The organism is Clostridium nitrophenolicum, assembly GCF_055391695.1.
On record NZ_AP042469.1, the window covers coordinates 288358 to 346028 of the forward strand.

Annotated in this window: 44 protein-coding genes, 5 tRNA genes and 6 rRNA genes (2 of these 55 only partly in view); 45 read left to right on the top strand and 10 right to left on the bottom strand. The window is 34.0% G+C overall.

Annotated elements, in window-relative coordinates:
* Positions 1 to 727: the 3' portion of a UTP--glucose-1-phosphate uridylyltransferase GalU gene (galU, locus tag ACZ5N4_RS01335; RefSeq protein ID WP_464206486.1), read on the top strand. It extends 218 nt beyond the left edge of the window; the window shows 727 of its 945 coding nt (coding positions 219-945); its start codon lies off the left edge, out of view; it ends in the stop codon at positions 725 to 727.
* Between the two features lie 369 nt (positions 728 to 1096).
* Here the strand turns inward: galU and ACZ5N4_RS01340 are convergent, their stop codons facing one another.
* Positions 1097 to 1528 carry an AMP-binding protein gene (locus ACZ5N4_RS01340; protein WP_464206488.1) on the bottom strand — a complete coding sequence of 144 codons (432 nt, stop codon included), beginning with the start codon at positions 1526 to 1528 and terminating at the stop codon, positions 1097 to 1099.
* A 618-nt stretch (positions 1529 to 2146) separates the two neighbouring features.
* On the opposite strand from ACZ5N4_RS01340, the gene ACZ5N4_RS01345 reads away from it, so the two are divergent.
* The 6 genes from ACZ5N4_RS01345 (at position 2147) to ACZ5N4_RS01370 (ending at position 9750) form a co-directional block, all read left to right on the top strand.
* Positions 2147 to 3301, top strand: coding sequence for an ABC transporter permease (locus ACZ5N4_RS01345; RefSeq protein ID WP_464206490.1), 1155 nt, complete (start codon positions 2147 to 2149; stop codon positions 3299 to 3301).
* Positions 3294 to 3965, top strand: coding sequence for an ABC transporter ATP-binding protein (locus tag ACZ5N4_RS01350; RefSeq protein ID WP_464206492.1), 672 nt, complete (start codon positions 3294 to 3296; stop codon positions 3963 to 3965). The genes ACZ5N4_RS01345 and ACZ5N4_RS01350 overlap by 8 nt, the downstream gene beginning before the upstream one ends.
* A 45-nt stretch (positions 3966 to 4010) precedes the next feature.
* Positions 4011 to 4541, top strand: a complete 531-nt coding sequence (locus ACZ5N4_RS01355) for a VanZ family protein (protein ID WP_464206494.1) — start codon at positions 4011 to 4013, stop codon at positions 4539 to 4541.
* A 566-nt stretch (positions 4542 to 5107) separates the two neighbouring features.
* Positions 5108 to 7231: a cell wall-binding repeat-containing protein gene (locus tag ACZ5N4_RS01360; RefSeq protein WP_464206496.1), complete on the top strand. Its 2124-nt coding sequence runs from the start codon at positions 5108 to 5110 to the stop codon at positions 7229 to 7231.
* 179 nt (positions 7232 to 7410) lie between these two features.
* Positions 7411 to 9030 (top strand): S41 family peptidase, encoded by a 1620-nt coding sequence (locus ACZ5N4_RS01365; protein ID WP_464206498.1) that lies wholly within the window; start codon positions 7411 to 7413, stop codon positions 9028 to 9030.
* Between the two features lie 9 nt (positions 9031 to 9039).
* Positions 9040 to 9750: a M48 family metallopeptidase gene (locus ACZ5N4_RS01370; protein WP_464206500.1), complete on the top strand. Its 711-nt coding sequence runs from the start codon at positions 9040 to 9042 to the stop codon at positions 9748 to 9750.
* A 238-nt stretch (positions 9751 to 9988) separates the two neighbouring features.
* Here the strand turns inward: ACZ5N4_RS01370 and ACZ5N4_RS01375 are convergent, their stop codons facing one another.
* Positions 9989 to 10903: a transposase gene (locus ACZ5N4_RS01375; RefSeq protein WP_464206502.1), complete on the bottom strand. Its 915-nt coding sequence runs from the start codon at positions 10901 to 10903 to the stop codon at positions 9989 to 9991.
* A 274-nt stretch (positions 10904 to 11177) separates the two neighbouring features.
* On the opposite strand from ACZ5N4_RS01375, the gene ACZ5N4_RS01380 reads away from it, so the two are divergent.
* Positions 11178 to 11729 carry a manganese efflux pump gene (locus ACZ5N4_RS01380; protein WP_464206504.1) on the top strand — a complete coding sequence of 184 codons (552 nt, stop codon included), beginning with the start codon at positions 11178 to 11180 and terminating at the stop codon, positions 11727 to 11729.
* Positions 11730 to 11750: 21 nt separating this feature from the next.
* Positions 11751 to 12176, top strand: a complete 426-nt coding sequence (locus tag ACZ5N4_RS01385) for a Fur family transcriptional regulator (RefSeq protein ID WP_464206506.1) — start codon at positions 11751 to 11753, stop codon at positions 12174 to 12176.
* Between the two features lie 30 nt (positions 12177 to 12206).
* Here the strand turns inward: ACZ5N4_RS01385 and ACZ5N4_RS01390 are convergent, their stop codons facing one another.
* Positions 12207 to 12536 carry a hypothetical protein gene (locus tag ACZ5N4_RS01390; protein ID WP_464206508.1) on the bottom strand — a complete coding sequence of 110 codons (330 nt, stop codon included), beginning with the start codon at positions 12534 to 12536 and terminating at the stop codon, positions 12207 to 12209.
* Positions 12537 to 12652: 116 nt separating this feature from the next.
* Here ACZ5N4_RS01390 and ACZ5N4_RS01395 point away from each other — a divergent pair, with 116 nt between their 5' ends.
* From ACZ5N4_RS01395 to ACZ5N4_RS01405, 3 genes are all read left to right on the top strand, one after another.
* Positions 12653 to 13051, top strand: a complete 399-nt coding sequence (locus ACZ5N4_RS01395; protein ID WP_464206510.1) for a DUF6762 family protein — start codon at positions 12653 to 12655, stop codon at positions 13049 to 13051.
* A gap of 305 nt (positions 13052 to 13356) precedes the next feature.
* The gene (locus ACZ5N4_RS01400; protein WP_464206512.1) at positions 13357 to 14415 is read left to right on the top strand and encodes an HD-GYP domain-containing protein; all 1059 of its coding nucleotides are present in this window, start codon (positions 13357 to 13359) and stop codon (positions 14413 to 14415) included.
* Between the two features lie 120 nt (positions 14416 to 14535).
* A complete protein-coding gene (locus tag ACZ5N4_RS01405; protein WP_464206514.1) occupies positions 14536 to 15540 on the top strand; it encodes a rhomboid family intramembrane serine protease in 1005 nt (334 codons plus the stop codon).
* Between the two features lie 114 nt (positions 15541 to 15654).
* On the opposite strand, the gene ACZ5N4_RS01410 is transcribed toward ACZ5N4_RS01405, so the two are convergent.
* Positions 15655 to 17388: an ATP-dependent metallopeptidase FtsH/Yme1/Tma family protein gene (locus ACZ5N4_RS01410; protein ID WP_464206516.1), complete on the bottom strand. Its 1734-nt coding sequence runs from the start codon at positions 17386 to 17388 to the stop codon at positions 15655 to 15657.
* 125 nt (positions 17389 to 17513) lie between these two features.
* Here ACZ5N4_RS01410 and ACZ5N4_RS01415 point away from each other — a divergent pair, with 125 nt between their 5' ends.
* The 15 genes from ACZ5N4_RS01415 (at position 17514) to ACZ5N4_RS01485 (ending at position 30236) form a co-directional block, all read left to right on the top strand.
* The gene (locus ACZ5N4_RS01415; protein ID WP_211143102.1) at positions 17514 to 17705 is read left to right on the top strand and encodes a hypothetical protein; all 192 of its coding nucleotides are present in this window, start codon (positions 17514 to 17516) and stop codon (positions 17703 to 17705) included.
* Between the two features lie 117 nt (positions 17706 to 17822).
* The gene (locus ACZ5N4_RS01420; RefSeq protein ID WP_464206520.1) at positions 17823 to 18860 is read left to right on the top strand and encodes a YkvA family protein; all 1038 of its coding nucleotides are present in this window, start codon (positions 17823 to 17825) and stop codon (positions 18858 to 18860) included.
* Positions 18835 to 19287, top strand: a complete 453-nt coding sequence (gene rnhA / locus ACZ5N4_RS01425; protein ID WP_464206522.1) for a ribonuclease HI — start codon at positions 18835 to 18837, stop codon at positions 19285 to 19287. The genes ACZ5N4_RS01420 and rnhA overlap by 26 nt, the downstream gene beginning before the upstream one ends.
* Positions 19288 to 19372: 85 nt before the next feature.
* Positions 19373 to 19537 carry a YtxH domain-containing protein gene (locus tag ACZ5N4_RS01430; protein WP_464206524.1) on the top strand — a complete coding sequence of 55 codons (165 nt, stop codon included), beginning with the start codon at positions 19373 to 19375 and terminating at the stop codon, positions 19535 to 19537.
* 300 nt (positions 19538 to 19837) lie between these two features.
* Positions 19838 to 21142 carry a helix-turn-helix domain-containing protein gene (locus tag ACZ5N4_RS01435; RefSeq protein ID WP_464206526.1) on the top strand — a complete coding sequence of 435 codons (1305 nt, stop codon included), beginning with the start codon at positions 19838 to 19840 and terminating at the stop codon, positions 21140 to 21142.
* An 18-nt stretch (positions 21143 to 21160) separates the two neighbouring features.
* A complete protein-coding gene (locus tag ACZ5N4_RS01440; RefSeq protein ID WP_464206528.1) occupies positions 21161 to 22414 on the top strand; it encodes a transcriptional regulator in 1254 nt (417 codons plus the stop codon).
* 180 nt (positions 22415 to 22594) lie between these two features.
* A complete protein-coding gene (locus tag ACZ5N4_RS01445) occupies positions 22595 to 23644 on the top strand; it encodes a DUF5667 domain-containing protein (RefSeq protein ID WP_464206530.1) in 1050 nt (349 codons plus the stop codon).
* Between the two features lie 232 nt (positions 23645 to 23876).
* Positions 23877 to 24113: a FeoA family protein gene (locus ACZ5N4_RS01450; protein ID WP_464206532.1), complete on the top strand. Its 237-nt coding sequence runs from the start codon at positions 23877 to 23879 to the stop codon at positions 24111 to 24113.
* Positions 24114 to 24155: 42 nt separating this feature from the next.
* Positions 24156 to 24389 carry a FeoA family protein gene (locus tag ACZ5N4_RS01455; RefSeq protein ID WP_464206533.1) on the top strand — a complete coding sequence of 78 codons (234 nt, stop codon included), beginning with the start codon at positions 24156 to 24158 and terminating at the stop codon, positions 24387 to 24389.
* Positions 24390 to 24521: 132 nt separating this feature from the next.
* Positions 24522 to 26567, top strand: a complete 2046-nt coding sequence (feoB, locus tag ACZ5N4_RS01460) for a ferrous iron transport protein B (RefSeq protein WP_464206535.1) — start codon at positions 24522 to 24524, stop codon at positions 26565 to 26567.
* Between the two features lie 119 nt (positions 26568 to 26686).
* Positions 26687 to 27301: an HD-GYP domain-containing protein gene (locus ACZ5N4_RS01465; RefSeq protein WP_464206537.1), complete on the top strand. Its 615-nt coding sequence runs from the start codon at positions 26687 to 26689 to the stop codon at positions 27299 to 27301.
* Between the two features lie 99 nt (positions 27302 to 27400).
* Positions 27401 to 27877 (top strand): Fur family transcriptional regulator, encoded by a 477-nt coding sequence (locus ACZ5N4_RS01470; protein ID WP_464206538.1) that lies wholly within the window; start codon positions 27401 to 27403, stop codon positions 27875 to 27877.
* A gap of 2 nt (positions 27878 to 27879) precedes the next feature.
* Complete coding sequence (locus tag ACZ5N4_RS01475; RefSeq protein ID WP_464206539.1) at positions 27880 to 28938, top strand: methyl-accepting chemotaxis protein; 1059 nt, start codon at positions 27880 to 27882, stop codon at positions 28936 to 28938.
* A gap of 26 nt (positions 28939 to 28964) precedes the next feature.
* A complete protein-coding gene (locus ACZ5N4_RS01480; protein ID WP_464206541.1) occupies positions 28965 to 29234 on the top strand; it encodes a FeoC-like transcriptional regulator in 270 nt (89 codons plus the stop codon).
* 177 nt (positions 29235 to 29411) lie between these two features.
* Positions 29412 to 30236: a polysaccharide deacetylase family protein gene (locus ACZ5N4_RS01485; RefSeq protein WP_464206543.1), complete on the top strand. Its 825-nt coding sequence runs from the start codon at positions 29412 to 29414 to the stop codon at positions 30234 to 30236.
* 180 nt (positions 30237 to 30416) lie between these two features.
* On the opposite strand, the gene ACZ5N4_RS01490 is transcribed toward ACZ5N4_RS01485, so the two are convergent.
* Together ACZ5N4_RS01490 and ACZ5N4_RS01495 are read right to left on the bottom strand one after the other, a co-directional pair.
* On the bottom strand, positions 30417 to 31145 hold the full coding sequence (locus tag ACZ5N4_RS01490) for a type 1 glutamine amidotransferase (protein ID WP_464206545.1): 729 nt from the start codon (positions 31143 to 31145) through the stop codon (positions 30417 to 30419).
* A 23-nt stretch (positions 31146 to 31168) separates the two neighbouring features.
* On the bottom strand, positions 31169 to 32467 hold the full coding sequence (locus ACZ5N4_RS01495; RefSeq protein ID WP_464206547.1) for a MurT ligase domain-containing protein: 1299 nt from the start codon (positions 32465 to 32467) through the stop codon (positions 31169 to 31171).
* Positions 32468 to 32781: 314 nt separating this feature from the next.
* Here ACZ5N4_RS01495 and ACZ5N4_RS01500 point away from each other — a divergent pair, with 314 nt between their 5' ends.
* Positions 32782 to 33510 (top strand): glycerophosphodiester phosphodiesterase, encoded by a 729-nt coding sequence (locus tag ACZ5N4_RS01500; protein ID WP_464206549.1) that lies wholly within the window; start codon positions 32782 to 32784, stop codon positions 33508 to 33510.
* 64 nt (positions 33511 to 33574) lie between these two features.
* Entirely contained in the window at positions 33575 to 34447 is an 873-nt protein-coding gene (locus ACZ5N4_RS01505) for a DMT family transporter (RefSeq protein ID WP_464206551.1), read from the top strand.
* A gap of 25 nt (positions 34448 to 34472) precedes the next feature.
* Here ACZ5N4_RS01505 and ACZ5N4_RS01510 read toward each other — a convergent pair whose 3' ends face one another.
* Complete coding sequence (locus ACZ5N4_RS01510) at positions 34473 to 35351, bottom strand: YitT family protein (protein ID WP_464206553.1); 879 nt, start codon at positions 35349 to 35351, stop codon at positions 34473 to 34475.
* Positions 35352 to 35701: 350 nt separating this feature from the next.
* On the opposite strand from ACZ5N4_RS01510, the gene pckA reads away from it, so the two are divergent.
* The 3 genes from pckA to ACZ5N4_RS01525 all read left to right on the top strand — a co-directional run bounded on the left by pckA (position 35702) and on the right by ACZ5N4_RS01525 (position 39521).
* Entirely contained in the window at positions 35702 to 37288 is a 1587-nt protein-coding gene (gene pckA, locus ACZ5N4_RS01515; RefSeq protein WP_464210785.1) for a phosphoenolpyruvate carboxykinase (ATP), read from the top strand.
* Positions 37289 to 37648: 360 nt separating this feature from the next.
* Positions 37649 to 38533: an FUSC family protein gene (locus ACZ5N4_RS01520; RefSeq protein WP_464206555.1), complete on the top strand. Its 885-nt coding sequence runs from the start codon at positions 37649 to 37651 to the stop codon at positions 38531 to 38533.
* A gap of 157 nt (positions 38534 to 38690) precedes the next feature.
* A complete protein-coding gene (locus tag ACZ5N4_RS01525; protein ID WP_464206557.1) occupies positions 38691 to 39521 on the top strand; it encodes an undecaprenyl-diphosphate phosphatase in 831 nt (276 codons plus the stop codon).
* A gap of 171 nt (positions 39522 to 39692) precedes the next feature.
* Here the strand turns inward: ACZ5N4_RS01525 and ACZ5N4_RS01530 are convergent.
* A tRNA-Leu gene (locus ACZ5N4_RS01530) sits at positions 39693 to 39781 on the bottom strand.
* 522 nt (positions 39782 to 40303) lie between these two features.
* Positions 40304 to 42934 (bottom strand): bifunctional acetaldehyde-CoA/alcohol dehydrogenase, encoded by a 2631-nt coding sequence (gene adhE, locus ACZ5N4_RS01535; protein ID WP_464206559.1) that lies wholly within the window; start codon positions 42932 to 42934, stop codon positions 40304 to 40306.
* A 1200-nt stretch (positions 42935 to 44134) separates the two neighbouring features.
* On the opposite strand from adhE, the gene ACZ5N4_RS01540 reads away from it, so the two are divergent.
* From ACZ5N4_RS01540 to ACZ5N4_RS01600, 13 genes are all read left to right on the top strand, one after another.
* Positions 44135 to 45643, top strand: a 16S ribosomal RNA gene (locus ACZ5N4_RS01540).
* A gap of 87 nt (positions 45644 to 45730) precedes the next feature.
* Positions 45731 to 45806: transfer RNA gene (locus tag ACZ5N4_RS01545), tRNA-Ala, on the top strand.
* A gap of 3 nt (positions 45807 to 45809) precedes the next feature.
* Positions 45810 to 45886 (top strand) — tRNA-Ile (locus tag ACZ5N4_RS01550).
* A 227-nt stretch (positions 45887 to 46113) separates the two neighbouring features.
* A 23S ribosomal RNA gene (locus ACZ5N4_RS01555) occupies positions 46114 to 49007 on the top strand.
* Between the two features lie 187 nt (positions 49008 to 49194).
* Positions 49195 to 49311: ribosomal RNA gene (rrf, locus tag ACZ5N4_RS01560) — 5S ribosomal RNA — on the top strand.
* Together the 16S, 23S and 5S rRNA genes with 3 tRNA genes alongside form the textbook arrangement of a ribosomal RNA operon.
* An 8-nt stretch (positions 49312 to 49319) precedes the next feature.
* Positions 49320 to 49395 (top strand) — tRNA-Phe (locus ACZ5N4_RS01565).
* A 301-nt stretch (positions 49396 to 49696) separates the two neighbouring features.
* Positions 49697 to 50251, top strand: a complete 555-nt coding sequence (folE, locus tag ACZ5N4_RS01570; protein WP_464210787.1) for a GTP cyclohydrolase I FolE — start codon at positions 49697 to 49699, stop codon at positions 50249 to 50251.
* 17 nt (positions 50252 to 50268) lie between these two features.
* Positions 50269 to 50748: an HD domain-containing protein gene (locus ACZ5N4_RS01575; RefSeq protein WP_464206561.1), complete on the top strand. Its 480-nt coding sequence runs from the start codon at positions 50269 to 50271 to the stop codon at positions 50746 to 50748.
* 147 nt (positions 50749 to 50895) lie between these two features.
* Complete coding sequence (gene folK / locus ACZ5N4_RS01580) at positions 50896 to 51723, top strand: 2-amino-4-hydroxy-6-hydroxymethyldihydropteridine diphosphokinase (protein ID WP_464206563.1); 828 nt, start codon at positions 50896 to 50898, stop codon at positions 51721 to 51723.
* A 384-nt stretch (positions 51724 to 52107) separates the two neighbouring features.
* Positions 52108 to 53616, top strand: a 16S ribosomal RNA gene (locus tag ACZ5N4_RS01585).
* 343 nt (positions 53617 to 53959) lie between these two features.
* Positions 53960 to 56853, top strand: a 23S ribosomal RNA gene (locus tag ACZ5N4_RS01590).
* Positions 56854 to 57040: 187 nt separating this feature from the next.
* A 5S ribosomal RNA gene (gene rrf / locus ACZ5N4_RS01595) occupies positions 57041 to 57157 on the top strand.
* Between the two features lie 7 nt (positions 57158 to 57164).
* Positions 57165 to 57239, top strand: a tRNA-Asn gene (locus ACZ5N4_RS01600).
* Between the two features lie 142 nt (positions 57240 to 57381).
* Here ACZ5N4_RS01600 and ACZ5N4_RS01605 read toward each other — a convergent pair.
* A protein-coding gene (locus tag ACZ5N4_RS01605; protein WP_464206565.1) for a ComEC/Rec2 family competence protein crosses the window boundary here: on the bottom strand, positions 57382 to 57671 show its 3' portion. The gene runs 577 nt beyond the window's last position; the window shows 290 of its 867 coding nt (coding positions 578-867); its start codon lies off the right edge, out of view; its stop codon occupies positions 57382 to 57384.

A 57671-nucleotide genomic window follows, 5' to 3' on the forward strand; every position in this document is an offset into this window, starting at 1 on the left:
AGAAGGCGAGCTTCAAAATAATCATAAAGAAAAGTTACTTGAACTAGTACAAAATATATCTAATATGGTTGATATCCACTATATAAGACAAAAGGAGCCTAAAGGCTTAGGACATGCTATATGTCGTGCTAAAGCCTTCGTAGGAGATGAGCCCTTTGCTGTTATGTTAGGTGATGATATAGTTGATAGTGAAGTACCATGCTTAAAACAATTAATAAATTCTTATAATGAATACAAAACTTCTATATTAGGAGTACAGCCAGTTGATAAAACACAAGTATCTAAGTATGGTATTGTAAAAGGCGTAAAAATTGAAGACAAAGTTTATAAGGTGAAGGATTTAGTAGAGAAACCAAAAATAGAAGAATCACCATCAAACATCGCTATTTTGGGAAGATATATAATAACTCCTAAAATATTTGAAATACTTGAAAAAACTAAACCTGGGAAAGGCGGAGAAATACAGCTAACTGATGCATTGAAGGAGTTAGCAAAACAAGAAGCTATGTATTCCTATTGTTTTGAAGGAATAAGATATGATGTAGGGGATAAGCTTGGATTTTTACAGGCTAACATAGAATATGCTTTAAAACGCAATGATTTAAGAGAAGAGCTTATGGACTATCTTTCAAATGTCAAGATGAGTGCCAATTTTAAGAGGAAAGAATTTTATAACAAAAAAAATTTAACAGAAGAAGAAGTGGCAGCATCTATAATTAAAGAATAAAAATTTAGTAGGGCTCATTAACAAATTGTAAATAAAAACAGGAGTATGAATGACTTCTGTTTTCATTTTTTAGTACAAAACTAAATATTATAAAATTTATTTTCTCATAATTTCGCTTATGATAAGAGGTATATTACCAGTTCTGAAGGCACATTTAAATACTTTTTTAATGAATCTTAGCGTAGGATTTGAGAAATGCTTTAGAACTTTAGATATATTTGAGGGAAACAAGTTTATCAAAGTTATTAGGCATTTCTTGGATCAAAGGTTTAGACTCGTAAAGAAGTATTTATGCTGCCCTCAGCACTGGCAATATACCCCGGTGTTTAAGTGAACTTTTCATGTTAGTTATTGCTTCTTTGTTTTTCATTAAGCTTCTTTATTTATATCAAACTTAACTTTATATCTTTTATTATGAGTATTATTTATTATTATTTTTATGTCCTCACAGTTTTTAATATCTACATTGTCTAAATATAGATTATTTTCTGATACATTGAAAATCATTTGAGCATTTGAATTCTCAGCTATATCCTTAATTCTCTCCTTAGGTGTAGAATTGTCTATTGGTAGATAGATATGTCCGGATTTAGTACAAGCACGAAAACAAACAAGCATTAAAGGCTCCTTATGTCCACAAACAATAATAGGCAATTTATTATCACTAGAACAATTAATTATGTATGATGCTAGTGCATCGGATTTTTTAATCAATTCTTCATAACTCATAGAACGCTCTCTATATTTATAAAGAATTAAATTTGTTTTTGAATATTTGTCCACTAAATCACATGCATTCATCTTAATTCCCTCCAAAACCCTTATTTTACTAAATAATACTTCTCAAAAATCTATAATTCTTTTTGGCACATAATAGCTTGTACTTTTGTATATACCCAAATATTCAATATCATACTTTAAATTTTCATCTCTAATTTTTACTAAATTAAACCATATATTCCTTTATGATATACATACGAGTATTAATTTCAATTAATGGGGTAGTATGGAAATTAAATGTACTTCAAGAAAAAGCTTGAATTTAAAACTCTTTGAGATATCATAGGCATTTTCGTAATAGTATCTATTTTAGATAAACTCCACACAATCAGATTTCAACTTGTTGTAGAATATAGATTTTATGACCTTTTTGTCCGTCAGGCTTGTTCACTGAAGACTTTTTAAGACTTATTGTTAAACTAACCCAATAGATTGAAATTAATATACGTATGTATATAGTATTTAGATATAAAATCCGAATTCAGAATAATTAATTTCCTAGTTGCTTGTTTTATATATGATAAGGAGAAGTCATAAATAAGATTTTAAAAAGTTTTTTATTTATAGTGATGATTATTATTTCATATTTATATTTAGTTTTATATAATTGGAAAACGAGTAAAAATTGGAGGAATAAATATGCTTACATCGTTTAAAATAGCAGGTCGATTTCTGAGATACAACAAAATACAAACACTTGTAATAATATTAGGGATAGCTATCGGGGTATCTGTTCAGATATTTATAGGACTATTAAGTAAAGGTCTTGAATCTACGTTGCTAAATAAGGTTATAGGAAGTTCTGCTCATATAACTGTATATTCAACGAAAGGAGGCATAACGGATTGGCAGGACAAAAAGAATAAGATTATAAAAGCAGATAAAGATATAAAATCGGCAGCCCCTGTAGTGGATTATCAAGCCTTTATAAAATTAAACGATATGACAGAGCCTGTACAAATAAGGGGATTTATTTATAACGACGTTAATTCACTTTACAGAATGAAGGATAGAATTTATGAAGGAAAGATGCTAGAGGATAGTGGTCAAGCTTTAATAGGTAGAGATTTAAAGGAAAGGTTAGGAGTTAATGTTGGAGACAAGATAACTATAATAACTATAGATAAGAAAAGAATTGAACTTACTTTGGCGGGCTTTTACGATTTAGGAGCGGTTAAGGTAAATAGAACTTGGCTTATTACAGATTTAAAAACAGCACAAGACTTATTGGGCTTTGGGGACAAGGTTACATCTATAGAAATAGGTGTAAATGATGTATACAATGCTGATATTGTAGGGAAACACATAGAAAAAAGTTTAAATGATAAAAAATTAAAGGTGGAAAACTGGAAGGATCAAAATAAGCTTTTATTTAGTGGACTAGTTGGACAGAAAATATGCACTATCATAATTGAAATTTTTGTGCTGCTTGCAGCTGTTTTGAGTATTATAAGTATACTTGGTATAAGTGTGGTTCAAAAATATAAGCAAATTGGCATTTTAAAGGCTATGGGAATTAGGGACTTTTCTGCTGCTTATATATTCTTTATACAAGCTTTTATACTTGGTGTATTAGGTACTGCTTTAGGCATTTGGCTTACATTTACATATATAAAGTGTTTTAATACATACATAATAACTCCAGAAGGAACGCCAGTAATAAACATTATTGTTAGCCATAGGTTTATAGGTAAATCTGCTTTAATAGATATAGCCGCAGCAACCTTAGCAGCTTTTTTCCCAGCTGTAAATTCCTTTAGATTGAGTCCTGTGGAGGTAATAAAGAATGGGTAATGTTATAGAATTAAAGGATGTAGATAAGATTTATGGAGGCAGGGTTAAAACTGAAGTTCTTCGTAATGTGAACCTAACTATAGAGGAAAGTGCCTTTACGGCTATTATAGGTGCTTCCGGCAGTGGAAAAACTACACTTTTAAATATAATTGGTACATTAGATAAGCCGACTAATGGAGAAGTTTATATAGATGGTAGTAGAATAGACAAAATGAGCAGAATAACTCTAGCTGCTCTTCGAAATCGAAAAATGGGATTTGTGTTTCAGTTTCATTATCTTCTACCTGAATTTAATGCGTTAGAAAATGTACTTATGCCTCATACAATTAAGAGGTTTTTCCATGGAAGGAAGACCCGTGAAAGAGCAGAGCTATTGCTTGAATTAGTTGGTTTATCTAGCATAATGAAGAGTAAGATATATAATTTATCTGGCGGGCAGCAGCAGAGAGTAGCTATTGCTAGAGCTCTTATGAATAAGCCTAAGATTATTTTAGCAGATGAACCAACAGGTAATTTGGATTCCAATTCTGCTGAAGACATATATAAAATATTTAGAGATATAAATAAGAATTTTGGTACAACTTTTGTAGTTATTACTCACGATGATAGAATAGCTAAGAAGGCGGATCGAATAATAGAAATAAAAGATGGAATAATAATTTAAGGTATTAAATTTCTTGTTAAGTTTTTTAATTAAGGAGTGGCGCATTTGAAGAAAGTATCATTGGTTATATTATGCATTCTTTGGATGGGATTTATATTTTATAACTCTTCAAATATTGGTGAGGTTTCAGAAGAGAGAAGTCACCGTGTGCTGAACGATATAAAAAGTAAGTATCATCAGATTAAAAAAGAAGAAAAAATTGTAGTAAATAATTCTAACATTTCTAATGAAAAGCTTGTACAAAGCAGTATAGTAGATAATGAATATTTGAATAAAAGAGAGGAAAATTTAAATATAATTTTAAGAAAGAATGCACATGCCTTTGAATATCTAGTTCTTGCTATGATAGTAACTGCTGTACTATTTTCATTTAATATAAAAGGAAAATCAGCATTAAGTTATATAATGTTTGTATGTTTATTCTATGCAGTTACAGATGAGTTTCATCAGGTCTTTGTACCTGGAAGAACATCCTTAGTAAGCGATATATTAATAGACTTTGCTGGAAGCCTAATAGGCATGTCGATTTACTATTTATTTTACTATAAGTTTTTCAAACGAAATCAAGTCTACTAAAGGATATAGTTAGGAATAGTAAACTTAAAATTTTAATGGAGTTGTAATCTTATTTTTTAGTTACTATTCCCTGATATCTTTGCCTGCAGCTTTGCATAGTGCTAATGTTATTATAGTTGTAAGAATTATAAACAGTACTATTGTAGAAGTCACTAACATATCATCACCTTTTCATTATATTAATTTATTTTTGCATCACTTTACAAGTAATTTAGATGTACCTAAAAATATAATACACTAAATATCTTATAGTTATCAATACTAATATTGAGCAAACCAGTATAGATTAGTAGTATCTGGTACTATAATTAGTATTGACGAAAAATCAATAATTAAAACAATATAATAAGTATTCTTAGAATAAGTGTGGTTCAAAAGTACAAGCAGATAGGAATTTTAAAGGCTTATTAGATGCTTCTGTGATATTAATATACATCATTTAATATTATACTTTAATGGCATAACAGCCTTTTATATGGATAAGCAATAAATTGCACTTAAATATGTTGAAGTATAAATTTACCAATGTTATAATAGCATTAGTAATGTGAAGGGGGATATTTACTATGAACATGAAAAAGATAGCTTGTTTATTATCAATAAGCTTATGTTTAGGTATAGGTGTTACTACTAGAACGAAGGCTGCAGTTAACCCAGAGAGAATAGGAGGAGCAAATAGATATGATACATCTATTGCTGTTTCAAGAAATGGATGGAACGCTACATCCGATTATGTAGTAATTGCTAGTGGCGAGGATTTCGGTGATGCTCTTAGTGCAGCACCTTTAGCTAAAAAATATAATGCTCCAATTTTATTAGTTTCAAAAGATAATTTGGATAACCAATCTGACTCAGCTTCTAGTTTAACTAAAGAACTATCTAGATTGAAAGCAAAAAAAGCGTTTATAATTGGTGGAATAGGATCAGTATCTTCAAAGGTTGAGGATGCAATTAAAAATAAAGGAATAGAAATAGAAAGAATTTCTGGAAATGACAGATATGACACATCTATTGAGATAGCTAAAAAAGTAGGAGCAAATAATGGTGTGGTTATAGCTAAGGGAGATGATTTTGCAGATGCTCTTAGTGCAGCACCTATTGCAGCTTCAAAGGAAATGCCTATAATACTTGTACCACAAGACAAAGTTACTGATACATTACAGAATTATTTGAAGGAAAATAATATATCAAAAGCATATGTTATAGGCGATAAAGACGTTATCAATGATGATATAGTAAAACAGTTTCCAAATGCAGAAAGAATCACTGGGAACAATGAATATGAAAGAAACATAAATATTATAAATAAATTCTCTAAGGATCTTAAATATGATACAGTTTATTTTTCAAGTAGAAAAGGCTTCGCTGATTCTTTATCAGGCTCTGCATTAGCTGCATTAACGTCTTCACCAATAATTTTAGTTGATGAAAATTCTGAAGCAAAGGTTAAGGAATACATTGATAGCAATATAAAAGATATTGGACAAGTTAATGTATTAGGCGGAGAAGGAGTTGTAAATACATCATTACTAGAAAAGATACTTCCAATGAACAAAAATCAAGGTATAAACAGTGGATTACTAAAGGCAACTTTAAATCAAAATAACATTAACTCTATGGAGAGTGACAGTACTATAGGAGTAAATGCTAGTGTTAAAGACTTACCAAAAGAAGAACAAAATCAGGCAGATAAAATAATTCCTATAATAAATAATTCAAAAATGAATTTTAATATAAAGATGAATGGAAACAGTAATAAAACTTTATCAGATGTTCAAGAAGACATAAGTATTCAAGTAGCAGGAATGAACATACAAACAACGGCTTGGGTAAGCTTAGATATGACAGGAAGTCAGCCTAAGATGAAAGAAATTATAAAGATTCCTGAAGTTGCAGCACAATATCTTCCACCACAGTTTGCAGGAAAACAATATATGGTTATGGATCCTATTGAGGCAAATTCTAAACTCATGCCTGGAACAAATAATATTACAGGTTTAATGGATTTTAGCAAGAACTTTCAACCACAATTTCAAAGCTTTATGGAAAAATATTTAGAAAACTGGAATCCAGGCTTTAAATTTATTGACTATAAAGGATTAATGAGAGTTAATAATAAAGATGGAATAAAGTATGCACAAACCTATCAGTTAAAGCTTAATGACATGACATTTAAATCTTTATTAAATTATACTGCAACTGATGCAGTGCAAAATAAAGAGTTCATTAGCTTTATGAAGCAATTTATGTTGTCATGTGTTGATCTTTCAGGAGTACCAAATAAAGAACAGCAAAAGCAGGACATAGAAAAGGTATTTGCTAATATGGCTTCAAATCCTCAAGAATCTATGAAGCAGATAAAGACATTTATGGATGCAATAAAAGATTTAAAAGTAATTGGCGATAAAGGAATAGACATAACCTATAATATCTGCGATGGTTATATCATTGGAGAAACCGGTATTGTTGATCTACAATTAGACATTCATAAGTTTGTTGAGGTTATGAATAAATTGAGCAATACCCCGGGTGCAACAACTGAAGATGTAAAAGGCATTCTTGGACTTGGATTTAACTATAATACTCAAAATTATAACATTAATAAAGATGTAAAGATAACTATTCCTCAACTAACGAAAGAAAATTCTTTTGATTACATGGATCTTATTAATTTAGGAAATAGCAAGTAAAGTGATGGGGACAGTTCACAATTTTTCATCAATAATATGATGAAAAGTTGTGAACTGTCCCTTAGTTTTAGAATAAAGTATCGTAAGATTTTTGCAAATAATTAGATTTTATTAATAGAAAAAATGATGTATAATTTTTATAATATACAAATTAAGAGTATTGGAGGATTAGACAAAACATGAAGAATAAACTTTCTGCAATAAAGAATAGGATTAGAAATAAGTCAGTATATGGTAAGATACAGAGTACAATTTCATTTCTAGCTTTAACAATATTTCTAGTTGCTAGTTCTTCTTTTAAGGTACAAGCATCTAGTCAGACACTAGATGAAGCTAGGGCTATTATTAGAGACAATTATGTGACTCCAGTATCTGATAATGTGCTGAATGCACCAACTATAGAGGAGATTGTAAAAGGGTTAAACGACCCATATTCTCAATATTTTTCTAAGCAACAGGAGGAAGATTTTTTAAATTACATAGACAACAAGATGTATGGGATAGGCATCTATATGGAAATAGTTAATGAAGGAGTTAAGGTAAGATCTGTTATAGAGAACTCACCGGCGATGGAGGCGGGAATTCGAGAAGGGGATATAATAATTTCTGCTAACGATAAATCACTATCAGGGTTAACTGCAGATGAAGCGGCATCCTATATAAAAGGAGAATCAGGTACAACTATAAACCTTCAGGTAAAAAGAGCAGATACTATGTTGAATTTCAGCGTAATGAGAAGAGAGATAAGTCTCCCAACAGTAACTGGAAAAATGTTGAATGAACACACTGCCTACATCAACATTGTATCTTTTGGTGGGGACACTTCGCAATTATTCAGCAAAGAGCTGCAGGAATTAAATATGAAGAGTCCCGATAGCTACATAATAGACTTAAGGAATAATGGTGGTGGATATATGGGGACAGCTCTTGAGATAGCTGGAAACTTTATCGGATCTAATCCTGCAATTACGGTGGAAGATAGACAAGGAAATAAAGTAAGGTATTTAGCAGGAGGTAAGGGAATCACCATAGATAAAACTGTAATTTTTCTTATAAATGAGTATACAGCAAGTGCTTCAGAAATTTTATCTGCTGCAGTAAAGGATTATAAGAAGGCGTTTTTTATTGGTGTGACTACTTATGGAAAAGGGGTTGCACAAGAGATGTTTCCTTTATCAGATGGAAGTGCTCTTAAGATAACTACAGAAAAGTTTTACTCACCTCTAGGTAATGTAATTCAGAAAGTTGGAGTAACACCTGATTTTGAAGCGAAGGATGTTGATTCTTTGGCGGTTGCTGAATTATTTTCCGGGAAATGTATGAATGATGTAGATAAAAGAGGTTATGTAAAAGTAAATTATGCAGGAAAAGATTTTGAGATCAACTTAAACTTAGCTAAAGACGAAAAACACTGGGCTGCATTTAAGTATATATTGAATAAAGTTTCTAAGGATAACGTATATGTAGGAACCGATAAGGGTTGGGTTAAAGCACCTACAGACTATTTTGATAATGCTTATAAATTTTTGTATGCTAATTATAAAAATTTAGATACTCTAAAGGACGTTGAACAGAATAAGGTATTTACTATAAGTTTTAATAAAGAGGTGAATGCTGATACAGTTAAAGATTATACTAACATGGAATTTATTGATGGAGAGACTGGACAACGTGTGGCTTTTGATGTGAAAAAAGTTGATAATAAAAAAATAAGCCTAGTGCCTAAAGAAAACTTAAAAAGCGGAAAGACTTATTATATAAAGGTTAAAGACGTAATAAGACCTGTTACAGTGAAATAGGTGAATGTGATGGGGACACAATACAATTTTTCAACAATTACCTATAAGATTATTAGAAAACGTAGAAAAACTATTGGAATTAAGATTACAGATAAGGGAGAAGTCATAATTACTTCTCCTTTTGGTGTGAGCGAAGAAACTATTAAAAATATTATAAAGAAGAAACAAAAGTGGATAACTGATAAGGTTAGACTCATTAAAGAAGCTAATTTTGCCTATAACAGAGCTTTTGAGGATGGGGAAAGGTTTCTATTTTTAGGGAAAGAGTTGGAATTAGAGATTATTAAAGTTACTAAACCTATATGCAATGCTGAAATAGAGGATGAGAAAGTTAGGGTTTTTATAAATTTAAGCAGTATGTTGAGTGATGATACAATATATAGTGCTATTGTAAATCTATATAGAAAGGAAGCTGCCAAATTATTCAAAGAGAGAACAGATATGTATAGCAAGGTTCTTGGGGTAAGCCCTAAAAGAATATTTATTAAGGACCAGAAAACTTTATGGGGAAGTTGTTCATCGAAGGGAAACATAAATTATAATTATAGGATTATAATGGCACCGATTAGCATTATTGATTATATAGTTGTACACGAATTATGTCATTTAATACACATGAATCATTCTAAGGAATATTGGAATACAGTGAAGTCTGTTTTACCTGATTATGAAAAAAGAAGAAAATGGTTGAAAGACAATGGACATGTATTGAGAATTTGATGATACATAGTTCTTACTCAGCTTCAGCTTGTGCAGACGGTTTACAATTATTATTCATTAAAAATTGTAAACCGTCCCCAAGTAATAACAAATAATAATAGCAAATAAGGTAGCGAGATAGAACTAACGCATATACAATGCATGATTGCTATAGTTTTGTTAATAATTTAGCTTATCTTATATGCTTGTACAATTGTTTATAGATAAAAGTTCTAAATTAGGTTGGCAAATTTTTAAATTATGCAGACCGACTATAGTTTATAAAATCATCCACTATATTTCTATATTTTTCAGAGGTATTAATCAACGAGATTCCTTTTTCACACAATCTTCCAATGTTAGAATGGGTTAAATTCCCTATAGTTTTTGAAATGTCACTAAATTTAAAATCACACAAAGATCTCATTAGAACTACGCAAATTGATTTAGATTCCATATTTTTATGATTATACTTTGCATGAATACAAAAAGACTCTTTATTATAATGAGAAACAAAATCTATTATATCAGTAGGTTTGAAATTTCTAACAAGTATATGTTTCATAGGAGTATAAAAATTTTCAGAGCTATTAAATTCTAGTACATCCTTAATTTTTAAGTCATTAAATTTGCACACAAATTCTAAATAAGATTTACGTGCCAATCTTTTATTAGTATTAAAATATTTTAATATAAAATCTATATCTAAAATATCAGAATATTTTGAGGACATTCCAGCATAAACTTTAAGGCTTGAGTATTTATATTTGTGAACACGATTTTTGTAGTTTGGAATATCCTTAGGATTATTATGTATATAGGCAGAGGCCGTAACAACATAACTATCCTTTTCTATAGGCTTACTTTTAAACCTATCAGAAAACAAGTGACCATGTCTTGAATACTTTTTATTATAGTATTGGGCATAGCTCTGATTTATGGACTTCATAAACTTAGATATATCAGCACCATTGTCATTAACTTGCAAATGATAGTGAGTATCCATAAGAACGAATGAATATATAGTAAACATATAAATTTTTTGATATTTTCTAATTATATTTAGAAATTTATCTTTATCTTTAAAATCTACAAATAGTTGAAGTTCACTAATGCTTCTGCTCATAATGTGATGGATATTGCTTAAACCTTTTTTGCGTGGAGTTCTACTCAATGACTACCACTCCCTTCATGTTTTATTAGAATTATTGACACATGATAACAATTTAATTCTTTATAGATTAATAAATGAAATTAGATTCAATAGTTATCTAAATAGAATATAAGCATAAAAATTGTAAACTGTCCCTTAGCTAACCCAAACTGTATAAAAATTGCGAACCGTCCCCAAACAAAAATGTCTTATAAAAACTTCTTTATATAGACAATATAATAGATATAAAGTAAAATATTATTGTTAAAATAAAGTAAAAATAAGGAGAAATGGTATGGACTTTTATTCATTGTTACTGATAGCCATAGCCTTATCGTTAGATGCATTTGGTGTGGCATTATGCATAGGATTAAATCGTGGAGTAAGAATAAAAGGCAAAGTTTTATTTTCAGCCTGCAGCGGTTTTTTTCAATTTTTATTCGCTCTTATCGGTGCATATGCAGGAGTATTATTTAATACATACATAGCATCTGTTCCTCAAATTATAGGTGGAGCCCTTATATCAATTGTAGGAATTTTAATGTTAAAAGAAGGATTTCAAAATAAAGGAGAATGTCCTGTTATAAAACCAGGCACATATTTTATTCTTGGTATATCAGTAAGTATAGATGCCATGGTTATAGGGTTCACTATACTTAATAACATAAATAACAATCTCATTATATTTAAAGATACATTGTTTATAGGAGTGGTGACATTAATAATATCATCGCTTGCATTTGTAATAGCAAAGTACCTAAAAAAAATAGAGCTTTTAGGCAAATATGCAGATTATATAGGCGGAGTAATACTTGTTATCTTCGGGATAAAGATGATGTTTTTCTAAAGAAAGCTTGGGGTGAAAGCATTGGAAATAGAAAAATACTTAAGGCAGCATGGAATAAAAGTTACAAAAGGAAGAATAAATGTGCTTGATATTTTAAATAAATCAGATCATGCTGTAAATGCTGAGTATATTTTTAATGAATGTAAGAAAAGAAATTTAAATATTGATTTATCCACTGTATACAGATCATTAGACTTATTTGAAAATAAGGAATTAATAAAGAAGTTTGATCTAGGACAGGGTAAAAATAATTATAGGCTTAGAAAAGAAGATCATAAACATATACTTCAATGTAAGTTATGCCATAAAGAGGTTGAAATAGATTGTCCAATGCAACAGGTTAGAGAGTTAATAAAGGATAAAACGGGATTTACATTTATGGATAAGGAATTAGACTTAAAGCTTGAAGGAATTTGTGATGAATGCACAGACCATGTAAAAAAATAAGAATAGACTGCCTATCTATTCCTAAAGATTTTATTGACTTTTTAAAGTAACTTGAGCAGGGTAGATTTTTTTTACTTTCCATACTCCTTGGCTATTTCTTTCTAGGAAAACGCTGTAAGCTACCTGACGATGTGGAGATTTTTTCTCCATTCCATCGATTTTTACTACAGCTATGTTGCCGTTAGAGAAAGAAAGATCTAGGGTACCTATGTTATACATTTTATAACGATTTAATATTCCAGATGTAAAGTAGTGTTGAACAGCATAGTCAATATTTTTACATTTGTTAGATGTATAAGTAAACTTTATAAATCCACCAACGATAACCACAGTTAAACAAATTGCTAAAAATTTTTTCATAAGCTTCCCTCACTAAATGGAAATTAATTACAATAATATAATAACTAAAATTTGTAAATAAGTAAATACTAATATTATAAAAATTATTAAAGTTATATGTAAGGCGGTGTTAATGTATGGATTTCTCTTCATTAGTTTTAATGGAAAAAGATAAAAATACAGGTTTTATGACTAAGGAGCTAGGAAGCTATGAAGTAGGTGAAGGTGCAGAGTACATAAGGAAGATGTTTTATGATGGTGACAAAATAAATGTATATTTTGATACCAATAGAGATGTTGAGGATTGGGAATACTCTGCTGTATTCGATTTGTTTAATGAAGATAAGTTTATAGAACAAGAATATAGTATAGAGCAAATTGACGATGAGTATAATCCCACATGGTTAGTAAAGTTTGATTATAATGAGGAACATTCTATTGTGTTATCAAAATTAAATAACTTATGTTCTCTAATTAAAACACATATAAAGGAAGTCTTTGAAAATGTTAAAGGAAAAGAAGAGGAGTACAAATAATTGTAAGCAGTTGTTTAAAAGTATAGGGTTCAAACTAGAAAGCTAGTTGCACATCATTGAATCCTATACTTAGACAACTGTTTATAATTGTCTGAAAATACAGTGACTTTTTTATAATTAATATTTAAACAGCATTATTAATAATTATTAAAGTTTAGTATAATAACTGTATATAGCTATTTTATTTTCTTAAATAATATGATATGATTTCATAAGTAGTAGTATTTTGACTTATTTTAGAATAATGTGTAAATCAAGGTGTGCAATATATGTGTATGATAGCAAGATTTATTTGAGGTGGAGAAATGAGGCTGGAGTTCATTAATAGGGTTAGTGAAAGTGATGTATTAGGTAAAAGCATATTAACAAACGAGGGACAAGTTTTACTAAGAGCTGGAGTAAGGTTAAATGATGGTTACATACAAAAACTGAAAGATTTAGGTGTTTTCTATATATACGTAGAAGATGACAGATTAGATGATGTGGATGTAGAAGATGAAAAACTTTCAGAGCTAAAACAGGTTACAATGAAAAGCATGTGCAATGTTATGAAAAATGTACATGATTGTAATGGGAAAAAGCTTAAGGAATCACTTGGTGCTGTTGAAGATATGATTAATTATATTGTAGATCTCGGAGATGTTAATAAAAGTCTCTATGACATACAAACCTATGATAACTATACATATGTACACTCTTTAGATACTTGTATTATGACGACTTTTCTAGGTATGTCCTCAAAATTTAATGAATGGGACCTAAAAGATCTCGGTATTGGAGCGATGCTCCACGATGTAGGAAAGACGCAAGTTCCAATTACTATACTAAATAAGCAGGGACGTTTAACAGATGAAGAGTTTAATGAAATTAAAAAGCATACATTGTACGGAGCTAAAATGCTAAAAAAGAACATTTCAATGCCTGATTCTATAATTAAAATAGTCGAACAACATCATGAAAGAGTTGATGGTAGGGGATATCCTTATGGACTAAATGGAAAACAGATTTCTAAATTTGCGAAGATTGTATGTATCTGTGATGTATATGATGCTATAAGTAATGATAGATGTTACAGAAAGAAGTTTAGCCCTAATGATGCCTATGAACTCATTCTCTCAGGAAGTGGAACTAATTTTGATGAAGAATTGGTTAGAAATTTTAAAAATACATTTGCTATCTATCCTTTAGGATGTTGTGTTAAACTATCAAATGGTAATGAGGGATTTGTTATAAGACAAAACAAAGGATTCCCAGACAGACCAGTAGTCAGAGTGTTATATGATAGTGAAACTAAAAATCCAATACCTTTTTATGAAATAGACTTATTAAATAATCCTAGCATTGTAATACAAAGTATTGCATGATAAGTGATGGTTAGTTGCGGGATAAAATTGAATGCACAGCACACAATAAACTAGTAAGAAGGGTTTATCTGTTGCGGTGCTTTTATTTTTAAAGTTTTATATGATTTGAAGGAGAATTTTATGGAAGCATATATTAAAAACTTAATACAAAGTCTATATGAACATTACGGTTATAGTATTTTAGAGATTGGAGAAATAAATGGCCTTTACACTAATTGGGGAGTTTATAAAAAGACAGATAGTAGCATTGATGTGATGTTTTTTTGTAATTTAGAAGGCAGTTATCAACTCAATATTCATGAAATAGAAATATTAGCAAGAAAACACTTACAAACTGATAACATAAGACTAATCCAGGCTATAATTGACGATAGATTGAAAATCGAATCTAATGAGAATGGAGAATTGCGTGTAAATCAGGAAATTTATCAACAATGTGGATTAATTTTAATCAACAATGTGGATAATAAAGTACTATATTTTAGCGAGGATTTAAAAGATAAGGCTCAGGAATTAGCGACCATTATAAATTACATGAGCACATCACAGAATAGAGCTGCAAAGGCAGAGAGACCAATTATAACATATGTTTTAATTGGTGTAAATGTATTGGCTTATATACTTACCGCTTATTTATCAGGAAACATTATTGATAGTAATATAAATGTACTCATATTCTTAGGCGCAAAGGTTAATCAGCTTATAAACCAAGGAGAATACTATAGATTTATTACATGTATGTTTTTACATGGTGGAATTATACACCTTGCTCTTAATATGTATGCATTAAATTCTTTAGGGCCACTAGTAGAGAAAATATACGGAAGAACTAAGTATGTTTTTATATACTTTTTAGCAGGCATAATTTCGTCTATCTTTAGTTATATATTTTCAACCGGGGTATCTATCGGAGCATCGGGAGCTATATTTGGTCTTTTAGGAGCAGCATTGATCTTTGCAGTCAAAATGAAAAATAGTGTTGGCAAAGGATTTATGATGAACATAGTGTCCGTTATTGCTATAAATTTAGTTATAGGCTTCTCTATACCTAATGTAGACAACTTTGGACATATGGGTGGACTTATTGGCGGTGTTATAGCTTCATTATTTTTGTTTCGCAAATAGGGACACACTACAATTTTTATTCATTGCTTCATTGTAGACTGTCCCCAAATAAAAAGAAAGACGATACACAATTTTTCAAGATGAAAAATTGTGTACCGTCCCCGATGACTATCATTATAGATTCAAGTCCTCTGAATATAATGTTTCTTTTCCTAAAAGTAAATTAGTTAACTTTTCTAGATTATGTCTTTCACTTAAAAGCAGCCTCTTAACATCCTCATACATAGAATCAATCATGTCTTTACACTCTTTAATAACTTCATCTTGATTTAGATTTAACTCCAGCAACTCCTGCATGTTTAATAATCCAAGAGTGTCCCCCATACCATATTGAGTTATCATATTAAATGATATTTTTGTACTTTGTTTTAAGTCATTGTGTGCTCCAGTTGTAATGTAATCAGCTCCAAATATGATTTCTTCTGCAGCTCTTCCACCAAGTAGAACCATAATTCTCTTCTTCAAATAGTTTTTATTTTGATATAAGTTGTCTTTAGGTATACTTAGAGTATATCCACCAGCACCTTTAGTACTTGGTATAATTGTAACCTTTGATACCTTTTCTTCCGGTAGAACCTTTAAAGATACAAGAGCATGTCCAATTTCATGATAAGCTGTAATCTTTTTATCTATATCCTTTATATGATCTCTATTCTTCTTTTCGTATCCAGCGAGAACAATTGAAAATGCTTGATCAAGATGTATATCTTCTATATTTTCACTATTATCTTTACAAGCCAGTATAGCAGCTTCATTTACTAAACTTTCAAGTTTTGCTCCTGAGAAGTAAGAAGTCTTATGAGCCCATTCTTTTACGTTTATACTTCCTACAGGCTTGTTCTTTAGATGAAGATTTAAAATTTTCTCTCTAGCGCTCACGTCTGGAAGATTGACTTCAATGTGTCTATCAAATCTACCAGGTCTTAAAAGAGCAGGATCTAGCATGTCTAATCTGTTTGTAGCGGCCATAACTATAATGCCTTCTTTTTCGTTAAAGCCTGACATTTCAGTAAGCAATGCATTTAGAGTTTGATCTCTTTCATCAGAACCACCAGTATTTTTTCCGCCATCTCTTTTCTTACCGATAGCATCTATTTCGTCGATAAATATAACAGCTTTGCCGTTACTTCTTGCTTTTTTAAATAATTGTCTTATACGGCTGGCACCAACCCCTACGTATACCTGAATAAAATCTGAACCAGATACAGCATAGAATGGAACTCCAGCTTCTCCTGCTACAGCCTTTGCTAGAAGTGTCTTACCTGTCCCAGGCTCACCATAAAGTATTACTCCTTTTGGCATTCTTGCGCCATATTGAGCATATTTATCAGGATTTTTTAAAAAGTCAACTAAGTCATTCATACTTTCCTTAGCTTCCTCATTTCCAGCTACGCTCTCAAAGTTATATTTTGTATCTGCCACAACACTTGCATCTAAGGCATCCACTGAACGCATTCTTTTTGAAGTAATAGATGATGATTTTATACCCATAAATGCAATAGCTGCAATGGAAAGAACCAAAGTCGTCAGAGGAAGTACTTGTCCAATATCCACTGGTAGATCTTCAGACACTGTAACTCCATCCTTTAACATTACTTCTTTAAAATCACTTGTTCTAGGATTATCTGTTTCATATATTTTTCCGTCACTTAACTTAACTCTTATCTTAGAAGTATTAGTTAAGTACACAGTTGAAACCTTTTTACTAGAGACATCATTTAAAAAAATAACATAAGATTTGTAATCAGTAGATCTATGTGAGTAAGTAAAAAATATCAACGCTACTAGAGAAAGTACGGCAGTTAAAACAGGTATCAGCATAAATTTGTTTTTAATTTTATTCTTCATTAAATACCTCACCTTCCTAAAATAATTATATATTTGAATTTTTAGTTGAAATCTTGATGAAAAACTGTGAACTATCAATAATAAAAGGTTACGAAAAGTTGTGAACTGTCCCCGATGATATGTCTATGAACTACTTAAGAAAATCATATGTTGATTACGAAGCATCTGAGTATGATATTATAATATTTTTGATATTAAGTCTAATGAAAATCATAAATTTTGCTAAAGTAATTTATGGAACAGCTGGTGATGAAATTACGAACTACATCGAAAATGTTATTGCAGAAATTTTAGTTTACTGTATACTTTACTTATAAAGAAAAACTTGGGTTTTATAGTTGTTAAACTATATACTAACTATTTATTGTTTTATAGAAGAAATAGTTTTTAGTGACGGTTAGTTATTAGATAAACGAAAGAGGGGAGAATTTCACATGAAGATTTCAGCTGCAAAAGCTATTTTAACAGAGCAAGATATATTAAGCATAATTGAAGATTATGTTCATATTGAAGGGCTTGAAATAAACTCTATAGAAATTAAGGAGTTAATAACAGTTAGAGGTAGCTATAAAAAAAGAATAAAGATTCCCTTTGAAGTTAAATTAGGACTAGGAAATATAAAAGGTAATATAATAAATGTTAAGATATTGAAAATTAATGTATCCAAAATAGGAATAATAAAGAGCATTAAAAATGTTGCATTAAAAAAGCTACTAAGTGATTTTGCTGATTTAGGCGTAGATGTGGACAAGGATAATGTGGCTGTTAACCTAGAAGAAGTGTCCAAGCTAGTGCCATATTTCTACTTTACATTAAATCGAATAAATATTATTGAAGGTGGAATTGAGGTAGAAGCAGAAAATGTTATTTATGCTGAAACTAAAAAAATGATACCAATGAAGAAAAGTTGCGAACTGTCCCCAATAAGAACTCAGGGGGAATACTCAAGGGTTAGAGGTAGAATAGTAGAAAAGGTTCCTGAGAAATATGAAAAGGCTGTTCAGTATGCAATGCTTATACCAGATATAACAGTGCTTTTATGGAGATTATTTAGAGATAAAAGGGTTAAAATAAAGGTAAAGATGATGGTTGGTGGAGTGATAATGTACTTAGCTAGCCCAATAGATATACTTCCAGATTTTATACCCCTTATAGGTAGAATTGATGATGTAGCTATTGCTTTCTTTGGGCTAAATGCTATTATAAATGAAGTTCCAGAAGAAATCATCCTTGAAAATTGGCAGGGAGAAGAAAATGTAATTTTATTGACTAAAGAAGCTGTTAATTATATATCTAATCTAGTTGGTACTTACAATGTAAGCAGATTTCTTGAAGTTATAAAAAGTATTTTTAAAAAAGGACATGAAAATTATAAGTTAGCTGCAAAAAAACAGCAGTTAGAATCTAATATGTATAATCTTGAACTTGAGGAGGCAATAACTTTAAATGAAGATAGTCACCATATACACTGATGGAGCATGTAGAGGAAATGGAAAAGAGAATACAATTGGAGGATTTGGAATAGTCCTTATGTATAACGGTATGAAAAAGGAAATAAAAAAAGGATATAGAAATACCACAAATAATATAATGGAGCTTTCAGCGGTAATTGAAGCATTGTCTATGCTAAGAGAACCCTGCGAAGTTAAGCTTTATAGTGATTCAGCTTATGTAATAAATGCAATAAATCAAAATTGGATTAAAAACTGGCAAAAAAATGGCTGGAAGACAGCTTCTAAAGAACCAGTGAAAAATAGAGAACTTTGGGAGAAGCTTATAGAGTTAGTTAATATTCATAAAGTTGAGTTTATAAAAGTAAAAGGACACAGTGATAACGAATTTAACAATAGATGTGATAAACTTGCAAATGAAGCAATGGATGAGATGTCATATGCCTAATATAAAATTAAGTTTTCTGTTTAATAAATAAAAAAATGCATATTCTATATATATACCTATTTAAAATAAAAGGAGAGTGTAGATTATGCGTGGTAGATTTCTTACAGGAGCTTTAATCGGGGCAGCAGTTGGCATGATGATGATGCCAGGGCTTGATAGAAATACAAGAAGAAGAATAAAGAGGACAGCTAAGGTGGTTAGACATGCGGCAGGAGACATGTACGAAGGTGTAGTAGATAGAGTTAAATAATAAACATATAGAAAGCACATAAAATATACTATCATCTTTAACTTGTTATTTATTTTTATGTGCTTAATTGCGTACTTTGAAATTAATTTTACAGTACGCAATTTTTTTTGCATGTAAAAAATTAGTTAAAAATAGTATATTCTTGAATTTAAGGTCAATACAAGTGAAAAGTATTACTATTTTATTAAAAATTTTTATATTAGGATTAAAAATATGTTATAATAAGGTGAGACTTTGCAGAATTTTTAATAAAATAATTTATATATATTAATATTGTGGGTAGTAAAGGAAGAGTGATTTATGGAAATACTGTCTTTAGGAGAAAAAATTAAGAGAAGAAGAAAAGAGCTCAACATGACATTAAAGGATTTAGCAGGAGACAGAATTACTCCAGGACAAATAAGCCTTGTAGAATCCGGAAAATCTAATCCAAGTATGGACCTGCTTGAATACCTAGCAGAGGCACTAAACACTTCAATCGAATATCTCATGGAATCGGAAGAGACCCAGGCAGAAAAAATTTGTACTTATTTTGAAAACATAGCAGAATCATATATAATTAATGAAGACTTAACTCAAGGAGAGCAGTATATTGAGAAGTCTTTATACTATGCAGAAAAATACAACTTGGAGTATAGAAAAGCTAAAAACTTATATCTAAGAGGCATAATTTATATGATAAAAGATGAACATGCTGTAGCACAACAATTTTTCCTTTCAGCTAATGTTATTTTTATAAAAAACAATAACTATGAAGAAACAATAAAAGCATTTGTCAACTTAGGAAAAATTACAATGGAGTTAAAAGCTTATCATTCATCATGTAGCTATTTTCAACAGGCAGAAAATGTTTACACTGAAAATGATATAGGAAATGACTTTTTACTTGGACAAATATATTATTATCTGGCTTGTGTGTATTTTAAGTTAGAGAGCACAGAAAAAGCTATAAATTATTCTTATCTTGCGAAGGAAAAGTTTAAACAATTGGATAATAAAAGGGAGTATGCAAGAACACTTTTGCTTTTATCAGAAGAATATAATAAGAAAGGCGACGTAGACAATGCAATAAAATATTCCAAGAAGACACTAGAGGTATACAAAGAAATAAATGATCTTATGCATGTTGCTAAGATAGAAAATAATTTAGGAAAATTGTTCTGTGATTTTGATAATTTAGAGGAATCTTTCATACACTTAAGTAAAGCTAAAGAACTTAGAGTTAGAATTAATGATTCAGATTTAGTTGAAACTTTAGTAAACATATGTGAAAATTATATAAAATTAAAAAATGTAGAAAAGGCTAAAAAAACACTTCAAGAAATAATGGACAGCATTAGTGATGGCAGTGATAAATCTCTTATACAGTATTATTTGCTTAAATTCAGAGTTGACATGTTAGAATCAGATATAAAAGAAGCGGAAAATACTTTAATTATGGCCTTGAATTTTGTTAGAAATATGGATTACACTAAAGAAATTGCAGAAATAGCTATCATGCTTGGAAAGTTTTATATAGATTATGGTAGAGATAAAGATGCAGCAAAATATTTAAATGAGGGTGTCGAAACCTTTAAGAAACTTGGAATATTGAAAGAGTCTTAATGAGAATAGGTGAGGATTATGGAGATACTTTCTACAGGAGAAAAGATAAAAAGAGCCAGAATATATAAAGGTTATACATTAAAGGATTTATGCGGGGACAAAATATCTGTTTCTAAAATGAGCTGCATCGAAAATGATAAAATAAAGCCAGAAGAATGGATATTGGACTTCATTGCTGTAAAGTTAGAAATAGATCCAATGTACTTAAAACAAGATATAAAATCACAGGTAATTGAAAATATTCAGGACATAGAAAGAACAGGATATTCCGAGTGGTATGAGAAGGAACTAGAATATAATTTAAAGTTTGCTGAAGAGTTATCATATTTTGATATTGCATTTAGAATAATGCACTTGCTATTTAATTACTATCTAGATGAGAATAAGATAGAAAAAGTACAGCTTATAGTTTCAAAATACTATGATTATTGGCAAAAGTATTTTTCGGAAGAAAGTGGAGCTGTATACTATATGGATATAGCAAGATACTTCTACAATACTAAGGAATTTTCACAAGCTGCTAGTTATTACAGTAATGTTAGACAGATTTCTAAGGAAAAAAGAAATCCTATATTGCTTGCCAGAGCTACCTATAATGAAGCTGCTTGCTATGTAATGTTGGAAAACTATGAAAAAGCTTATGAAATAGCAATGGAACTTATTGATTTGATGGATTATATTGAGAAAGATACAAAAAAAGCAGAAGCATATCATATGTTGGCTATACTTTCACTTAGAAGAAATATGGATAAGTTCCATGAATATGAGCAAAAATCCTACGAATTGTATAAGAATAATCTAGCACATATGGCACAGGCTATATATAACTATGCTGTAGTTATGTTTGGACAGGGGCACACAGATATTGCTATAGCCTATACAAATAAAGCTTTAGAATGTTTCCCAAAGGATAATAAGGAAACTCTAGTGAACTTTATGTTAATGTGTACTAGCAAGTTAATTGAAAGTAATGTTTTAGATAAAGCTAAAAGTGTATGTGATGAGGCATTAAACTACTCAATAGATCTTAATAATATAGTTTTTATTGAAAAATCTTATTATTATAAGGCTTTGATTCTGGAAAAAGAGGGTAACATGATTTCTGCGGAGATGTATATGAATTTAGCATTGGATGCACTACTTAAATTTGCAACTAAAAATGAAATATACAAAAGATATATGGAGATGGGAAACATGTACCACAGAATGGGAAGTGTTAATGAATCTATAAAATATTTTAATTTTGCAATTCAACTAGAAAAGAAAATGTAAGTATATAAGTATAGAACTATTTGTTAATTTAGCGGATAGTTCTGTTTTTTTTGTGTGAAATTAAAGATGTTTAATCAAATAATGCTTTAAAAGTTTTTTGTAATACCCCCTTTAAAAGTAAATAATATCCGTAAATACTTATGAAAAGAATATGATAAACAAATTTAGGGAGGAACAAACATGAAAAAGATAGCATTATTTATAACAGCTTTAACAGTATCATTAAGTTTAGGAGGAAAGGTGCTTGCAGATACTACTGCTGCTACACTTACAGATAAAGCAGGGATAACACCGGATAACGTAGTATTATATCCTATAGATAAAGCTTTAGATGATGTAAAGATTAATATGGCAAGTAGCGATGATAAAAAAGCAGAGGCTTTAGCAGAAGTAGCAGAGGAAAGACTTGGAGAAAGCGAAGTAATGGCTGACAAGGAAAAGACAGATCTTTCAAATCAAACATTAAATGAATATAGTGATAAAATGACTGAAGCTCAAGAAAAGGTAGAAGATGCCATCGATAAAGCAACTGATAGCACAACTACTGATAGCGCTATAAAACTAGATGAATTAAAAAAGGCAGAAACGTCAATAGCTGATAGACAAATGAAGTCTATTGAGGTTTTAAAGAGCATAGAGAGTAAGGTTTCTGGTAATGCTAAAGAAACTATAGCAAAGGTTATAGAAATGCAAACTGCTAAAAAAGAGGCAGTAATTGCAGTGAAGAAAGAAAGAGAAGCATTAATAAAAGACAGACAGACAGCAAAAGATGCTGAAAAGAAACTAGAGCAAGCTAAAAAATCAGGAAATGAGCAAGATATAAAAACAGCAGAAGATGCATTAAAGCAAAGTCAGGAAGTTTTAAATATTCAAAAAGAGAAATTTAACCAGGCAGTAGCTTTAAAGAAGGAAGTAATGAAGGGCGGAGTAGGCCAATTAAAGAAAGAACTAAAGAATGAATTAAAAGATGAAGTTAAGAACGGCAACATAACAAAGGAAGAACAAAAAGATGCTTTAAAAGCAGCAAATAGTAAAAAGGAAGAAGGAAATAGCAATGTTTCTAATGACACTGCTAATGTAGTTGAGCCAAAAGCTAATGATGATGCAGCTAATAATAATGCAAGTATTTCTAAACATGGAAAGTCAGAAAAAGAGAACAAAGGCGAAGAAATGAAAGCTAATAAAGAAAAGAAAACAGAAAAAGAGAATAAGTCTAGACATGAAAATTAATTAATATATTAAGTCTTAAAGTAATGTAGAAGGTAATCATTAAGGTAACATACTAAAATGATTACCTTTTACTATTTAGTTTATTTTATAATATGGTATTTACAATAATAGAACATAGTGGTAATATATTATCGTAAATGATAATGATAATCAATCTCAAAATGCAAAGTATTTATGTTTTTTAGATATTAAATGATAATGAATATCGAGATTATTGTGGAGGGATGAAATTATGTCAAAATTATTAGGATTGCATGAAGTAGAAATTAAGTCTAGAGCTAGAGTTGTACAAATAGCTCCAGAAAGCAGAATGCGAAAAAGAATAATGGATATGGGAATAGTTAGAGGAACAGAAATATTAGTTGAAGGAAGAGCACCTATGGGAGATCCTATAGAAATTCAAGTAAGAGGATACAATTTAAGTCTTAGAAAAAGTGAAGCAAAGGATGTTATTGTAGAGATTGTGTAGATTATACATTTAATAATGTTTATTAGAAAGGAGAACTCTAGAGTGATCAATACATGTATTCCTTTGAATTCTATTGGAATTGGCAGTTATGCAGAAGTAAATAATATAGAAGGTGGCGAACTTATGTGTAAAAAGCTTATGGAAATGGGAGTTAACAAAGGAGCAATAATTGAAGTTATGAGAAATGATGCAGGTCCTTTGATAATAAAAATTGGAGAAACACGATTGGTACTGGGAAGAGGGATGGCACAAAAGGTTATAGTAAGAGAGGTTTAAAATTGTTTTGTGAAGTATCAAAAATGCAGGATGCACAACAATCTAAATGATTATTGTGGGCAGAATGAGGAATACAGGAGGCGAAACAATTAATAATTGTTTTGCGCAGTATAAGGAATACAGGAGGGTAAGATGAATAAAGAATTAGTAATAGCTTTGGCTGGTAATCCTAATTGCGGTAAAACCAGTTTATTTAACGCTTTAACAGGGTCAAGGCAACATGTAGGTAATTGGCCTGGTGTTACAGTTGAGAAAAAGGAAGGTAAACTTAAGTTTGAAGATAAAAATATAACGGTAGTGGATTTACCGGGGACATACAGTCTTGGAGCTTATTCGGAGGATGAGGTTGTAGCTCGTAATTTTATACTAAGAGATAAGCCAGATGTAGTTGTTAACGTAATTGATGCTAGTAATATCGAAAGAAATTTATATTTAACAATTCAGCTTTTAGAAACAGGGGCTAAAGTAGTCTTAGCACTTAATATGATGGATGAAGCTAAGAATAAAAATATAGAAATAAATATAAATAAATTATCAAAGCTTTTAAATGTACCGATCGTTTCTACAGTGGCTACTAAAGGCGAAGGTATAAAAGAGCTTATAAAGAAAGCTGTAAAGCTAGGTGACTCAAAAGAAGGCAATGTATTTGGAATTGATTATGGCAGTGATATACAAAAGGAAGTTGATTTATTAGAAGATTCTTTTCTAGAATGTGCTGCAGCTTTAGAATATCCCCCTAAGTGGACAGCAATAAAGCTTCTAGAAAATGATGAGTATATAAAAAGATACATAGAGGAAAAAAAGGATTTTGAGAATATAAATGATAAAGTGCAGAAAAGCATAGAAAATTTAATAACAATAATAGGGTATGAGCCAGATACTTTTATAATAGATAAAAGATACGAAATAATAAGTGAAGTAATACAACATACAGTAAAAAAAGAAGCAGTTAGAGTAGAAAGTATGTCTGATAAAATTGATAAGTGGATTACACATAAATGGCTGGGAATACCAATATTTGCTGTAATAATGTTTGCTATGTACCAAGTGAGTATGACCTTTGGTAATGGATTTTTAGGTGGAAAAGTGGATGATGCTTTCAGTACACTCGGTGAGTGGGCAGGAACTACTTTAACGAATATGGGTACTCCAGAGCTATTAAAATCTTTTATAACAGATGGACTTATAGGCGGACTGGGATCAGTACTTGTGTTTATACCTATGATCTTTACTATGTATTTCTTTATATCCATACTTGAAGATAGCGGCTATATGGCCAGAGCTGCTTATGTAATGGATAGACTTATGAATTCCATAGGTCTTCACGGAAAAACAGCAGTATCTCTCATAATATCTGGTGGTTGTAACGTAGCAGGTATAATGTCTACAAGAACATTAGATAGTAAAAAGGATAGAATGGTAGCTATACTTATAAATCCATTTGTATCCTGTTCAGCTAGGTTACCAGTTTATGCATTATTTGCAGGCGCATTCTTCTCTGGAAAAAAGATAGGAATTTTTGATCAAGGTGGAATTGTGATATTTTCTCTTTATGCACTGGGAATTATAGTTGCAATACTAGTAGGCAAGTTTTTCAGTGAAAAAGTATTTAAAGGAGAAGAATCTTATTTTATATTGGAACTTCCCCCTTATCGTATACCAACAGCTAAAAGTATATTTATTCATATGTGGGAAAAGTCTTCTCATTTTATAAAAAAGATGAGTACAGTTATATTAGGATTAGTTATAATTGTTTGGGTGCTTTCAAACTTGCCAGGAGGAGTAGAGCCAGGAAGTAAAGATAGTTTAATTGGTATGATCGGGTCGGTTCTAGCTCCAATATTTAAACCAGCCGGTTTTGGAACATGGCAGTCATCAGTGGCACTTTTAACTGGTATCGGAGCTAAGGAAGCAGTGGTAAGTACTTTAGGAACGGTATATGGAGTAGGAGAAGAAAACCTTACAGCAGTTATTCAACAAGCGTTTACACCGCTTTCAGCTTTAGCCTTTATGGTAATGTCTCTTTTATATTGTCCTTGTGCAGCTACTATAGGAGCAATAAAGAGAGAAACAAATTCAAGCAAATGGGCCTTAGGAGCAGTAGTATATACTTGTGTAATTGGCTGGGTAGCAGGAGTTTTGGTATATCAAATAGGAAAGCTTTTAGGATTTAGTTAATAAAAAAGATCAAAAAGAAGAAGTCTACCTTTGAATTGAGAATAATTATTAATATCAATTCGAGGTGGACTTCTATAAAAATAAAGAAGAACATATAGGGTGTATTAAGGAGATATCAGATGTTAGGAAGGGTTTTATTTAGACTTAGAGAAAAGGAAATTTATCATGATATAATTGAAAGTTTAGTAACAGCTCTTGAAGCTAAGGATTACTATACAAGAGGTCATTCTGAAAGAGTTGCCTCTATGGCCTATGAGATATCTAAAAGTCTTGGAATAAAAGGAATAGAATTAGAAAATATTCATATAGCAGCTCACCTTCATGATATAGGAAAAATAGGGGTACCTGATAAGATTCTAAATAAAAAAGGGAAACTTCTAACACATGAATGGGAATATATAAAAACCCACCCTAAAATAGGATTTGATATTTTAAGTAAGTCTAATAGATTAAAACATATAAGTAAAATAGTTCTTTATCACCATGAAAGATGGGATGGAAAAGGCTACCCTATGGGATTGTCTCAAATGGGTATACCATTAGGGTCTAGAATAATTGCAGTATGTGATTCTATTGATGCAATGACATCAAATAGACCCTATAGAGAAGCTATGAGTTTTGAAGAGTGCATAAATGAGATATTAATTAACAAGGGGTTAATGTTTGATCCTGTAATTGTTGAACATATTGAAGACAACCTAGAGTTTGTGAGAAATATTATAAATTTTAACTAAGACATCTTTAAAAAATAACTTGTCAGTATGCTAGCCTATTTTGAATTGTTATTTTCTTTCAGATGACTAAATATAATTACAAAAGGGTGTTGATAAATAGTGATTAGTGAAGTTAACGACATCAGTTGTATTAGAAAAGAGTTAGAGTACAGAGGATATAAGTTTACTAAACAAAGATTTCAGATAATAAAAGTAATCTATAAAAATAATAAGCATATTAGTGCTGATGAGATATATAGGAAAGTAAAAAATAAAAATATAGGTCTTAGCACTGTATACAGAAATCTTATAATCTTCGAGGAAGTTGGTATCTTAAAAAAGATAAATATAACCAATATCAGTTATTATGAGTTAACTATAATGGGAAAATATAAGTTTCATATACATGCTAAATGCGTTAAATGTAACAAAATAGTAGATATAAATGAAGAGAAAATATCAGAGGGCCATGGTGCTTTAATAGAAAAGTTAAAGGAAAAACATGAAATTCTAGTTGAAAGTACTAGTGTTGTAGTATCAGGAGTATGCAAAGATTGTGAAATGAAGCTGAAAATGGGGGAATATATTCTTAAATAGAGGTGAGTTTATTGAAAGATCTTATAAATTGTATCAGTAAGAAGATAAATAAGATTATACTTAAAAGTAATAGAGAAAAACTTGATGAAAATTTTATTGTAACTAAAAATGAATTTGGCAATAATACTATATTAAATACTGTGGGTGAAGTCAAGAAAGTTTCAGTTAATATTACTGATAACACTTCATTTATAAAGAATTTAATTGATGAAATACAAAGTTCAGGAAATAATAATTTAACTATATCAGAAAAATTGACGGAAGAAATGTCTGCAGTATCTGCAAAGGGAGAAGAGATATACTCTTCTATTAAGGAAATTGAAAAATCTACATCTTTAATAGCTGAAAAAGCTTTAGAGACCTCAGAGCACACTGAGTTAGTTAGTAAAAAATCAAATAAATTTAAAAGTGAGGTTTTACAGTCTATAAACAGCTCAAAACTTATGTTAGATCAGATCAAGTTAGAATTAAGTACCGCTATAGAGGATTCTAAAGAAGTAGAGAAAATATATGGATTCTCAGAAGATATAATAAAAATAACAAAGCAGACCAATCTTTTAGCACTTAATGCATCTATTGAAGCAGCAAGAGCAGGAGAGGCTGGCAGAGGTTTTACTGTTGTAGCAGGAGAAGTTAGAAAATTAGCAGAGGAATCTGAAAGAATAGTAAAAAACATGAATGTTATCATAAACAATGTAAGCTCTTCTGTTAAGAAACTAAATCGATGTTCATATGAAACACTTAACTATTTAGCTGAAATTATTAATAAAGATTATGATAAGTTTATAAAGGTATGTGAAGAATACAATAAAGATGCTGCAAGCTTCAATAATATTATGAATAAAGTAAGTACTTCTACAGAAGAAATAAGCGAATTCGTAGAAGAATTGACAAAGGTAACAGATGATGTTTCAAAAACCATAAATAAATCCTCCAATAACATTACAGAAATGTCCTTTGATATTTTATCTACTGTAGACAAGGTCTATGAGATTAAGGAAAAAATTGAACAAAACACAAAAGATGTTGAAAAATTACACTGTTTGATTAAAGAATTTTAATAATAGAAAGGGTGTTTAAATTGTTAATGAAAATATTAAGAAGATTAGCTCAAGGTGGAATATATTCAAATAAATTAATGGCAAAGGAATTAGAAGTAGATGAAGGGTTAATAGAACAAATGATAACGCAACTTCAACGTCTAGGATATATAGAAAAAGATGATATGAAGAATCTTTCATCAGGATGTAATTGTGGTCATGGCAGTTGTTCCGAAAAAGGTAATTGCTGTTGTAATAACCATAATATTGACATAAGTATATGGAAAATCACTCAAAAAGGAAGACAGGCTTTATAGAAGAAAATAAAACAGGATCTACCTTATGCTTGTTAGAAGTAATGGAGTATTATAATGTGAAATCTTATTTCCATAAGTGTTTTTATTTACTATAATTATTTGCGGAATAAAGGTTAACCTATATTATAGAAGTAATTTTACTTTAACTATAGTAATTTAACAAAAGAGGGTGTTGCTATGAAAAAGTATAGTTCTATTATGTGTGTTATGTTTATTTCCGCAATATTTATTTTAACTCAATTTTTTCTTCCGGTGAATGTAGAAAAGAAATTAAGCAGTCAGCTAAATGATAGCATTAGCAATGTGAAAGCTTATGATTTAGATACTGCTTATAGCAATGTACAAAACCCTAAAGAGGTATTTTTAACCTTTGATGATGGACCTTGTATCAATAATACTAGAAAAATACTGAAAATATTAAAGGATAACAATGTTAAGGCTACTTTTTTTGTAGTTGGTATGAAGGGAGAAGAAAATCCACAAATATTAAAAGAAATAAGTAATAGTGGGATGAGTATAGGAGTTCATACATATTCTCATGAATATAGCCAAATGTATAAGAGTACAGATGCATATTTTAAAGATTATGATGCCTGCCAAAGTGTTATAAAAAAAATAACAGGAAGAAACCCAATAGTATATGTAAGAATGCCTGGAGGATCAGACAATCTAGTTGCAAGCAAGAGTAATTTAGAAAATATAAAAAAATCATTAAATGAAAAAGGGTTAAAATATGTAGACTGGAATGTAAGCGCTGGGGATGCAGAAATAGGCAAGATATCCACAGATAAGATAAAGCAAAACATTATGACTCAGTCCAAAGACCAGAGAATTGCTGTTATTTTAATGCATGACACTTACTATAATAATTTTACAGTGGAAGCACTACCGGATGTTATAAAATATTTAAAGGGAGAAGGTTTTATATTTAGAACTTTCGATGACTTAACACCTGGTGAAGAAAATAAAATGGTTAACTTAAGAGTTATGAATAGAGTATAGAGTTATAATTATAAAGTTAAGTTATATTAAATATTAATTACAATGTTTTTAATAGAATTTTTTCATAATATTTAAGGGAAGCCTAAAACTGGCTTCTCTTAAATATTATCATAGTATCAACATTGTTCTAAAATATAGCCTGGAATGCAGGTCAACTTTCTAGTTTGTATATCTATAACACTATTTAGTTTTACTTTCTCTTCTTACAATAAACTCCTTAGCCTTTAGCTCTATAGTATCATCTAAAGGCGCTAGTTCTATTTCACCGTATTTATTTGATAAAGCAGTAGACATAAGTCTATCTGCAAATTCTGGGTTTTTGGAAAGTAGTGATCCGTGAAAATACGTACAGAAGCAATTTTTATATATGCATCCCTCATAGCCGTCTTCACCATTATTTCCGTATCCAGCAATTACCTTACCAAGAGGTTTTAAGTTTCCAATATAAGTTCTTCCTGAATGATTTTCAAAACCAACGTAGGTTTCATTAAATTCTTCGTTGTGTATAACTGTATTTCCTATAAACCTTACATCTCCACCCTCTGTGTAGATATCCAAAAGCCCAAGACCAGCAAGCTTTTCTCCATCAGGAGTAGTATAGTGTTTACCAAGAAGTTGGAATCCTCCGCATATACATAAAAATACTTTTCCACTTTCTATGTATTCTGTTAGACCAGACTTCTTAGCTTGATTTAAATCTTCAGAAACTATAGATTGCTCATAATCCTGACCGCCGCCAAAAAAAGCTATATCATATTTGGAAGGATCAAAAGGATCTCCTAAGGATATATTGTGAATATTAACTTGTATTCCTCTTTGTTCGGCCCTATATTTTAAAATTAAGATATTGCCTAAATCTCCGTATACATTTAATAGATCAGGATATAAGTGACATATATTAAGTTCCAAATTATTCACACCCTTTCAGCTTTTTACCAAAGCTTTTTAATGTATCCTTTACTGTTCAAGAACTTTCTAAAATTAATCATAGCAGTGTAAGTAGCAAGTATATATACAGTATCCTGCTTACAGTTCTTTATTTCATCAAGAAGCTTTATATAATTTTCACATATAACAAACTTTTCAGTAGGTAATCCAGCGACCTTAAGTCGTACTGCCATATCATAAAGTCTTATTCCTGAAATCATTATTTTATCTATATCTAACGAAGATAATTTTTCAAAGTTAACGTCCCATATCCAGGATACGTCTCTACCATCTGCATAGTTATCATTTAACAGTACTGCTAAATTAAATGCCCTCTTATCTAAGCTGATAGTATTTATTGCTTGATCGTAGCCCGCAGGATTTTTAACTAGAACTATTTTTACATCCTTACCTTCAATATCCAGTATTTCCTGTCTACCAAAGCTGCTCTGTATATTCTTAAGAGAATTAATTATTGTTTCAGTATCAACTCCGCAAACTCTTGCTACCGAATAGGCGCAAAGAGCATTGTATATATTATATGTTCCAGGTTGGTTTATGTAACACTCATAACCATTTATAACAACATGAGAGCCTTCAGGTGTCTGCTCTTTAATTTCATCTACAGTATAATCAAGCTCAGGCCTTTTATATCCACAGTTTTCACAATAAAAGTCTCCCAAATGATTATATGTAAGGTAGTTATACTTATACGGGCTCTTACACTTTTTACAGAATTTAGCATCAGCATTTATATCAATTATTTTGTTGTTGTCTAATGAACAATTAAAGCCATAGTAAATAGTTCTATTTGGAAGTTCTAAATCTCCGAGTAGAGACTCATCACCATTTAAAACTAGATTAGCTAAAGGAACCTTCTCGATTCCATCAAGAACTTTTTTCAGAGTAGTATATACCTCACCGTATCTATCCAGCTGATCTCTGAATAAGTTTGTAACAGTAATTACTTCTGGAGTTACATACTGTGTAAAAAGCGGAACATTTGCTTCATCACACTCAATAACAGCATATTTTGTAGAAGAACATTTCGCAAAAGAAAAATTTTCAACAAAGCATGAAACTATACCGGGAAGCATATTTGCTCCTGTATTATTAGTAATTACACATTTTCCAGATTCTTTTAGCATATTGTAAATCATGCTTGTAGTTGTAGTTTTTCCATTAGTACCTGTTATAAGTACAACTTTATAGTCTTTACAAATGGTTTTAAGTATATCCTTATCTAATTTTAAAGCAACTCTTCCTGGAAAATTACTTCCTCCTTTAAATAGAGTCTTGGACAATTTTATTACTATTTTTGAAACTACAATACTAACAAAAGACTTTATATTAATTTTTCACACCACCCTTGTTTTAATAACAACCACTGTATAAAGTTAAACTAACTCTTAAATATTATAATACAATATTAGTTTTTTTACATCAATAAATATAAAAAAGGAGGCATATGTATAGAAATAACTATTTCATTAATATATACTGATTAATGTAAGATTATGTAGTGGTACTAGGCTGAAAGCTAACATATCCCTTTGTGTAAGTTAACTTTCTAGTTAGTTTCCTTATAATGGGGCTACATCAAAATGGGGGTGATATTTTGAAGAGAACTTTAAATATAGCTCATAGAGGATTTAGTGGCATTTATCCTGAGAATACAATGTTAGCCTTCGAAAAAGCTGTAGAAGTACAATGTGATGGTATTGAGACAGATGTTCAGCTTACTAAAGATGGAGTAGCGGTTATATGTCATGATGAAACATTAGACAGAACTACTGATGGAAGTGGATTTATAAAAAGCTATACCTATTTAGAGCTGTCAAAATTAGATGCAGGTATGAAAAGAGGTCATAGATTTACAGGATGCAGAATACCCACATTAGATGAGTTCTTAGATTATATAAAAGACAAAAATATGCTCATAAACCTTGAACTGAAAAATAGTATAATACAATATGAGAATATAGAGGAAGTAGTCATCGATAAGGTTTATAAATATGGAATACAAGCCAAATGTATAATTTCATCTTTTAATCATTATTCAATGGTTAAATGCAAAGAGTTAGATAGTAGTATTAAAACAGGACTATTATATGACGAAATCTTATATCATCCTGAAAAATATATAAAATATGTAGGTGCGGATGCTCTTCATCCTAATTTTCAAGCTGTATATTCTAAAGAAATCGTAGAGAATATAAAATCTAAAAATATAGATATAAATGTATATACTGTTAATGAAGAAAAAGATATGACGAATATGATTAGTTTAGGAGTAGATGGAATAATAACTAACTATCCCGATAAGCTAAATAAGATACTTTTATAGGGAAACTAACTAGAAAGTTAACTTTCGGTCTAGTAACCCTATAACACTACAATTTAGTAAGGACGTGATTATATTGAAAAAAGGATATATTTATGCTGCAATCTCGGCAATTTTATTTGGTACTGCTGGAATATTTGTAAAGCTTGCTTATAAGACAGGATTAGATTCTATAAGCTTACTTATAGTTCAATATATGATAGCGGTATTTTTAATGTTTCTGATTGCATTTTTGAAGGATAGAAAGAAACTTCATGTTAGTAAAAGCGAACTATTTAATATGGCTGTCCTTGGTGTAGTAGGAAACACCTTGATGACAGTATCTTATTATAAAGCATTTGAACACCTTCCAGTAGCAATGGTTACCATGCTTTTATTTACATATCCTATAATGGTGTTTATTTATTCCGTTATATTCCAGGGGAAAAAAGTTGAATCTAAAAAAATTCTGGCTATATTTATAGCTTTTATAGGATGTGCTCTTACCTTAAATATATTTTCAGGAAGGGCAAGCTTCTCAATGAAGGGATTAATTTTTGGACTTTTAAGTGCAATATTCTATGCTTTTATGAATTTATATACAGAAAAGAGGTTAGATAATGTAGATCCATTATCAATAAATGCCTATTCTACACTATTTTCATTAATAACCTTATTTTTCATGAGAAAGCCTGGATTTTTACTTGAAGGCAATATAAAATTTGAAAGTTTTGTATACATAATGATTCTTGCAGTTTTGTGTGAGATAGTACCACTTACTTTACTATATACATCTATACAGCATATTGGAGCGTTAAAGGTTTCAGTAATAGGTAACCTAGAGATACCAACGGCTATGATAGTATCTTTTGTATTTTTAAGGGAGACTATTTCAATTACACAGATTATAGGAGCAAGTTTAATAGTATATGCTGTATATCTTATTAGAGAACAAAAATAGGGTATGGCGCTAAGGCTGCCATACCCTATTGTACTGTAAGAGCTCTATTTTTAAAGTTCCCTAAGATGTTATTCACTGGTGATATAGTCACAAATGAGGTAGGATCTATTTCACTTACAATTTCTTTTAGTGTACTTAATTGATTTTTTTGTATAACCAGATATATAAACTTCTTATTAATGCTTGAGTACCCTCCAACAGCGTCAAGCACAGTTACCCCTCTTGCCAATCTAGTTTGTATTTCATTAATTATAGAATCTGATTCTTCACAGATTATTACGCATTGTCTTGAAGAAGCAAGATTTTCTTGTATGGTATCCATAGTTTTTGATCTAACAAAGCTCATAATAATAGCATACATTACTGAGCGAGGACCCATTACAACTCCAACTAGTATATATACAACAATATCTTGAATTAAAAGCAGTGTTGAGAGCTGAATTGACTTAAAATTATTATTTATAATTTTTGCAGATATATCTAGTCCACCAGTAGAGCCATAGGCTATAAATATAAAGGACATTCCAACGCCAAAAAGTGCGCCACAAAATATAGATGCAAGTAATGTGTCGTTAAATTGATTAATTGCAATAAATTTATTCATATTATCTATTAGGACAGAGGTAATAACTACCACAAAAATGCTTCTTATTGTGAATTTTTTACCTAATAGCTTGTATCCAAAAATAAATAAAGGTGCATTTATTAGCATAGTTGTTAATCCAACCTTAGCTCCAAATATTTTATTCAAGGAAAGTGCTATACCAGTAACTCCGCCGCTTCCAATATTACAAGGTATCATAAAGACAGCGGTTGTAAAAGCTAATATTATACTTCCTATTATTAATAATGAATATTCCATTATTATGCTATTCTTATCAAAAAAGTTCTTTAAGTTGTTCATTATGTAATCCTCCTTTAAGTAAAAAAATATTAAATTTGCAATTTGTAATTCACGCATAGATGATATTAGCATAAAATACTTTATTAGACAACACATATTATATTAATAATTTGTTACCTTTTAATTTTGTGTAAAATTTGCAAGTACAAGCTGTGAAAAATTTCATATATAGTATATCACATTTGAATTAGTATAGCATTTTAGAGGTTTTAAGTATTTAGTAGGGTATGGTATTGCAATTTATTTATCAAAAACAAAGCAAAAAGACAAAAATATAAATTTTTTCTTGCATTTTTTTGTTCTTGGTGTAATATAATAATATAGAGTATTTGGGAGGTTGCGAAATGAGCATGAATATAAATTTAGATTGTTTAAATATTAATGGGTGTAAAAATATATATAGGAATTTATCTGTATCTGAGTTAGTAGAATTTGCAGTTAAAAGAGGAGAGGGCGTTTTATCAGATAAAGGAGCTCTTGTTGTAAATACAGGAAAATATACAGGTAGATCACCTAAAGATAGATTTATAGTTAAACAAAGTAGTGTTGAAGATAAAATCAACTGGGGTGAAGTTAATCAACCTATAGATGAAGATGTATTCAATAGAATGTATGATAAGGTTGTTGAGTATTTAAAAGGAAAAGACATTTTTGTATTTGACGGATTTGTAGGTGCAGATAAAGAATATACCCTTCCTATAAGAACAGTCTGTGAATGTGCTTATGAGGCTATGTTTGCAAATCAATTATTTAGAAGACCAGCAGTATCCGAGCTAGTAGACTTTGAAGCTAAGTTTAATATAATTGCTGCTCCAGGATTCAAGGCTAATGGAAAAGAAGATGGATTGAATTCTGAAGCATTTATATTGGTAAACTTTGACAAAAAGATTATATTGATAGGCGGAACTCAATATTCAGGAGAGATAAAGAAATCAGTATTTTCTGTTATGAACTTCCTATTACCTGAAAAAGGAGTAATGCCAATGCATTGCTCAGCGAATATAGGAAATGACGGAAGAACAGCTATATTCTTTGGATTATCTGGTACTGGAAAAACTACATTATCAACTGATCCAGAAAGAAGATTAATTGGTGATGATGAGCATGGTTGGTCTGATAAAGGTGTGTTTAACTTTGAAGGAGGATGCTATGCAAAAGCTATAAAGCTGGACAAGGATAAGGAAAAAGAGATATACAATGCTATAAAATTTGGTACAATACTTGAGAACGTAGTTCTTTACTCAAATGGTAAGCCGGATTATGATAGCAACAAGTATACTGAGAATACAAGAGCTGCTTATCCAATTGAATATATTGATAATATAGAAAAGAGTGGAATGGGTGGAAATCCAGATACTATAATATTCCTAACTGCAGATGCTTTTGGTGTAATGCCTCCAATAGCTAAATTATCTAAGGAAGCAGCTATGTATCACTTTATGTCTGGTTATACAAGTAAGGTTGCAGGAACTGAGAGAGGAATAACTGAGCCAAAAGCTACTTTCTCATCATGCTTTGGAGAACCATTTATGCTTATGAACCCAGCTGTATATGCTGAACTTCTTGGTGAAAAAATAGATAAATATGGTACAGATGTTTATCTTGTAAACACTGGATGGTTAAATGGTGGATATGGTAAGGGAGATAGAATAAAGCTTTCTTATACAAGGACGATGGTAAAAGCAGCATTAGAAGGAAAACTAAAAGATGTACAATTTATCGAACATCCTATATTTAAGATTTCTATGCCTGTAGAGTGTCCAGGGGTTCCATCAGAAATATTAAATCCTAAGAATACTTGGGAAGATAAGGGAGCATATGACACTAAAGCACTAGAACTTGCTGAAAAGTTTCAACAAAACTTTAAGAAGTTTAAAAATGTACCTGAAAGCATAGTTGCGGCAGGCCCTGTAACAAAAGAAGCTTCATGTGTATAATTAAAAACAGTAGATAATTGTTATACTTTTAATATATAATAGATAATAAAACTTCGTTTCTATAGAGATAATTTAGAAACGAAGTTTTTGACTTAAGGCATATGAAAAGAAATAAGAGACCAAAGATTCGAAGCATATTTGTCACGAGACAAGGAGGTGAAATCCAGTCATAGTGGGGCTATGCCTGAATTTTGCCGACGAAGTATGCTAGATCTCTTAGAGCTTTAGCTCTCTAGAGTTCTGTACTCCTTCGAAAGAAGGAGTTTCCTATAAAAAATGGCGAGAATACTGGTCTATTATTTATTTGATTATGCCTTAAAGCAAATGAGTTAAAGTATTTGATGTAAGGGAGGTTGAAGTATGAAGACTAAGAGAGTAGGGATGAGAAATATAAAAACAGCATTATCTGTAGCTTTATGTGTAGCATTATCACAGTTCTTAAATAGACAGGATATATTCTATGCAGCAATTGCGGCAGTTATGGCTATGCAAAGTTCGGTTTCAGATTCATTTAAAGCAGGGAAAAATAGAATGCTTGGAACTATGGTTGGCGCTTTGATAGGGCTTATATTTGCTTTAATTCATCCAGAGAATGTATTACTTTGTGGTATTGGAGTTGTTCTTATAATATATATCTGTGATTTACTTGATTGGAATAAGTCAATAACTATATCTTGTACGGTTTTTTTAGTTATAATGTTAAATTTAAAGGGAAGAAGTCCTGTTTCCTATAGTATGAGTAGAATAATAGATACATTCATAGGTATTGCTGTAGCTGTACTTGTTAATTATTTTATATCACCTCCCAAACACTTAGATAAGATATATACAGAATGCATATTAGCAATAGATAAAGTGTTTGATATTGTTAGAGACAAGTTCTGCAATAATAATGAATTAGACTTAAAGACATTGGAAAAAGAAATCTCAATCCTTGAAGAGGCATTAAATATATATTTATCAGAATTTAGGATAAAACAGATAGATATACAAATAAACAAGTTAAATGAAATCTTGGATATTTGCAAGAACATACATATGCACTTAAAGATAATCCAGTCCTTAGAAAATGATTATAGCTTAAATTATGAGAACTATTCAAGCGTTAAAGAGTTGTTTAGATGTGATTTTGACCATGAAGAAAAAAGTAGTGAAACTGGAGTTGTATATAATTATCATGTTAACAAAACCTTAAAAGGCCTTTATATGCTAAAGGATTTAAATAAAGATATACTGTATTCGTAATCTCCAATATTAATATGATGTATTTCTATTTCAGGTGTCTAAACTATTTGTAACTATATTGTAATAATTTATTTATAAAGTTTTGTTGTACGGAGATTAACAATGATAGTATAATTATAATGTTGTATAAAACTAAATGAGAGAGTGAGTGTGAAAAATGGATTTTTTGCTTATATTTAAGGCTGTTATTATTGGTATTGTAGAAGGTGTTACAGAGTTCTTGCCTATATCATCTACAGGCCATATGATTATTGTTGGAAATTTAATTAACTTTCAATCACCAGCATATCGAAAAGCTTATATAGATATGTTTGAAGTGGTAATTCAACTTGGTGCTATATTGGCCATTGTGGTATTGTATTGGAAGAAGATAAGAAACTCATTAGAAAATCTTGCTCCAGGAAAGTCAGGATTTAAGCTATGGTTTAATATAATAGTAGCATTTATACCATCTGCAGTTATTGGACTTCTTCTACATAAAACTATAGAAGAAAAGTTATTTAACGCTGTTACTGTTTCACTAGCGTTAGTGGTTGGTGGATTATTAATGATATTTATGGAGAATAAATATAGAAGAGGAAATACTACAAGAAGTATAGATGACGTAAATGTGGTACAAGCTTTTAAGATTGGTTGTTTTCAATGTCTTGCATTATGGCCAGGTATGTCAAGATCAGCTTCTACTATAATGGGAGCATGGGTAAGTGGATTGAATACATTCGCTGCAGCTGAATTCTCATTTTTCTTAGCTATACCTACAATGGTAGCTGCTAGTGGACTTTCGCTGATTAAACTTAGAATAGCAATGAATAGTGCTGAGATTATAGCTCTTATAGTAGGCTTTGTAGTGTCATTTGTTGTTGCGTTGGTAGTTGTAGAGAAGTTTATTAAATTCCTACAAAGAAAGCCTATGAGGATTTTTGCTCTATATAGAATATTGGTTGGAGTTATAATACTTGTATTAGCATTTACAAAGGTTATAGCTTAGATAGAATAAAACTCGGGATTTCCTGGGTTTTATTTTTTATAGATAGATTCTTTATAAATAGACTTTTATATAAGATAAAGTATTTTTACAAGACAAAAGAAGTAACAGTTCATATTAACAGTTATAATTTAATAGAGCAAAATAAAAAAGACGAGTTATAAAAACTCGTCTTGGTGCTGAAGACCGGAATCGAACCGGTACGGGTTTTAAAGCCCGCAGGATTTTAAGTCCTGTGCGTCTGCCAGTTCCGCCACTCCAGCATGTCGCTGTTGACAAGGTTTATTATATGATAAATACGGTGCTTTGTCAACATCATTGTAAAAATATTTTTTTATCCGCTTTAAAATTGTATCGTTCGTAATTATTGTTTCGTTGTAAGTTTAAATCTAGGACCAAAAATGCCCTCCTTATGGGTAATCAATGCGCTAGTAAAGAAAAAAGAAAAGCTTTTATCAGCTGCAATCTTTATGCCATTATCTATTACAACGTCATCATTAGGTTTTTGTTCATCCAGAACAATTTCTAGTTGAAGACCGCCTCAGCCAACTCCTCGTTTTTCTATTCTAATAGCTTCTTTATTTTGTTCTTTTAACATCTCTTTTATTAAGCCAACTGATTTTTTATCAATGGATACTATCATATTCATACACCACCCTTTTTAATTAAGTTACTTAATAAATTTAGAGCTGAGGAGTTCCTCAGCTCTACAGTTAAGCAGACATCCAAAATCTGTGATTTTGTGATGATCGCTTACTCATTCGACGAAAGAAGAAGGAGTTTCATTAATTTTTCTTCACTTCTTTAGTTATTGCAGCTTCTTTAACTGTTTCAACTTTATCGAAAACATTTATATACATTTGTTTAATTTCGCTTATTAATGGATATCTTGGATTAGCTCCTGTACATTGATCGTCAAAAGCTTGTTCTGACATATCATCTAAGCTAGCAAAGAATTTCTCTTTTGTAACTCCAGCTTCATGTATAGTCATTGGTATATTTATCTTAGTTTTTAATTCGTCTATAGCTTTTATTAATAATTCAACTTTTTCATCTTCAGTGTTTCCGCCTAGGTTTAGGTAATCAGCAATTTTAGCATATCTCCACTTAGCATTTGGATACTTATATTGTGGGAATGCAGCTTGTTTTCTTGGACTATCCACTGCGTTGAATTTAATAACTTCATTGATTAACAATCCGTTAGCAACTCCGTGTGGTATGTGGTGAGCAGATCCCAGTTTGTGTGCCATTGAGTGACATACTCCTAAGAATGCATTAGCGAATGCCATACCAGCCATAGTTGAAGCGTGAGCCATTTTTTCTCTTGCTTTTACGCTAGTTGTACCTTCAGCATAAGCTTGTGGTAAGTATTTGAATATTAATCTCATAGCTTCTAGTGCTAATCCATTTGTAAATTCTGAAGCAAGAACTGAAACGTAAGCTTCTATAGCATGAGTTAATGCGTCTATACCTGATGCAGCAGTTAATCCTTTTGGCATACCCATCATTAATTCAGCATCAACGATAGCCATATCTGGAGTTAATTCGTAGTCGGCAAGTGGGTATTTAACGCCTGTTTTTTCGTCAGTTATAACTGCAAATGGAGTAACTTCTGAACCAGTACCAGCTGATGTTGCCACTGATATCATCATAGCTTTATCACCTAAGTGAGGGAAAGCGTATACTCTCTTTCTTATATCCATAAATCTCATAGCTAGATCTTCAAATCTTACTTCTGGGTGTTCATACATTACCCACATAATCTTAGCAGCGTCCATAGCTGAACCACCACCAACAGCTATAATAGTATCTGGACTGTAACTCATCATTTCAGCAGCACCTTTTTTAGCTGTAGCTAGAGTTGGATCTGGTTCTACATCAGTAAATATCTTGAAGTCAACTCCGATTTCCTCAAGAACTTTAGTAACCTTATCGCAGTATCCTAATTCGTAAAGAACCTTGTCAGTTACTATAAATGCTTTCTTTTTATTCATATCTTTTAATTCTCTTAATGCAACTCCAAGTGAACCATATTTAAAGTAAACTTTTTCTGGAACTCTAAACCAAAGCATATTTTCTCTCCTCTCAGCTACACTCTTAATGTTTAATAGGTGTTTAGGACCAACGTTTTCTGATACAGAATTTCCACCCCATGATCCACAACCTAATGTTAGAGAAGGAGCTAATTTAAAGTTATATAAATCTCCTATAGCACCTTGCGCTGAAGGCATGTTTATTATTGTTCTTCCAGTCTTCATAGCAGCGCCGAATTTTTCTACTTTGTCTTTTGCAGTCATAGTATCAGCGTATAATACTGATGTATGACCAAATCCGCCTAACTCAACAAGTCTTTCAGCTTTAGCAAGTGCTTCATCAAAGTCCTTTGCTCTATATAAAGCAAGAACAGGGGATAGTTTTTCATGTGAGAATGCTTCTTCAAGCTCAACTGATTCTACTTCTCCAATAAGAACTTTTGCAGTCTCAGGAACTTTTACTCCAGCCATTTCAGCTATTTTGTAAGCTGACTGACCTACTATTTTAGCGTTTAAAGAACCATTTATTAATATTGTATTTCTAACTTTATCTATTTCATCTTTTTTGAGGATGTAAGCTCCTCTTTCTGCAAACTCTTTTCTTACTTCATTATATACTGAGTCTAGAGCTATTACTGATTGTTCAGAAGCACAGATAACACCATTGTCGAAAGTCTTTGAAAGAAGTATTGAGTTTACAGCCATTTTTATATGAGCAGTTTCATCGATTATAGCTGGTGTATTACCTGCACCAACACCGATTGCTGGTTTACCTGATGAGTAAGCAGCCTTAACCATTCCTGGACCACCTGTTGCAAGAGTTATGTCTGCTTGGCTCATAACAACCTGAGAAAGTTCAACTGATGGTTCATCTATCCATGCAACGATTCCTTCTGGAGCACCAGCTGCAACTGCTGCATCTAGAATTATTTTAGCTGCAGCTATAGTTGAATTTTTTGCTCTTGGGTGAGGGGAGAAGATTATAGCATTTCTAGTTTTTAAAGCTATTAGTGCTTTAAAAATAGCAGTTGATGTTGGATTAGTTGTTGGAACAACAGCAGCAATTACTCCTATTGGTTCTGCAACTTTCTTTATACCGAAGGACGCATCTTCTTCTATAACTCCACAAGTCTTATCATCTTTATATTTATTGTATATATATTCTGAAGCAAAGTGGTTTTTAATAACCTTGTCTTCTACAATTCCCATTCCAGATTCTTCTACAGCCATTTTAGCAAGCTTTATTCTTGCGTTATTTGCTGCCATTGCTGCTTGTCTGAAAATTTCATCAACCTGTTCTTGTGTGTAGGTAGAAAACTTTTTCTGAGCAGCTTTTACCTCTTCTAATTTTTTCATTAATTCGTCAATATTTGTTACTTTCATTGATTAGCACCTCTTTCTCAGTTTTTATTAATGAACACACTAAAGAGTTTTTAATACTCTAAATTATCGTTAAGTAAGTTAGTATTTACTGTTTTTGTTTACCACTCTTGTGATTTATAATACTATTATGTATCATTGTTTGTTAAATGTCAATCATACTTTGAGAAATTTTTATCAATATTTTTGTTAAAAATTAGTGTAAACGTTATCTAAATATAACAATATGCATAAAAATATAATAAAATTATATGAAACAGTAAAGATAACATTGTTAAATGATTAACTTTTGTAGAGTGAAACAGTTGGATAAAAGTTATGTAACAGATTTTAACAAAAATAAATTGTTAATAAATATATTTTTGTTTAGTAAACAAATTACTTCTATATAGATAAATAAATTCGAAGCTTAACTTACATGTAGTAGTTTCAGTAGATTATCATGGGATTAAATTTTATTACTTTCTAAATTAGGGGAGAGTACTACGGATAAGCTAATCAGGAAATTAGTCTACTTATTATCTGTATTCATAGCTGCATTCCTTCTGTACATTTAAGCAGACATAAAAAATCTGTGATTTTGATATGGTCGCTTACACAGAGTGCTGATTTAGTGATAGTCACTTACATAGAGTTCTAATTTAGACAAAGTTGTTTGTCTACAAGTGAATGAAAAATTGTGTTTCTATAGAGCAGGGGTGAAGATAAATATATATAGAGTAGTGCATAGATTAATTTTAAGATGCTATATAGATGTAGGAAAAAATGAAGTGATCTAAAATTTATAAAATAGATAAAGAGTTCGTTGACAGAATAATAAAATTAGCTAAGTAAGGCTTTACAAGATTTAAGAGCAAACTTATCCTAGTGTATCAGTATATGAAAAATCAAAAAAATAGTAGATATGATTAGAATAAAAAAGATAAAGTCGGATAAATAAGAGTATATTAGATTCATAAGCAATGTTTTGTGATAGAATAACACATGTCGTCGAGAGATGATAAAAACTTAATGAAATCAACAAAAGAAAAATGTTGACAAGAATTAAGTTGTATGATATTCTAATAAAACCAAAATATTTGGTCTTTGAAAATTAAACAGAGGTTAAAAGTTATTTAAACTTTTATTAAGTAAACTAAACCAGCAATTCTTTTGAACTACTTGTTAGTAGTCAAAAACAACAGTAATGAGCATTCAAACTTTTAAATTGAGAGTTTGATCCTGGCTCAGGACGAACGCTGGCGGCGTGCCTAACACATGCAAGTCGAGCGATGAAGCCCTTCGGGGTGGATTAGCGGCGGACGGGTGAGTAACACGTGGGTAACCTGCCTCAAAGAGGGGGATAGCCTCCCGAAAGGGAGATTAATACCGCATAACATTAGTTTTCCGCATGGAGAACTAATTAAAGGAGCAATCCGCTTTGAGATGGACCCGCGGCGCATTAGCTAGTTGGTGAGGTAAAGGCTCACCAAGGCGACGATGCGTAGCCGACCTGAGAGGGTGATCGGCCACATTGGAACTGAGACACGGTCCAGACTCCTACGGGAGGCAGCAGTGGGGAATATTGCACAATGGGCGAAAGCCTGATGCAGCAACGCCGCGTGAGTGATGAAGGCCTTCGGGTTGTAAAGCTCTGTCTTTTGGGACGATAATGACGGTACCAAAGGAGGAAGCCACGGCTAACTACGTGCCAGCAGCCGCGGTAATACGTAGGTGGCGAGCGTTGTCCGGATTTACTGGGCGTAAAGGATGCGTAGGCGGATTTTTAAGTGAGATGTGAAATACCCGGGCTTAACTTGGGTGCTGCATTTCAAACTGGAAGTCTAGAGTGCGGGAGAGGAGAGTGGAATTCCTAGTGTAGCGGTGAAATGCGTAGAGATTAGGAAGAACACCAGTGGCGAAGGCGACTCTCTGGACCGTAACTGACGCTGAGGCATGAAAGCGTGGGTAGCAAACAGGATTAGATACCCTGGTAGTCCACGCCGTAAACGATGAGTACTAGGTGTAGGAGGTATCGACCCCTTCTGTGCCGCAGTTAACACAATAAGTACTCCGCCTGGGAAGTACGATCGCAAGATTAAAACTCAAAGGAATTGACGGGGGCCCGCACAAGCAGCGGAGCATGTGGTTTAATTCGAAGCAACGCGAAGAACCTTACCTAGACTTGACATCTCCTGAATTACTCGTAATGGAGGAAGCCCTTCGGGGCAGGAAGACAGGTGGTGCATGGTTGTCGTCAGCTCGTGTCGTGAGATGTTAGGTTAAGTCCTGCAACGAGCGCAACCCTTATCATTAGTTGCTACCATTAAGTTGAGCACTCTAGTGAGACTGCCCGGGTTAACCGGGAGGAAGGTGGGGATGACGTCAAATCATCATGCCCCTTATGTCTAGGGCTACACACGTGCTACAATGGGTAATACAAAGAGAAGCAATACAGTGATGTGGAGCAAAACTATAAAATTACCCTCAGTTCGGATTGTAGGCTGAAACTCGCCTACATGAAGCTGGAGTTGCTAGTAATCGCGAATCAGCATGTCGCGGTGAATACGTTCCCGGGCCTTGTACACACCGCCCGTCACACCATGAGAGCTGGCAACACCCGAAGTCCGTAGTCTAACCGTAAGGAAGACGCGGCCGAAGGTGGGGTTAGTGATTGGGGTGAAGTCGTAACAAGGTAGCCGTAGGAGAACCTGCGGCTGGATCACCTCCTTTCTAAGGAGTCGACAAGATAGGTAATTCTATCTTGAAGGTTTGTTTACACTCTGTTTAATTTTGAGAGACTAAATGTTTCTTAAATATGGGGGTATAGCTCAGCTGGGAGAGCACCTGCCTTGCACGCAGGGGGTCAAGGGTTCGAATCCCTTTATCTCCACCATACGGGCTTATAGCTCAGCTGGTTAGAGCGCACGCCTGATAAGCGTGAGGTCGATGGTTCGAGTCCATTTAAGCCCACCAATTGTTCTTTGAAAATTGCACAGTGATATTAAATAAAAGTAAAGCTGAAGGTAAAACTACTTATTATATAAGTAAGTAACCTTTGTAGATTTAAGAATTAATATAAATTAATAGTAGCGAGCAGAACAAGGAAGCGACTGAATGAGGAGCAGAGTTTACTTTAAGGTAAATGAGCACCGCAATGAAGGAAGCTGACGCAGTAATGCGAAGGTAATATTAATTTAGATGGTCAAGCTACAAAGGGCGCATGGTGAATGCCTTGGCACCAGTAGTCGAAGAAGGACGTGATAAGCTGCGATAAGCTTCGGGTAGGCGCAAATAGCCTGTGATCCGAAGATTTCCGAATGGGGCAACCCACACTACTAACGTAGTGTACTGTAAACTGAATTCATAGGTTTATAGGGATATACCCGGGGAACTGAAACATCTAAGTACCCGGAGGAAGAGAAAGAAAAATCGATTTCCTAAGTAGCGGCGAGCGAAAGGGAAAGAGCCCAAACCAGGAACTTGTTCCTGGGGTTGAGGACAGATCATAAACGGAGAGGTATCTTAATTGAAGAGAGCTGGAAGGCTCCGCCGTAGAAGGTAACAGCCCTGTAAGTGAAAAGAGAAGACTCTAGATCTGCTCCAGAGTACCACGAGACACGTGAAACCTTGTGGGAAGCAGGGAGGACCACCTCCCAAGGCTAAATACTAACTGGTGACCGATAGTGAAGCAGTACCGTGAGGGAAAGGTGAAAAGAACCCCGGGAGGGGAGTGAAATAGAACCTGAAACCGTGTGTCCACAACCGGTCAAAGCACTTTTACGTGCGATGACGTGCTTTTTGTAGAACGAGCCAGCGAGTTACGATATGTAGCAAGGTTAAGCACTTAAGGTGCGCAGCCGAAGGGAAACCGAGTCTGAATAGGGCAATAAGTTGCATGTCGTAGACCCGAAACCGGGTGACCTATCCATGGACAGGTTGAAGCGGAAGTAAAATTCCGTGGAGGACCGAACCACGTTGGTGTTGAAAAACCATGGGATGAGCTGTGGATAGCGGAGAAATTCCAATCGAACTCGGAGATAGCTGGTTCTCCTCGAAATAGCTTTAGGGCTAGCGTTGAGAATGAGTAATGGAGGTAGAGCACTGAATGGGCTAGGGGCTGACAACAGTTACTGAACCCTATCAAACTCCGAATGCCATATACTTGAATCTCAGCAGTCAGACTACGAATGATAAGATCCGTGGTCAAAAGGGAAACAGCCCAGATCATCAGCTAAGGTCCCAAAGTGTAAGTTAAGTGGAAAAGGATGTGGGATTTCTAAGACAACTAGGATGTTGGCTTAGAAGCAGCCACTCATTCAAAGAGTGCGTAATAGCTCACTAGTCGAGAGATCCTGCGCCGAAGATGTCCGGGGCTAAAACTTACCACCGAAGCTATGGGCTCGAAAGAGCGGTAGAGGAGCTTCCTGTATGGATTGAAGTCGTACCGAAAGGAGCGGTGGACTGTACAGGAGTGAGTATGCTGGCATAAGTAGCGAGAAATAAGTGAGAATCTTATTGGTCGAAAACCTAAGGTTTCCTGAGGAAGGCTCGTCCGCTCAGGGTTAGTCGGGACCTAAGCCGAGGCCGAAAGGCGTAGGTGATGGACAATCGGTTGATATTCCGATACCGCCAACTGACGTTATTACAAATGGGATGACGCAGGAGGATAAGATGTGCGCACTATTGGATGTGCGTCTAAGCACTTAGACATGTTTAACAGGCAAATCCGTTAAACTTAGTTGAGGTGTGATGGGGAGCCCTTATGGGCGAAGTATCTGATTCCACGCTGCCAAGAAAAGTCTCTATGGAGGAAGTTGGTGCCCGTACCGCAAACCGACACAGGTAGGTGAGGAGAGAATCCTAAGACCAGCGGAAGAATTGTTGTCAAGGAACTCGGCAAATTGACCCCGTAAGTTAGCGATAAGGGGTGCCTACGCAAGTAGGTCGCAGAGAATAGGCCCAAGCAACTGTTTAGCAAAAACACAGGTCTCTGCTAAAGCGAAAGCTGATGTATAGGGGCTGACGCCTGCCCGGTGCTGGAAGGTTAAGGGGAACACTTAGCGCAAGCGAAGGTGTGAACTTAAGCCCCAGTAAACGGCGGCCGTAACTATAACGGTCCTAAGGTAGCGAAATTCCTTGTCGGGTAAGTTCCGACCCGCACGAATGGCGTAATGACTTGGGCACTGTCTCGACAACAAATCCGGCGAAATTGTAGTGCAAGTGAAGATGCTTGCTACCCGCGATTGGACGGAAAGACCCCGTAGAGCTTTACTGTAGCTTAGCATTGAGTTTCGGTATTGTCTGTACAGGATAGGTGGGAGACTGAGAAACAAGGGCGTCAGCCTTTGTGGAGTCATCCTTGGGATACCACCCTGACAGTACTGGGATTCTAACCGGCGGCCATGAATCTGGTCACGGGACATTGTTAGGTGGGCAGTTTGACTGGGGCGGTCGCCTCCTAAAAAGTAACGGAGGCGCCCAAAGGTTCCCTCAGAACGGTTGGAAATCGTTCGTAGAGTGCAAAGGCAGAAGGGAGCCTGACTGCGACACATACAAGTGGAGCAGGGACGAAAGTCGGGCTTAGTGATCCGGTGGTTCCTCGTGGGAGGGCCATCGCTCAACGGATAAAAGCTACCTCGGGGATAACAGGCTGATCTCCCCCAAGAGTCCACATCGACGGGGAGGTTTGGCACCTCGATGTCGGCTCGTCGCATCCTGGGGCTGAAGTAGGTCCCAAGGGTTGGGCTGTTCGCCCATTAAAGCGGCACGCGAGCTGGGTTCAGAACGTCGTGAGACAGTTCGGTCCCTATCCGTCGCGGGCGTAGGAAATTTGAGAGGAGCTGTCCTTAGTACGAGAGGACCGGGATGGACTGACCTCTGGTGCACCAGTTGTTCCGCCAGGAGCACAGCTGGGTAGCTATGTCGGGACGGGATAAACGCTGAAAGCATCTAAGCGTGAAGCCCACCTCAAGATTAGATTTCCCATAGCGTAAGCTAGTAAGACCCCTTGAAGAACACAAGGTTGATAGGTCAGAGGTGTAAGCATGGTAACATGTTCAGCTGACTGATACTAATAGGTCGAGGGCTTGACCAACACAATTCACTGTGCAATTTTCAGAGAACAATAGTTTCTGAACACAAAAAGTAACAACTAAAAATTGATAGAAGCGAGTAGACCAAGGAAAAGCGTGAGCGAGGAGCAGAGTTTACTAATCGTAAATGAGCACCGCAGCGAGTGATTTGACGAAGAGATACGAAGCTTATAGCAATTTTTCCCCAAATCTGGTGATTATGACGTGAAGGTAACACCCGTTCCCATTCCGAACACGAAGGTTAAGCTTCACAGTGCCGATGGTACTGCAGGGGAGACCCTGTGGAAGAGTAGGTCGTCGCCAGGTAATAATTTGGCTAGATAGCTCAGTCGGTAGAGCAGAGGACTGAAAATCCTCGTGTCCCTGGTTCGATTCCTGGTCTGGCCACCAATTAAGCACTTCAATATAATTTTGAAGTGCTTTTTTATTATTATCTAGAAATAATTACAAATTTTATGAATTTTAATGAATCTCTTAAAAGGTTAAAAATATCGTGTCCAGATTGTTATATTTTGTATTCTGGGCTTCTTGTAAACTTGTGATTAAAATGTTATAATTTATGATAATATTGTGAAATATTTATTTAATTCATAAAAGATAAAATTTTGATTAATGTACTGCAAAGAATCTTTCGATATGAGAGGAGGATTATTGAACATTTATTATAGAATAAGTTCAATAAAGAATTATGATAGACGAAAATAAAATTAAAGCTGCCGTTAAAATGATTATAGAAGCTATAGGTGAAGATCCAAAAAGCGAGGGATTAGCAGAAACTCCTGATAGAATTGCTAGAATGTACAAAGAAATCTTTTCTGGAATGAATGAAAACCCATCTGAGCATTTAAAGAAAACTTTTACCGTAGAAAGCGATGGTATAATTTTAGAAAAGGATATACAATTCTATTCTATGTGTGAACATCATTTCGTTCCTTTTTACGGAAAAGCGCATATAGCGTATATACCTAATGGCAAAGTTGCTGGATTAAGCAAATTGGCAAGAACTGTAGAAGTTTTTGCTAAGAGACCTCAACTACAAGAAAGAATGAATCTGCAGATTGCTGAAGCTATAATGGAACATTTAGGCGCTTTAGGTGTTATGGTTGTAATAGAGGCTGAGCATATGTGTATGACAATGAGGGGGGTAAAAAAGCCAGGAAGTAAAACTGTAACTTCAATTACAAGAGGGAAGTTTGCTGAGGATCAAAAACTTAGAGATGAAGTATATAGAATGATTAAAATTTAACAAGGGGATGTAATTTCTTGGATAAAGTAAATTCTATATTAAATAATAATAGATTTAACGAATATTTAATGAAGAATCAAGAATGGGAAATTGGAAGAAGGTTCTGTTGTCACGACTTACAGCATTTCATGGATGTTGCTAGAATAGCATATATAATGGTATTAGAAAACAAAATTAACATAGATAAGGAAACAGTATATGGTGCAGCATTACTTCATGATATAGGTAGATGGATGCAGTACCAAGATGGGACACCCCATGAAATTGCCAGTTACAAACTAGCAGATGATATATTAAATGAGTGTAATTATAAGCAAGAGGAAAAAACAATAATTTTAAATGCTATTTTAAATCATAGAAATGAAAAAAGTGAAAAAAGTACTTTTAATTATATTTTCTATCTAAGTGATAAGCTATCTAGAAGGTGTTTTAGTTGCACAGCTCTAGATGAATGTAAATGGCCAAAAGAAAAGAAAAATCTTAAAATACTTTATTAGAACGCTTTAGATTAAATTACTTAGAGTACAATTATAGACTCCTGCTTGTATAAGTGGGAGTCTTTTTATTATTATTAGATTATAAGGTTACTATATATTTAACCTTTTTTTCTAAGATAAAAATATTAATTGAGGGAGAACAAAAATATGGATAAAATTTATGTAAAAGATTTAGAGGTTTATGCTTTTCATGGTGTTAATCAACAAGAAAAGGATATGGGGCAAAGGTTCCTGATATCACTTGAGCTTTTTACAGATTTAAGTGAAGCTGGAGAAAGTGATGACTTAACCAAAACTGTCAATTATGCACAACTCTGTCTTAGTGTTGAGGAAAAATTCAAACAAGAAAAGTTTGATTTAATTGAGAAAGCTGCGGAAGAATTAGCAAAATTTATATTAGTAAATTATCAAATGGTTAGTAGAGTAAAGGTTAAGATAAAAAAGCCATGGGCTCCTATAGGAAAGCCTTTGGACTATGCGGCAGTGGAGGTTGATAGACAGTGGCATACAGCATATATTGCTATGGGATCTAATATGGGAAATAAAGAGGATAACTTAAACTCTGCTATAGAGCTTATAAATAGTTCAGAGGTAGCAATGGTAACAAAGACCTCTAAATTTTATGAAACAAAGCCAGTAGGATATTTAGAGCAAGATACTTTTCTAAATGGTGCATTAGAAGTAAAAACGCTTTTAACGCCTAAAAGGTTGATAAACTTTTTATTAGATAAAGAAAAAGATTTAAAACGCGAAAGAATAATAAAGTGGGGACCAAGAACTATAGACTTAGATGTATTACTCTATGATAACTTGATAACATCAGATGAAAATATTATTGTCCCACATCCAAGAATGCATGAAAGGTTATTTGTCTTAAAACCTTTATCTGATATAGTGCCATATATCATACATCCTGTGTTGAATGAAAGAATTATTGATTTAATGAATAAAATTTCTAAAGAACAGGAATTATAGTATTGTGATATAGCAAAGTTAAGTAAACTTATCCTAGAGTGTCTATAACAAAAAAAGTGAGAAATAACGAACAATAAATAAGTAAAGTAAAGATAAACTTAAATTAAGGCATTTTGTTATAGACACTAAGTTTTATTAAGTGATATGATAATACATGTCGCTTGAAGAAACGACAAAGCTTAACAAAAATAACTTGAAAAAAGTTATTGACAAGGTTAAGCAGCTGTGATAAACTACAATAGTCGCTGCGAGAGAGCGACATGATCCTTGAAAATTAAACAGAGGTTAAAAGTTATTTAAACTTTTATTAAGTAAACTAAACCAGCAATTCTTTTGAACTACTTGTTAGTAGTCAAAAACAACAGTAATGAGCATTCAAACTTTTAAATTGAGAGTTTGATCCTGGCTCAGGACGAACGCTGGCGGCGTGCCTAACACATGCAAGTCGAGCGATGAAATCCTTCGGGATGGATTAGCGGCGGACGGGTGAGTAACACGTGGGTAACCTGCCTCAAAGAGGGGGATAGCCTCCCGAAAGGGAGATTAATACCGCATAACATTAGTTTTTCGCATGGAGAACTAATTAAAGGAGTAATCCGCTTTGAGATGGACCCGCGGCGCATTAGCTAGTTGGTGAGGTAAAGGCTCACCAAGGCGACGATGCGTAGCCGACCTGAGAGGGTGATCGGCCACATTGGAACTGAGACACGGTCCAGACTCCTACGGGAGGCAGCAGTGGGGAATATTGCACAATGGGCGAAAGCCTGATGCAGCAACGCCGCGTGAGTGATGAAGGCCTTCGGGTTGTAAAGCTCTGTCTTTTGGGACGATAATGACGGTACCAAAGGAGGAAGCCACGGCTAACTACGTGCCAGCAGCCGCGGTAATACGTAGGTGGCGAGCGTTGTCCGGATTTACTGGGCGTAAAGGATGCGTAGGCGGATTTTTAAGTGAGATGTGAAATACCCGGGCTTAACTTGGGTGCTGCATTTCAAACTGGAAGTCTAGAGTGCGGGAGAGGAGAGTGGAATTCCTAGTGTAGCGGTGAAATGCGTAGAGATTAGGAAGAACACCAGTGGCGAAGGCGACTCTCTGGACCGTAACTGACGCTGAGGCATGAAAGCGTGGGTAGCAAACAGGATTAGATACCCTGGTAGTCCACGCCGTAAACGATGAGTACTAGGTGTAGGAGGTATCGACCCCTTCTGTGCCGCAGTTAACACAATAAGTACTCCGCCTGGGAAGTACGATCGCAAGATTAAAACTCAAAGGAATTGACGGGGGCCCGCACAAGCAGCGGAGCATGTGGTTTAATTCGAAGCAACGCGAAGAACCTTACCTAGACTTGACATCTCCTGAATTACTCGTAATGGAGGAAGCCCTTCGGGGCAGGAAGACAGGTGGTGCATGGTTGTCGTCAGCTCGTGTCGTGAGATGTTAGGTTAAGTCCTGCAACGAGCGCAACCCTTATCATTAGTTGCTACCATTAAGTTGAGCACTCTAGTGAGACTGCCCGGGTTAACCGGGAGGAAGGTGGGGATGACGTCAAATCATCATGCCCCTTATGTCTAGGGCTACACACGTGCTACAATGGGTAATACAAAGAGAAGCAATACAGTGATGTGGAGCAAAACTATAAAATTACCCTCAGTTCGGATTGTAGGCTGAAACTCGCCTACATGAAGCTGGAGTTGCTAGTAATCGCGAATCAGCATGTCGCGGTGAATACGTTCCCGGGCCTTGTACACACCGCCCGTCACACCATGAGAGCTGGCAACACCCGAAGTCCGTAGTCTAACCGTAAGGAAGACGCGGCCGAAGGTGGGGTTAGTGATTGGGGTGAAGTCGTAACAAGGTAGCCGTAGGAGAACCTGCGGCTGGATCACCTCCTTTCTAAGGAGTCGACAAGATAGGTAATTCTATCTTGAAGGTTTGTTTACACTCTGTTTAATCTTGAGGGATTATTTACTAGTTGATTTTGAATAATCAACATGATAAAATAAATCTCCAATTGTTCTTTGAAAATTGCACAGTGATATTAAATAAAAGTAAAGCTGAAGGTAAAACTACTTATTATATAAGTAAGTAACCTTTGTAGATTTAAGAATTAATATAAATTAATAGTAGCGAGCAGTACAAGGAAGCAATTGAATGAGGAGCAGAGTTTACTTAAGGTAAATGAGCACCGCAATGAAGGAAGCTGACGCAGTAATGCGAAGGTAATATTAATTTAGATGGTCAAGCTACAAAGGGCGCATGGTGAATGCCTTGGCACCAGTAGTCGAAGAAGGACGTGATAAGCTGCGATAAGCTTCGGGTAGGCGCAAATAGCCTGTGATCCGAAGATTTCCGAATGGGGCAACCCACACTACTAACGTAGTGTACTGTAAACTGAATTCATAGGTTTATAGGGATATACCCGGGGAACTGAAACATCTAAGTACCCGGAGGAAGAGAAAGAAAAATCGATTTCCTAAGTAGCGGCGAGCGAAAGGGAAAGAGCCCAAACCAGGAACTTGTTCCTGGGGTTGAGGACAGATCATAAAAGTTGTGATTTCTTAATTGAAGAGAGCTGGAAGGCTCCGCCGTAGAAGGTAACAGCCCTGTAAGTGAAAAGAATAGCAACGAGATCTGCTCCAGAGTACCACGAGACACGTGAAACCTTGTGGGAAGCAGGGAGGACCACCTCCCAAGGCTAAATACTAACTGGTGACCGATAGTGAAGCAGTACCGTGAGGGAAAGGTGAAAAGAACCCCGGGAGGGGAGTGAAATAGAACCTGAAACCGTGTGTCCACAACCGGTCAAAGCACTTTTACGTGCGATGACGTGCTTTTTGTAGAACGAGCCAGCGAGTTACGATATGTAGCAAGGTTAAGCACTTAAGGTGCGCAGCCGAAGGGAAACCGAGTCTGAATAGGGCAATAAGTTGCATATCGTAGACCCGAAACCGGGTGACCTATCCATGGACAGGTTGAAGCGGAAGTAAAATTCCGTGGAGGACCGAACCACGTTGGTGTTGAAAAACCATGGGATGAGCTGTGGATAGCGGAGAAATTCCAATCGAACTCGGAGATAGCTGGTTCTCCTCGAAATAGCTTTAGGGCTAGCGTTGAGAATGAGTAATGGAGGTAGAGCACTGAATGGGCTAGGGGCTGACAACAGTTACTGAACCCTATCAAACTCCGAATGCCATATACTTGAATCTCAGCAGTCAGACTACGAATGATAAGATCCGTGGTCAAAAGGGAAACAGCCCAGATCATCAGCTAAGGTCCCAAAGTGTAAGTTAAGTGGAAAAGGATGTGGGATTTCTAAGACAACTAGGATGTTGGCTTAGAAGCAGCCACTCATTCAAAGAGTGCGTAATAGCTCACTAGTCGAGAGATCCTGCGCCGAAGATGTCCGGGGCTAAAACTTACCACCGAAGCTATGGGCTCGAAAGAGCGGTAGAGGAGCTTCCTGTATGGATTGAAGTCGTACCGAAAGGAGCGGTGGACTGTACAGGAGTGAGTATGCTGGCATAAGTAGCGAGAAATAAGTGAGAATCTTATTGGTCGAAAACCTAAGGTTTCCTGAGGAAGGCTCGTCCGCTCAGGGTTAGTCGGGACCTAAGCCGAGGCCGAAAGGCGTAGGTGATGGACAATCGGTTGATATTCCGATACCGCCAACTGACGTTATTACAAATGGGATGACGCAGGAGGATAAGATGTGCGCACTATTGGATGTGCGTCTAAGCGTTTAGGTATACAGGATAGGCAAATCCGCCTGTATTAGCTGAGACGTGATGGGGAGCCCTTATGGGCGAAGTATCTGATTCCACGCTGCCAAGAAAAGTCTCTATGGAGGAAGTTGGTGCCCGTACCGCAAACCGACACAGGTAGGTGAGGAGAGAATCCTAAGACCAGCGGAAGAATTGTTGTCAAGGAACTCGGCAAATTGACCCCGTAAGTTAGCGATAAGGGGTGCCTACGCAAGTAGGTCGCAGAGAATAGGCCCAAGCAACTGTTTAGCAAAAACACAGGTCTCTGCTAAAGCGAAAGCTGATGTATAGGGGCTGACGCCTGCCCGGTGCTGGAAGGTTAAGGGGAACACTTAGCGCAAGCGAAGGTGTGAACTTAAGCCCCAGTAAACGGCGGCCGTAACTATAACGGTCCTAAGGTAGCGAAATTCCTTGTCGGGTAAGTTCCGACCCGCACGAATGGCGTAATGACTTGGGCACTGTCTCGACAACAAATCCGGCGAAATTGTAGTGCAAGTGAAGATGCTTGCTACCCGCGATTGGACGGAAAGACCCCGTAGAGCTTTACTGTAGCTTAGCATTGAGTTTCGGTATTGTCTGTACAGGATAGGTGGGAGACTGAGAAACAAGGGCGTCAGCCTTTGTGGAGTCATCCTTGGGATACCACCCTGACAGTACTGGGATTCTAACCGGTGGCCATGAATCTGGTCACGGGACATTGTTAGGTGGGCAGTTTGACTGGGGCGGTCGCCTCCTAAAAAGTAACGGAGGCGCCCAAAGGTTCCCTCAGAACGGTTGGAAATCGTTCGTAGAGTGCAAAGGCAGAAGGGAGCCTGACTGCGACACATACAAGTGGAGCAGGGACGAAAGTCGGGCTTAGTGATCCGGTGGTTCCTCGTGGGAGGGCCATCGCTCAACGGATAAAAGCTACCTCGGGGATAACAGGCTGATCTCCCCCAAGAGTCCACATCGACGGGGAGGTTTGGCACCTCGATGTCGGCTCGTCGCATCCTGGGGCTGAAGTAGGTCCCAAGGGTTGGGCTGTTCGCCCATTAAAGCGGCACGCGAGCTGGGTTCAGAACGTCGTGAGACAGTTCGGTCCCTATCCGTCGCGGGCGTAGGAAATTTGAGAGGAGCTGTCCTTAGTACGAGAGGACCGGGATGGACTGACCTCTGGTGCACCAGTTGTTCCGCCAGGAGCACAGCTGGGTAGCTATGTCGGGACGGGATAAACGCTGAAAGCATCTAAGCGTGAAGCCCACCTCAAGATTAGATTTCCCATAGCGTAAGCTAGTAAGACCCCTTGAAGAACACAAGGTTGATAGGTCAGAGGTGTAAGCATGGTAACATGTTCAGCTGACTGATACTAATAGGTCGAGGGCTTGACCAAATACAATTCACTGTGCAATTTTCAGAGAACAATAGTTTCTGAACACAAAAAGTAACAACTAAAAATTGATAGAAGCGAGTAGTACAAGGAAGCGACTGAGCGAGGAACAGAGTTTACTGATCTGTAAATGAGTACCACAGGGAGGGAGCTGACGAAGTAATGCGAAGCTTATAGCAATTTTTGTAGATCTGGTGGTAATGACGTGAAGGTAACACCCGTTCCCATTCCGAACACGAAGGTTAAGCTTCACAGTGCCAATGGTACTGCAGGGGAGACCCTGTGGAAGAGTAGGTCGTCGCCAGGTAAAGCGTTCCGTGGTAGCTCAATGGTGGAGCATTCGGCTGTTAACCGAAGGGTTGGAGGTTCGAATCCTCTCCACGGAGCCATTTTTATTTTTTGAAATTTTGTAAATCTAAAGCGATAAGACTGTTTTTATAGACAGTCTTTTATAATTAGAAATAATATTATAAGATAAAATTAAAATAATTAAAATAAAAGGAAAGTCACAGTTGACTTTCCTTTCATTTTTTATTGTTTTATTATTTTATTTCCATCACTTCTTAGTACAATAGTTCCATCTACATCCGTTCTATATACTTGAATTTTTCTTTTGGTTAGCTCATTCATTGTTTCACGATGAGGATGTCCATAGTCATTATTTTTACCACAGCTTATTATAGCTATTTTAGGTGTAACCTTATCTAAAAATGGTTTTGATGAGGATGAGGAACTTCCGTGATGGCCTACCTTAAGGACATCAGCGGATATATCATAGTTCTTGTTCAATATTTCTTTTTCACTTAGCTTTTCAGCATCTC

What these genes read in the sequence shown, in the direction of transcription:
- ACZ5N4_RS01340 (WP_464206488.1), bottom strand. Translation starts at nt 1,528, where the DNA reads ATGAATGCATGTGATTTAGTGGACAAATATTCAAAAACAAATTTAATT.
- ACZ5N4_RS01345 (WP_464206490.1), top strand. Translation starts at nt 2,147, where the DNA reads ATGCTTACATCGTTTAAAATAGCAGGTCGATTTCTGAGATACAACAAA.
- ACZ5N4_RS01350 (WP_464206492.1), top strand. Translation starts at nt 3,294, where the DNA reads ATGGGTAATGTTATAGAATTAAAGGATGTAGATAAGATTTATGGAGGC.
- ACZ5N4_RS01360 (WP_464206496.1), top strand. Translation starts at nt 5,108, where the DNA reads ATGAACATGAAAAAGATAGCTTGTTTATTATCAATAAGCTTATGTTTA.
- ACZ5N4_RS01365 (WP_464206498.1), top strand. Translation starts at nt 7,411, where the DNA reads ATGAAGAATAAACTTTCTGCAATAAAGAATAGGATTAGAAATAAGTCA.
- ACZ5N4_RS01370 (WP_464206500.1), top strand. Translation starts at nt 9,040, where the DNA reads ATGGGGACACAATACAATTTTTCAACAATTACCTATAAGATTATTAGA.
- ACZ5N4_RS01380 (WP_464206504.1), top strand. Translation starts at nt 11,178, where the DNA reads ATGGACTTTTATTCATTGTTACTGATAGCCATAGCCTTATCGTTAGAT.
- ACZ5N4_RS01390 (WP_464206508.1), bottom strand. Translation starts at nt 12,536, where the DNA reads ATGAAAAAATTTTTAGCAATTTGTTTAACTGTGGTTATCGTTGGTGGA.
- ACZ5N4_RS01395 (WP_464206510.1), top strand. Translation starts at nt 12,653, where the DNA reads ATGGATTTCTCTTCATTAGTTTTAATGGAAAAAGATAAAAATACAGGT.
- ACZ5N4_RS01400 (WP_464206512.1), top strand. Translation starts at nt 13,357, where the DNA reads ATGAGGCTGGAGTTCATTAATAGGGTTAGTGAAAGTGATGTATTAGGT.
- ACZ5N4_RS01405 (WP_464206514.1), top strand. Translation starts at nt 14,536, where the DNA reads ATGGAAGCATATATTAAAAACTTAATACAAAGTCTATATGAACATTAC.
- ACZ5N4_RS01410 (WP_464206516.1), bottom strand. Translation starts at nt 17,388, where the DNA reads ATGAAGAATAAAATTAAAAACAAATTTATGCTGATACCTGTTTTAACT.
- ACZ5N4_RS01415 (WP_211143102.1), top strand. Translation starts at nt 17,514, where the DNA reads ATGAACTACTTAAGAAAATCATATGTTGATTACGAAGCATCTGAGTAT.
- ACZ5N4_RS01420 (WP_464206520.1), top strand. Translation starts at nt 17,823, where the DNA reads ATGAAGATTTCAGCTGCAAAAGCTATTTTAACAGAGCAAGATATATTA.
- rnhA (WP_464206522.1), top strand. Translation starts at nt 18,835, where the DNA reads ATGAAGATAGTCACCATATACACTGATGGAGCATGTAGAGGAAATGGA.
- ACZ5N4_RS01430 (WP_464206524.1), top strand. Translation starts at nt 19,373, where the DNA reads ATGCGTGGTAGATTTCTTACAGGAGCTTTAATCGGGGCAGCAGTTGGC.
- ACZ5N4_RS01435 (WP_464206526.1), top strand. Translation starts at nt 19,838, where the DNA reads ATGGAAATACTGTCTTTAGGAGAAAAAATTAAGAGAAGAAGAAAAGAG.
- ACZ5N4_RS01440 (WP_464206528.1), top strand. Translation starts at nt 21,161, where the DNA reads ATGGAGATACTTTCTACAGGAGAAAAGATAAAAAGAGCCAGAATATAT.
- ACZ5N4_RS01445 (WP_464206530.1), top strand. Translation starts at nt 22,595, where the DNA reads ATGAAAAAGATAGCATTATTTATAACAGCTTTAACAGTATCATTAAGT.
- ACZ5N4_RS01450 (WP_464206532.1), top strand. Translation starts at nt 23,877, where the DNA reads ATGTCAAAATTATTAGGATTGCATGAAGTAGAAATTAAGTCTAGAGCT.
- feoB (WP_464206535.1), top strand. Translation starts at nt 24,522, where the DNA reads ATGAATAAAGAATTAGTAATAGCTTTGGCTGGTAATCCTAATTGCGGT.
- ACZ5N4_RS01465 (WP_464206537.1), top strand. Translation starts at nt 26,687, where the DNA reads ATGTTAGGAAGGGTTTTATTTAGACTTAGAGAAAAGGAAATTTATCAT.
- ACZ5N4_RS01480 (WP_464206541.1), top strand. Translation starts at nt 28,965, where the DNA reads ATGAAAATATTAAGAAGATTAGCTCAAGGTGGAATATATTCAAATAAA.
- ACZ5N4_RS01485 (WP_464206543.1), top strand. Translation starts at nt 29,412, where the DNA reads ATGAAAAAGTATAGTTCTATTATGTGTGTTATGTTTATTTCCGCAATA.
- ACZ5N4_RS01510 (WP_464206553.1), bottom strand. Translation starts at nt 35,351, where the DNA reads ATGAACAACTTAAAGAACTTTTTTGATAAGAATAGCATAATAATGGAA.
- pckA (WP_464210785.1), top strand. Translation starts at nt 35,702, where the DNA reads ATGAATATAAATTTAGATTGTTTAAATATTAATGGGTGTAAAAATATA.
- ACZ5N4_RS01520 (WP_464206555.1), top strand. Translation starts at nt 37,649, where the DNA reads ATGAAGACTAAGAGAGTAGGGATGAGAAATATAAAAACAGCATTATCT.
- ACZ5N4_RS01525 (WP_464206557.1), top strand. Translation starts at nt 38,691, where the DNA reads ATGGATTTTTTGCTTATATTTAAGGCTGTTATTATTGGTATTGTAGAA.
- adhE (WP_464206559.1), bottom strand. Translation starts at nt 42,934, where the DNA reads ATGAAAGTAACAAATATTGACGAATTAATGAAAAAATTAGAAGAGGTA.
- folK (WP_464206563.1), top strand. Translation starts at nt 50,896, where the DNA reads ATGGATAAAATTTATGTAAAAGATTTAGAGGTTTATGCTTTTCATGGT.